Raw genomic sequence first — 57671 nt, 5'->3', positions numbered from 1 at the left:
CATACTGCTTTTCTAGCACCGAGGTATCAGGGTGGTAGTAAAGGTCGTACAACGCCATGCTATGCCCCGCTTCTTCTAACATCAATGAAAGCGTTGGGCCTGGACCACAACCAAAGTCGATTCCGTTCGATTGTGGTGAAATTCGCGCTGTGATTGGCTCAGCAATTCTCGACAAAAAGCGTCGATATCCCATATCGTTGGGATTGTTCTCATGCAGATCATAGTGAGCCTTTTCACTTTTCGCATCCAAACGCTGGTCTGGATTCACAAAGACTAAATGGCACTGTTCACATTGAAGGTATTCGCGTTGTCTATCTTCAAAATAGTGGTGAGTTCGCTGATTCTGACATAAAGGACAGGTGTGCATGCTGACTTCCTCAAACAGGGATGCGAAACATACCAGAAAGTGGACACAGATTGGAGTGTTGCTGGATACTTTTTCAGCAATTTTTGTTAAAAAACTTTGATTGGTAAAAATGAATATAAAAAAAGCGACAGTCAAACTGTCGCTTTCTGAATGCCACCATAGATGGCGAAACTGTGTTGCACACATTTAGTGCACCAAGAATCCTTTTGTTTTTAGCGCTTTCCCTGCCAAAAAGTGTTGTTCTTCATCTTCCTGATGAGTTTTGGCTATCCCTTCACTTCCTGTCTTCTGAGCTACTTCCTGAAGCCTGAATCCGTTTCGCTGTCTTTACCGTCAGACGAGATGATCATCCTTATCTGGCAGGCTCCTTGCCTACCTACATCCTTTTTCCGACTATCAAACGTCCTTCGTTTGCGTCCTTGGAGACCTCATATCCATGGTCTAAATTCCGGTGATTCACGTCCTGTGAACAGCGTCTACTTTACGGTTTCTCCAAAAACCGACAAGTCATGGAACGTAATTATTCACAATATTTTTTGAGCAAAAACAAATAACCCAATCTATCAACAGCTTAAAAATAAAGACGAGAAATTGTATCGAGCAGGTATGGCAAATGTCTCACAAACCCCCGAGCTATCTATCACTTTTGCATCAAAATTCAAATGTGACCATGATCACTAAAAATAGCCAACAAAAATGCCCCAGCAGTTTTACCGGGGCATTTTTGTATATCCTTGCTCGAACGATGTAGGGGGTTAGTGCAGACCGCCAACGTATTTCGACAGAACTTCAATGTCTTCGTCTGTCATTTTCTTCGCGATGTCACGCATCATGGCATTCATATCGTTACCACGGTGGCCATCACGGAATTTTTCTAGCTGAGCTTTGATGTAGTCCGCATGCTGACCCGAAATTTTAGGGAAACCTGAAAGCTCAGTGCCGTTACCACGAGGACCGTGACATGCAATACATGCGGTTAGACCGCGTTCTGCATCACCAGCGGTGTACAGTACTTTGCCTTGCTCCACCACATTTTCAGGGGTTGAGCTCTCTGCGATGGGTAAAGAGGCATAGTAAGCAGAGAGATCCGCAATGTCTTCATCACTCAGTGGCATTGCCATGCCACTCATGACAGGATCGTAACGACCTTGTTTACCACCACTAGTCATACCGAGTTTTAGATCTTTTAACTGCTTCTCAAGATACTTAGCGTGTTGGCCTGCAAGGCTAGGGTACATTGCGAGTGCACTGTTACCATCTGCTCCATGACAGGCAACACAGGTTTGTGATTTTGCTTTACCAGCTTCAATATTACCTTGGGCCCATACTGAGCAACTGGCTAAAAGACTCAAAATTAGCGCTAATTTCTTCATGACATTCCATTATAATTATCAAGCTTCCAGTACCATGATTGAACATCTCGCGTACACTCATGATACAATAGGCGACCTTATGCCGAGCACGGTTATTTTACACAATTTCACAAAAAAGTAATCAATCGACTACACAAAGTCGAGATGGAGTTAACAGTGAGCGTAAAAATTCATTACCAAAACACGCATTTCATCACCAGCGCACCTGATATTCGTCATTTACCTGAAGACGAAGGTGTCGAAATCGCGTTTGCAGGACGCTCAAACGCTGGTAAATCGAGTGCACTTAACCGTCTAACTAACCAAAAAAGCTTAGCCAAGACATCAAAGACCCCTGGTCGTACTCAATTGATCAACCTGTTTAAAGTGGAAGAAGGTTGTCATATCGTCGATTTGCCAGGATACGGCTTCGCTCAAGTTCCCGTTGAGATGAAGAACAAATGGCAGAAGTCATTAGGTGAATACCTACAGAAGCGCGAGTGCCTAAAAGGCTTGGTGGTTCTAATGGACATTCGTCATCCAATGAAAGACCTCGACCAGCAAATGATTTTCTGGGCAATCGACAGCCGCATCCCTGTGCAGGTACTACTAACAAAAGCAGACAAACTTAAAAGTGGGGCTCGTAAGCAAACACTACTTCAAGTACGTAAGCAAGTAGAAACCTTTGGTGGTGACGTATCGGTTGATGTGTTCTCTTCGCTGAAAGGTCTGGGTGTCGACCAACTGCGTGCCAAACTGGATACTTGGTTTGCACCAGCGTTCGCACACCTGCTTGAAGAAGATGCGCCTGAGAACGGTGAAGAATAATTAACATATTTTGTTAAATTTTTTCGCATAGCCCTGCCTTTTGGTGGGGCTTTTGTTTATCTGCAGCGCAGCCACATGAATTTCAGACAATAAAAATCCCCGCCTTCCTGGCAGGGATAACGGGAGAGAAAAACTGGTAATTATTGTTATGTGGCGAAGCATTACTGAACTAAGATTCGATTACAATAGGTTAAAAAACAATCTGCACTTCATTCTTTATCACACCACACCGCCACTTTCATCAAATCACCTTAAAATTCAAACAACTTAAGAAATAGCAAACATCAGATAGGCGTAACTTAGTTTCTTTAAAGAAAAAATTATAGTGTGACTGGTGTAAATTTACAGGATGAATAAAATGAAGAAAGAGATAGGAAATAGTTAAGTTTTGCAATGACTTAGCGAAACCAGCAGGGAGACTTTACACATTCGAGGATTAACTTATTGTTCAGGAAGAAAATTTTTCTTTCGCCCAATAAAAAACGCCCCAGTCAAAAACTGACTGGGGCGGCTGAATCAGCCTAATCCAATAACGTGAAACAAAAGGTCTGAAAGATAGAACATCTTACCTCTGTACCCTACGCGAACTAATGTACAACAATTGGTCAGATATGCAAAGTATTTTTGTAGTTTTTTTTCATGAAAGTTTTGTTAAACAACATAGCGGTGAAAAATCAGAATACTTTTTTACTGGCAAAAAAAAGCCAGTATTTGTGCGCCAGCTCATATTAAATCAGTTGAATTGAACAAAAACCGTCTAGTGCGCCTGATCCCAGTTATCACCATGACCAGCATCTGCCACTAGAGGGACGTTTAACTCTGCTGCAGACTCCATCAATTCTTGTACTTTACTTTCAATTTCGACTAAAGACGACTCTTCAACTTCAAACACCAATTCATCGTGTACTTGCATCAGAAGTTTGACACGACCATCACCTTCAGCTTGAATCCACTGATCCACTAACAGCATCGCTTTCTTGATGATGTCCGCAGCCGTACCTTGCATCGGTGCGTTGATCGCCGCACGTTCCGCCGCTTTACGACGCATACCGTTGCGCGATTGAATTTCTGGAAGGTGCAGACGACGACCAAAGATGGTTTCTACATAACCTTGAGCAGAAGCAGTGCTACGCGTATCTTCCATGTACTGCATCACGCCAGGGTAACGCTCAAAATATTTATCCATGTACGCTTGCGCTTCACCGCGAGGAATACCCAGTTGCTTGGCAAGGCCAAATGCGCTCATGCCGTAAATCAGACCAAAATTAACCGCTTTGGCACGACGGCGCTGTTCACTTGATACATCTTCAATCGCTAACCCCATAATTTCCGCAGCCGTCGCCGCATGGATATCTTTTCCATGGCGAAACGCATCAAGTAATGCTTGGTCACCAGAGAGATGCGCCATAATACGCAGTTCAATTTGCGAATAGTCGACGGCCAGAATCTTGTAGCCTGTCGGAGCGATAAACGCCTGACGGATACGACGCCCTTCTTCATTGCGAATAGGGATGTTCTGCAAGTTTGGATCGGTTGACGATAGACGACCCGTTGCCGTTACCGCTTGGTGGTAAGAGGTATGCACACGACCCGTTGAAGGGTTGATCATCTTCGGTAGCTTATCAGTGTAGGTCGATTTTAGCTTCGCCAGACCACGGTATTCCAAAATCAGTTTCGGTAGAGGATAATCCAGCGCAAGTTCTTGTAATACTTCTTCATTCGTCGAAGGGGTGCCTGATGGCGTCTTCTTAACGACTGGCAGCCCCATTTTCTCAAACAGGATCGCTTGCAACTGCTTCGGTGAGTTCATGTTGAACTCTTGCTCTGCGACTTCGTAAGCTTTTTTCTCAAGCTCTTCTAGACGGGCCGCAATTTCCACCGATTGCGCACCAAGCTTCATATCATCAATCAATACGCCAGTGCGTTCAATGCGAGATAGCACTGGCACAAGTGGCATTTCGATCTCTTCGTATATCGATTTCAACTTATCATCTTGTTCGATATTCGCAGACAAACGATTGTGCAAACGCAGGGTCACGTCCGCATCTTCGGCAGCGTATGGCGAGGCTTGATCAAGTTCGATTTGGTTGAACGTAAGCTGGTTCTTACCTTTGCCTGCAATCTGTTCAAACGAGATACAACTGTGTTGTAGGAAACGCAGCGCAAGGCTATCCATATCGTGCTTGCCACCAACGCTGTTATAAACGTAGGACGCCAGCATGGTATCGTGCTTGATGCCTTTCATCTCGATGCCGTAGCGAGCCAATACTGAAGCGTCGTATTTCAGGTTCTGACCGACTTTCGCTTGAGCGTCGTCTTCAAGAATCGGTTTAAGCTGTGCTAAAACCCAGTCACGATCTAGCTGTGCAGGTGCATCTAGGTAGTCGTGTGCAACCGGAACGTAAGCCGCCACACCTTCATCGATCGCAAATGATAAACCAACGAGGTTCGCCACCATGTAATCTAGACTGTCGGTTTCCGTATCAAACGCGAACAGCTCCGCCGCTTTCAGCTTATCTAGCCACACATTAAAAGACGCTTCATCAAGGATGGTTTCGTACTGACTGCGATCGATTTTCACCGCAGAGGTATCCATATCGGTTTTCGACGCAGAAGATGAACGTACTGCACCAGCAGATTCATCCGCTTCAACCACACCATTGCCGCCTTCTAATAGTTCATTTAACCACGATTTGAAGGTTAACTGGCCGTAGAGCTTGATCAACTCATCTTTGCTTGGTTCTGCTTTTAGTAGCGACTCTGGCGTTTCTTCTAACTCGACATCCAGCTTGATGGTCGCAAGTTCATAAGACAGCATGGCGTTGTCTTTGTTATCCACAAGCTTCTTCGCCATGGTCTTCGACCCACGGAAACCAAGTGCCGCGATGTCGTCTAGGTTTTCATATAGCTTGTTTAGACCGCCAATGCCTTGTAGCAGCGCGGTTGCAGTTTTGTCACCGACACCAGGAACGCCCGGGATGTTGTCGACTTTATCGCCCATCAGCGCTAAGTAGTCGATGATCAGCTCTGGCGGGATTCCAAACTTCTCCACCACGCCTTCGCGATCCATAACAACGTTCGTCATGGTGTTGATCAAGGTGATATTGTCATCCACCAACTGCGCCATATCTTTATCGCCAGTACTGATCAATACAGGCATGCCTTGTTGAGACGCTTGGTAAGCGAGCGTGCCGATAACGTCATCAGCTTCCACACCAGGGACACAAATGAGTGGCAAACCCATGGCGCGGATCACATTGTGGAGAGGTTCAATTTGGCAACGAAGATCATCCGGCATCGGCGGACGATGTGCTTTATATTCCGGGTACATATCGTCACGGAAGGTTTTTCCCTTCGCATCAAAAACCACAGCAATACGATCAGAAGCAAATTGGCGCATCATACTGCGTAGCATGTTTACCACACCGTAAACGGCATTCGTTGGGATGTCACCATTACTCATCGTGCCTGGGTAAGCATGAAAAGCGCGATATAGATAAGAAGAGCCATCGATCAGAATCAACGGGTTTTCAGGAATACTTGCCATAATTGTCTGTATCCAAATCAATACTTAAGAGATCTGCTTAGAATGCCATGACTACCGATCTGAATCTATCTTGTTCGCTCGATCCAGTTCGCGTAAATTTTTTGATTTTATTCATAAATGCACCCACCACCTGTGGATAACTCTGTTTATAGAAATTATCCACCACTTATCCAAACGAAACAAAAAAACAAAAAAACCAAAATAAAGCCATGTTTAGAAAGGAATTATCAGATCAGGATCAGCAAGATCAATGATCGAGAAATGATCATGCTATGTGGAAAAGTTTTATCAGGTGACGTCAATGAGAAATCGTATAAAAGAAAAAGCGACCCAGATTAGGGTCGCCTAGCAAAAATGGTAAAGCCAACTTAATAAAGACGATCGCTAAACCCAAAAGCTATAAATTACACTGGAAGCAATGTGAGCAATGTCGTGTCAAAAAGAATTCGTGCAAGTTCTGGAAAAATGTTTCATTACCTTCTCAACACTCGGTTTATCAACTTTTGTTAATCAGTAATTCAACGTCCTTGTGACTTTTCCTCATTCCCTAAAACACCATTGATAATAATGATTATCATTTAACTGTCAACGTGCAAATGAGAAAAAATCTCATTTATTTTTTTACAGCGCTTTAATGAAATAAATTCGAGATTCGCGAAGATTTGGTTTTTCTTCAAACTTTTCAATAATGTAGTCATTTCTTAGCAGTAAACGTAGCATCGCTGAGAATTGATTACGTGATTTCACTTTTAGCATCTTATAACCCTGTTCTGCGACCCACTCTTCTTGAGCCTCTAACAGCATTTGCGCTACGCCTTCATTGCGCGCTTCTGGTGCTACTCCACCAAACCAGCTATAAAACGTGTAATCATCAAATTCATAGCCGATTTTAAAACCAAGGATCGCACCCGCTTTCTCAGCGACTAAGATTAAACTCTTTTTATCACCAAGGCGTGCTGCCATGGATTCAACCGTTTCACCACGTGCAAACTCAGTTACACGTGCTACGACTTGGAGCGCCTCTTCCAGCGTGCCTTCACGAATCAGCATTGTCATTGTTCTACTCTCCAGAAATAAAAGTGCCCAAGTAACATCAGGTCATGTACTTATGACTGAGGTTACTTGGGTGCATGCAGGCCGACAACTGTTGCTACTCAGGCTTTTCTCATTGAGCGATAATTACTCTTCTGACGCTTCTTGAGTCATATTTAGGTGCTGAGCCGCCTGCCCATTTTCTTGTGCCAACCACTCTGCGACATCTTTAGCAAAGTAAGTTAGGATGCCATCTGCACCAGCACGTTTGAAGCAAAGCAGAGATTCCATTACGGTTTCGCGCTCTTTTAACCAACCGTTCATAATTGCAGCTTTGTGCATCGCGTATTCACCAGAGACTTGGTAAGCAAACGTTGGTACTTGTAGTTCTGTCTTCACACGGCGAACCACATCAAGGTAAGGCATACCAGGCTTCACCATCACCATATCCGCACCTTCATTGATGTCGAGTGCCACTTCGTGTAGCGCCTCATCGCTGTTCGCCGGATCCATTTGGTAATTTTTCTTGTTGCCACCTTTTAGGTTCGACGCCGAACCGACGGCATCACGGAATGGACCGTAGTAGTTTGAGGCATACTTCGCAGAGTAAGCCATGATTTGGGTGTGAATATGACCCGCTTGCTCTAAAGCTTCACGAATTTTACCGATTCGGCCATCCATCATATCTGATGGCGCCACGACGTCTGCGCCCGCTTCTGCATGAGAAAGCGCTTGTTTGACCAGTACTTCTGTCGTTTCATCATTCATCACGTAGCCATTTTCATCAATGATGCCGTCTTGGCCATGAGTCGTAAATGGGTCCAGTGCCACATCGGTGATCACCCCCATTTGAGGTACGTGCTCTTTCAATTCGCGTACTGCACGCTGAACCAAACCTTCAGGGTTGTATGCTTCCGCAGCGCATAAACTTTTCGCGTCTTGGTTTACAACAGGGAAAAGCGCAATGGCTGGCACACCTAGTTTGGCTAAGTAGTGGGCTTCTTCTAGCATTAAATCTATCGATAAACGCTCTACACCCGGCATCGATGCCACACTTTCACGACGATCTTTACCCATCAGAATGAACATTGGGTAAATCAGATCGTTTACTGAAATTTGGTTCTCAGCCATCAGACGACGACTAAAATCGTGCTTACGCATACGACGCATACGGCGCGCAGGGAATGGACCTTGAATTGATACAGACACCATTTTCTCCTTGTCTGGACGGTTAGGATGATCACATCATCTAGTGGGCAAAATCATATCACTGTTGTTCCACCTTGCGAGTAGCAATGTACAAAAAGGCGGTGAAAAAAACTGAAAATGACCCAGCACTCACACTCAAGTATAATTCTCATCAATCCCACTCAACGATGAACCATAGAGACTGACGATGATCGATACCCATGCTCACATTTACGCTAGTGAATTTGATAACGACCGCGATGACGTAGTGAAACGCGCCTTAGAACAAGGCATTAATAAAATCCTGCTGCCGAACATCGATCTAGAATCTATCGAACCCATGCTGAAAACTGAAGCGGTTTATCCTGAGGTTTGTCACTCGATGATGGGGCTGCACCCGTGTTACGTTGACGGCAATGTCGAACATACACTTGAAATAATCCGTGGTTGGTTCGACAAACATTCGTTCATTGCAGTGGGTGAAATTGGCATCGACCTGTACTGGGATAAAACCTTCCGCGCTGAGCAAGAGATGGCGTTTGTCACTCAGTTGAACTGGGCAAAAGAAATGGATTTACCCGTGGTCATTCATACCCGCGATTCCATCGAAGAAACGCTCACTCTGCTGCGCCAAGAACAAGATGGTCGCTTGCGCGGCGTATTCCACTGTTTTGGTGGCAGTATAGAAGAGGCGCAAGCGATTAATGAACTTGGTTTCCATTTAGGTTTGGGTGGCGTATCAACCTTTAAAAACGGCGGTATGGACAAAATCATTCCACATCTAGATATGAACTGGGTCATTCTAGAAACGGATTGCCCTTACTTAGCACCCGTGCCGCATCGTGGTAAACGCAACGAGCCAGCATACACATCATTGGTTGCCGCTCGTGTCGCTGAGTTGACCAACTCAACGGTAGAAGAGATTGATCGCATCACGACTCAAAATGCGACCGCGCTCTTTCGCTTATAACGGTATAAGAGCACCAAGCGATCAAAAAAGCGGCTTCAATAAGCCGCTTTTTTACATTCTGGAATGGATTACTCTTCCACTTCTGCCTCTTCATCTTTGCGAGTGTAAAAGCGAGCAAAGAACAAACCGACTTCAAATAGCAAACACATCGGAATGGCTAGCAAGGTTTGAGAGATAATATCCGGTGGGGTAAGCAACATACCGAACACAAACGCACCCACAATGATGTATGGACGCTTTTCTCTTAAGTCTTGCGGTGTCGTTGCGCCGGTCCAACATAGCAAGATAATTGCCACAGGGACTTCAAACGCGATACCAAATGCCATGAACAGCGCGAGTACAAAGTCGAGGTAACTCGATATATCGGTTGCGAACTCTACGCCACCTAGCGAGATAGCAGTAAAGAAGCCAAACACCAGTGGGAATACCACAAAGTAAGCAAACGCCACACCACAGTAGAACAACAATGAACTAGAAAATAACAGTGGCATGATCAATCGACGTTCATGCTTGTACAAACCTGGCGCAACAAAGGCCCATACTTGGTACAAGATAAACGGCACCGCAATAAACACCGAAGCAATTAACGTCAGCTTCAATGGTGTAAAAAACGGCGAAGCCACATCCGTTGCAATCATAGTTGCACCCTCTGGCAGTCGTTCAACCAATGGGGCTGAGACAAACTCATAGATGTGGTTAGAAAAATAAATTAGCCCGACGAACACCACCAACACTGCCAAGATGGCACGCAATAGTCGGTTACGGAGTTCTAGCAAATGACTAATTAAAGGTTGTGTCTGCTCGACGGTAGACATGGCAAACCTCTTTTATAAAGCTGATCAAAAAGGAGCTACCATCTTGTGTAGCTCCTCCTACTGAGACTATTCGGCTTTTTTATCTGCCGCTGTAACCTTGATCTCTTCCGCTTTCTCAACGGTTTCAGTCGCACTTGCCTCGTGTTTCGTTGGCTCTGCGTCTGATTTGGTTGGCTCTGCGTAAGGGCGGTTTACAGATTGCGCCGCTTTCTTCAGTTCATCGACCGAAGATTTAAGCTCCGGAGACAGATCTTCCATCCCCATTTGCTCTGCTTTGCGCAAATTTTCTTGCAGCTCTTGGACCTTCAGCTCATGTGACAGTTCGTCTTTCACGCTGTTTGCCATGCTCTTAGCAGCACCGACAAAACGAGAAACACTACGAATAGCATGAGGCAAACGCTCCGGACCAAGAACAACCAGACCAACGACAGATATTAATACCAGTTCCCAAAAACCGATATCAAACACTTATTACGCCTGCTCTTTGTCTTTTTTCGTTTCAGGTGCAGCTTCTTTTTGCTGCTGTTTTTCTAAACTTTTTGGCTCGAAGTCTGCGTCTTTTTCTTCTTTCTTCGCAGAGTCATCTTCGCTCATTGCTTTCTTGAAGCCCTTAACGGCACCACCTAGATCGCCACCGATACCACGCAGTTTCTTAGTTCCGAATAGCAATACAACAATTACAGCAATGATTAGAAGTTGCCAAACACTGATACCACCCATTCTTTTTACCTCGGGTCTTTAAACAAATTTATTTTAAGAGTTTAACGTCTAACGACGATAAGCTCGCCAACTAAGCAGCCAAAATGTGACACCAGCGATGCCGCTAGCGACCGATAACTGTTCATAAGCGTGATCCACTAATATTGCCGAGCATACGACTAAAGTGGCTCCAACACCAAATAAAAACTTTCCTGTCGCCTGCTGACGCTTACTCTGACGGTAACCTTGGTAAAGCTGATCCATGCGTTGATTCATGGCTTTACCTTGTTTGAGGCTATCGTAAAGCAGCTCTGGCAGTTCCGGTAGTTTCTCTGCCCAAAATGGCGCACGATCTTTGATGGCATTCACCAAAGCTTGTGGCCCCACCTGGTTCATCATCCACTCTTCAAGGAAAGGTTTCGCGGTCTCCCACAAATCAAGTTGCGGGTACAACTGACGACCAAGGCCTTCCACATACAACAGCGTTTTTTGTAGCAATACAAGTTGCGGCTGCACTTCCATATTGAATCGACGCGCGGTGTTGAACAGGTTCAACAGTACGTGACCGAAAGAGATTTCACACAGTGGTTTAGCGAAAATTGGCTCACACACAATGCGAATCGCAAATTCAAATTCGTCGACGTTGGTATCCGCCGGAACCCACCCCGAGTCAACGTGCAATTCTGCCACGCGACGGTAGTCACGATTAAAGAAGGCGAGGAAGTTTTCCGCCAAATAGCGTTTGTCTTCACTATTAAGTGTACCAACAATCCCGCAATCTAGCCCAATCCACATTGGATTCTCTGGATGCTCGGGTTTAACAAACACGTTGCCCGGGTGCATGTCGGCATGAAAAAAGCTATCTCGGAACACCTGAGTAAAAAACACACTCACGCCGCGTTCCGCGAGCAACTTCATATTCGTACCATTCGCCTTCAAGCCTTCAATATCAGAGACCTGAATACCATATATTCGCTCAGAAACCATGACCGTTTCATTACTGAAGTCAGGAAAAACTTCTGGTACGTACAGTTCTTCACTGCCCTCAAAATTGCGACGCAGTTGGATCGCATTGGCGGCTTCACGACGTAAATCAAGCTCATCCAGCAGCGTTTTTTCGTATTCACGCACCACTTCAACGGGCTTTAAGCGACGAGTTTCGGGCATTGCTCTGGCGACTATACGCGCCATACGATGCATCAGCTTTAGATCGGAATCAATCACCGGACGAATATCTGGACGGATGACCTTTAATACCACTTCTTGGTGAGTATCTTTTAGGCGTGCAGTATGCACCTGAGCAATCGACGCCGACGCCAGTGGCTTAATATCAAAATCAGTAAACCACGTATCTAACGGCCCCCCAAGTGCCAACTCCATTTGCTCCTTCGCTAACTGCCCATCAAATGGCGCGACTTGGTCTTGCAAAAGCGCAAGTGGATCAGCGATATGTGGAGGGAAAAGGTCACGGCGGGTCGACATCATCTGACCAAACTTAATCCAAACCGGACCAAGCTCTTGTAAGGCAAGACGAAGACGCTCGCCCAACGGTTTTTCTGGGTGTTGGTTCTTAATCCAGAATAGGCTTTTGCGCATCAATAGCGGCGCTTTGGTCAGTTGATGCTCAGGCAACAACTCATCCAAGCCGTATTCCAGCTGGACTTTAATGATCTGGTATAAGCGCTTTATTTCTGCTGGCGTCATGAGTTCTCCAGAGCAGGCTTATCCGAATCGAATTTGTTTAGTAGTGCGTTTAGGCGCGCTTCAACACGAGAAGCTTGACTGCGAACGTCATCCACTTGGTCACAGAAGTGGGCGATTTCCAGCGGTGCTGGCGCCAATTTCCACTCTTCCGTCACCACTTGAGCTAGGTGGCGTTGGTGTTTTTCTGCTTGAGAAGCAAAGAAACCGCCGACGTTTTTGGTGCCTTGCACAAAGGTGTGAGCTACGACATCACCCGTCACGCGAGACAACCATTCTTCGATATCTGGTTTGCAATCCACCATCAATTGAGAGAATTTCTGTGCCAATTGGATATCGCCTTCTAACTCAAGTTTATCTTGTTTGATCAGGCGAGTGATGTTGGCTTGATCGCGCAGTTCAGGCAGTACGCTGAGATTCAGCGACAAATAACAATCTGGTTGCCCCTCGTAATTGCCAAGCACATCGATTTGCTGGCTGAAGATAAACGTCAGCGTCTTATTGATTTCTTTCAGATGGATTTGAATCACCTGACCTTTCAGACGTGACAAACGACGACCCAGTTCTGGATCGTCTTTAATCAAGGTGTTCAGCGTTGTTTCAATAACCGCCGTGATAAGAGGTTCAAATGGCATGCCGCTTATCCTTAGAATTTGTAGCCGCGGTGTAACGCCACAATACCACCCGTTAGGTTGTAGTATTTGGTGTTTTCAAAGCCCGCCTCGATCATCATGCCTTCCAGCGTATCTTGATCTGGGTGCATGCGGATCGATTCTGCTAAGTAACGGTAGCTGTCTGCATCGTTCGCCACCAACTCACCCATTTTTGGCAACAGGTGGAAAGAGTACGCGTCATACACTTTTGACAATGGGTCTAGGATTGGTTTTGAGAACTCAAGCACTAACAGACGACCGCCTGGCTTCAATACACGGAACATAGAGCGCAGTGCTTTGTCTTTGTCAGTTACGTTACGTAGACAGAAACTGATCGTGATCACATCAAAGTAATCGTCTGGGAATGGCAGTTCTTCTGCGTTCGCTTGTACGTAATGCACGTTACCCACAATGCCGTTGTCGCGTAGCTTGTCACGACCGACGTTCAGCATCGAGTTGTTAATGTCCGCTAGGATCACATGGCCTTGGTCACCTACAATACGCGAGAATTTCGCGGTTAGGTCACCCGTACCACCACCTAAGTCTAGAATACGCTGGCCTGGACGAGCGCCACTGCAATCAATAGTGAAACGCTTCCAAAGACGGTGGATACCACCTGACATCAGATCGTTCATGATGTCGTATTTCGCTGCCACTGAGTGGAAAACTTCGGCAACTTTGGTCACTTTTTCTTCTTTTGCCACTGTGGTAAAACCAAAGTGGGTAGTGTCATTATCTAACGCTGTATTTGATTGCACGCTTGTGTCCGTCATTCTGATTCCTCTTCGGCAGCACTTTCTCACTTCGGGGCGTTTGCTAATTAATATGGTCGCCCACTGCACTGCGGTCGATTAGTTTACTTTATCCTCAGCCGGATGTCTTTCTACTAAAGAAGCATTTTCCGAAAATGACTCACTCTGCGCCAACTGGGCAAGATCAGGAGAAATAGGACGTTTTACCTCAACACCAAGTTGCTTAAAGCTTTCCGCTTGGCGGATCACGTTGCCACGCCCCGTAGCGAGCTTATTCATCGCCCCTTGGTAAGTTTGATTGGCTTTATCAAGCGCGCCGCCTAACCCCTCCATATCATCAATAAACAGGCGCAATTTGTCGTACAGTTTAGCCGCACGCTCCGCAATCAATTGGGCATTTTCGTTTTGGCGCTCGTTACGCCACAAGTTATCAATCGTGCGCAGTGCCACCAGCAAAGTTGTCGGGCTAACCAAAATGATGTTTTGTTCCATCGCGTCTTTTACCAAACTCGGATCAGCTTGAATCGCGACTTGGAATGCAGGCTCAACCGGAATAAACATCAGTACGTAATCTAGGCTCTGGATGCCTTTTAATTGATGATAATCCTTAAGGCTTAAGCCTTTGATGTGTGAACGCAGCGCGGCAAGGTGTTCGCTCAACGCCTGCCCACGTTGAATATCGCTCTCTGCATTAAAATAGCGCTCGTACGCCACCAGCGCCATTTTCGAATCGACCACCACTTGCTTGTTCTGCGGTAAATGAACAATCACATCCGGTTGATAGCGTTTGCCCGCTTCGTTTTGCAAGCTCACCTGAGTTTGGTATTCGTGCCCTTCGCGCAAGCCAGATTCCGCTAACACGCGAGCCAGAACGACCTCACCCCAGTTGCCTTGCTGCTTGTTGTCACCTTTCAAGGCTTGGGTTAGGTTGACCGCTTCTCGGGTCATGTGTTCGTTCAAGCGTTGCAGGTTCTTCAACTCATGCACCAACGTATGACGCTCTTTGGCTTCTTGGCTAAAGCTGTCGTTAACTTGTTTTTTGAACCCTTCCAACTGCTCTTTCAGTGGAGAAAGCAAACCTTCCAGACTCTGACGGTTTTGCATATCGACTTTGGCGGTTTTCTCTTCGAACAACTGATTCGCTAAGTGTTCAAATTGTTGCTTTAAACGCGACTCTGCGTGTTCCAAAATTTGCAGTTTTTCCGCATTGGCTTGATTGATTTGTTCGTGCCGCGCTTGCTGCTCACCAAGCTGAGTTTCAAGACGCGACTTGTGCTCACGCATCAGCCCTAGCTCATCAAAATACTGCTGACGCTCTTGTTTTACCGCTTCGAAATAGCGCAGTTTTTCCATCGCCGCCATCAATTTTCCGTGCGTTTGACGCACCTCGAAGGCCGCTTTATCGCGTTCATCATCAAGCTCATCTAATTCTTGCTGCGCATCGGACAAACTTTGCTTCACTTGCTCAAGTTGTTGGTGATGAAACTGTTTTTCCGAATGTAATTGCTGTTCAAGCAGCTGAGTTTGCGTGGCAAAATGTTGTTTGACCCACCAACCCACCGTCACACCGCTAACCGTCGCGGCAAAAAGAGAAGAGAAAATGAGAGATTGGTACTCAAGAATCCATTGCATAATAGTGAGTTAGCCTGTGTTTTTTATCTTTAACAATGGTATTTTCATACTGGATAAATGTCCAGTTTGTTGAATAAAAACTCCTCGCATACACTAGATGAGGTTAACCTCAAACGGTTATATTTCACCCGAGAGGTCATCATGCCCTCGAGTTTCTGTACAACATACTCACTCCTGTTCATATTTTCGACAACGAGCAGTACATCATCATTACATAGAGGCATCATGAACGAGCGTCGCGCCCTAGGATTTGGGCTTTCCGCGGTATTACTTTGGTCAACAGTAGCAACCGCATTTAAATTGACTTTGGCGGAATTCACACCGATTCAGATGCTCACCATGGCGAGCATCGTATCCGCCATTGCCCTAACGATGGTGTGTGGTGTGCAAGGCAAGCTCAACCAACTCAGTACCACTTTTCTTTCTAACCCTTGGTATTACTTACTGCTTGGTTTGATTAACCCACTTGCATACTACCTAATCTTATTTAAAGCTTACGCTCTTCTGCCCGCCTCTCAAGCTCAAGCAGTCAACTACAGCTGGGCGATCACACTGACGCTCATGGCGGCCGTTTTCTTGGGGCAAAAAATCCGTGGCAAAGATTGGATTGCCTGCGGTTTTAGTTACTTAGGCGTGATTGTGATTGCCACCAAAGGCAATGTATTGGGAATGGAATTCGAAAGCCCGCTTGGGGTGGGGTTAGCTCTGCTTTCAACCCTGCTTTGGGCAAGTTACTGGATTCTCAACACCAAAAACAAAGCAGACCCTGTGGTGGGCGTACTACTGGGCTTCTTAGTTGCGATTCCTCTTGCGATTGGCTTGAGCCTCTATGAGGGGGCAAGTTGGAGCCAGATTTCTGCCAAAGGTTGGGCTGCGGTGACTTATGTCGGCCTGTTTGAAATGGGGGTGACGTTTGTGCTGTGGCTTACTGCGCTCAAATTGACCGAGAATACGGCGCGTATCAGTAACCTGATTTTTGCATCGCCGTTTATCTCTCTCGCCTTACTTGCGACAATCATCGGCGAAGAGATCCATCCATCCACTTTGATTGGTCTTGTGCTGATCATCAGCGGTTTGGTGATTCAGCAAGTTCGCTGGAGTAAAGCTTCGCAAATATCTGAGCCAAGTTGATAGCAAAAGCTCGGCTTTATCATTTTTCAATGCAACTGAGTCCACCTAAATGGCACTATTGACGTGGACTCTGCCTCTGGCTCTCTCTCAAAAATAAGCAATCTCCTGTGCAAACACCGCGTATTTCATTAGAGGGCACTCCCAAGCGAACATTTAATTTTTTAAGTTCCAAATTGGGCAGAATCGAGATAAAGCTCTACCCAACTTGGTGACGCTCATTCGGTATTACGCCCACTGACCTGCCACAAAACCACTCGACCAGCACCATTGGAAATTGTAGCCACCAAGCCAACCGGTCACGTCCATCACTTCGCCGATAAAGTACAAGCCTTTGATGTTTATACATTCCATGGTTTTTGATGACAGATGATCAGTATCGACACCACCTAAAGTAACTTCAGCCGTACGGTAGCCTTCGGTACCATTTGGTGCCACGGTCCAGTTTTCTAGACGCTCAACAATGGCAGCCATCTCTTTTGGATTAAATTGCTTAAGTGGCTTGTCTGCCAGCTCTTTACGTTCAACCAGTACTTCCACCAAGCGCTTTGGCAGCACTTTGGCGAGGGTATTCTTAAGAGACTGGTTTGGGTGATTTTCGCGGCTATATTCTAATAATTCAGCCACGTCGTCATTTGGCACGAGGTTAATTATCACCTTCTGGCCTGCTTTCCAGAACGATGAAATCTGTAGAACGGATGGACCAGACAAACCACGATGCGTAAACAGCAAGGCTTCTTTGAACATGGTGCCATCTTGCGCGGTGATTTCGGCCGGGATCGCAATGCCCGATAACTCAGCGAAATCTTCTTTGTCTTCTTTATGCAAAGTGAAAGGCACCAGACCTGCTGTTGTCGTGATCACCGGGATCTCAAACTGCTCGGCAATCTTGTAACCAAATGGTGTTGCGCCCAACTTTGGCATTGATAACCCGCCCGTAGCTACCACCAGAGACTCACACTCAATGATGTCTGTTCCTGCGTATAAACGGAAACCCGCATCGGTTTTTTCGATTGAGTGCACGTCACAGTGGTAACGCTGCTGGACGTTTGGCATGTCGCACTCTGCCAACAGCATCTTTACGATGTCTTTTGCCGTAAACGCATCAACACAGAATAGCTGTCCGTGATCGCGCTCTTCAAACTCAATTCCATACTTGCTGACCATTGAGATGAAATCCCAGTTGGTGTATTGGGACAGGGCCGATTTCACAAAATGTGGGTTTTGGCACAAGTAGTTGCTCGCTGAGACATCATAGTTGGTAAAGTTACAGCGCCCACCACCAGAGATGAGGATTTTACGTCCCGGCTTTTTGGCATGATCCAGCACGAGTACACTGCGGCCTCGTTTGCCCGCTTCTGCGGCACACATCAAACCCGCAGCACCTGCACCAATTACAACAACATCAAATTTCTTACTCATCGGGTAGCTCTTATGCCCTGCTATACAAAATAAAAAAGGATGTGCTAAATGCACATCCTTGCTTTCGATAAACGCTATTCTAATGGGAAAAGCGCTTAAATTCCAAGTGCCGCTTTTAGACCTAAAGAATAAAGGCCGCTAACAGGGTGACACCAAGTAAAACCGTCGAGAGTACGAACAGTTCACGTACTCTCTCACATTTACCGGTAAACAGTTCATCATGATGATGATGATACTCTTTACTCTTAATGTAGTGAAACAAACGCACCTGCTTAGTCACATTTCCGTGAGTGGTGAAGAACCCATTACCATCCACTTGCTGATAAAGCAAAGGATGCGCTTCACGCATAATGTGAATTAGAGAACGAAGAGCGGTGAGATACCGGACCATGTTGACGCCCGTTACTACCATTAGCGCAAATAAGATTGTGTCTCCACTGATCATCTTTCCTCCCTACACCTTCAATGATGCTCAAAAGAAAAAGACGACTGCTTCGTCCTTTACCCGCTGTCTCCTGCGCTCAGAACGCTTTATCCAGCAGGAGCATCCATGATTGAAGATGAACCTTCTTTTGCCATTTGTGCTAGATCTTTGTCGATAAAGAACAGAGCCTTACCATCTTCACCAACCAGTTCTATCTTGTCTAAAATCCCTTTAAACAACTTCTCTTCTTCGTGCTGTTCAGCCACGTACCACTGTAGGAAGTTAAACGTCGAGTAATCTTGGCTTGTAAAAGCACCATGCGCCAACTTATTGATTTTTCCGGTGATCATTTTCTCATGCTCGTAAGTTTCACGGAAAACATCACCTAGGCTGGCAAAATCATGCTTTGGTGCTTCAATCGCACCCAGAATTGGCATTGAGCCAGTTTCACTGACATAGGTGAACAGACGTTGCATGTGCTCCATCTCTTCTACTGCGTGAGCGCGCAAAAGTTCAGCCGCACCTTCAAATCCTTTGTCTTCACACCAAGCACTCATTTGTAAGTATAGATTGGATGAGAAAAATTCTAGATTAATTTGCTCATTCAATTGTGCAACCATAGTTTGAGACAGCATGTTAACTCCTATTTATATGCATGCGTATAACGCCACTATAACATGATTACTATGGCAAAGGTTTGTGCCAAAAATAATGATATGAGATCACTTCAGCAAAATTTTCTGGGACTTAGTGCTAATCTGAAACTATGCCCAAGTGACATCAAGATGTAGGATTCAAAGCCTTGATACTGGTTTCCGTTCGAAGTTACTTGGATATTTTATCCCATCAAGGAGAGTGCAATATGAGTTACAAACACATACTTGTAGCCGTCGACCTATCTGACGACAGTAAAGTGTTGATCAATAAAGCCGTGTCGCTGGCTAAACCTCTGGATGCGAAAGTCTCTTTCATTCATATCGATGTGAATTACGCCGAACTCTACACTGGGCTTATCGACATCAACATGGCAGAAGCCCAACATCAAGCGATGGAAGCGTCACGAACTCAACTCGCCAATTTTGAAGAATACGCGGAATACCCTATCACACATACGCTTGTGGGTAGCGGCGACCTTAACAATGAGTTGTGCGATACTATTAATGAATACAACATCGACTTAGTGGTATGTGGCCACCATCAAGACTTCTGGAGCAAGATTCTATCTTCAACGCGCCAACTGATTAACTGCTCCCCTATCGATATGCTGGTCGTACCGCTGAAAGATTAATTGGCGCAGCAATAAAACTTGGTTAGACTGCGGGCAACTTTTGTTGTTGATAAAGATTCTCATCCATGGCTTATCTCTCTGCAGTCACCCTACTTTGGGCATTCTCATTTAGCCTGATCGGCGTTTACCTTGCCGGTCAGGTTGACTCCTGGTTCTCCGTGCTGATGCGCGTTGCACTGGCAAGCGTCGTTTTCATTCCTTTCTTAAAATTCCGTGGCGTAAGCAAATCCCTGATCGTGAAATTGATGATTGTCGGTGGCTTCCAGCTCGGCTTGATGTACTGCTTCTACTACCAGTCTTTTCTGCTCCTCTCTGTACCAGAAGTATTGCTGTTTACAGTGTTCACCCCTATTTACGTCACTTTGATTTATGACTTCCTAAAAGGACGCTTTTCACCCTGGTATTTGGTCACAGCAATGATTGCCGTCGCAGGTGCTGCGTGGATTAAATTTGCAAGTATCAATGAGCACTTTTTGATGGGCTTTTTGGTCGTACAAGGGGCAAATCTGTGTTTTGCCATCGGTCAGGTCGGCTACAAATACATCATGGAAACCGAATCGGTTGAGCTACCTCAGCACACGGTGTTTGGTTATTTCTACCTCGGCGCATTATGCGTGGCGACCATTGCGTTTGCTTTAATGGGCAACTTAGACAAGATGCCAACCACGGCAACGCAATGGGGCATTCTGACTTACCTCGGCTTAATCGCATCAGGCTTTGGTTACTTTGCGTGGAACAAAGGCGCAACCATGGTCAACGCAGGTGCGCTAGCAGTGATGAACAATGCATTGGTTCCTGCAGGCCTGATTGTGAACATCGTGATCTGGAACCGCGATGTTGATGTAATGCGACTAGCGATTGGCGGGGCGATCATCATGCTGTCGCTGTGGATTAACGAGACTTGGGTGAAAAAGCATGTCGAGATGAGTTACGCCAACAAATAACCCTATAATAAAAAACACGCCCTCTCATCAGGGGCGCGTTTTTTTAAAACCTGTCGCTAAGAAGGTGAACGCGAGTTTTAATGCATGGGTGTTTGCCGTTTATCGCTCATCAAAGTGTTTGGTGATGTTGGTAACAGCACCTCTAGTTTGGCGTTGCGCGCTTCCAATTTTCGCTGACGTTTAAGTAACTTTCGCTGTTTTTTAGCTAATTTAAGCAACTTTTCCTGCTGCTTGTAGTGTTTCTTAACCGCTTTCTTCGCCTTCTTCAGCGCTTTCTTATCTGACAAATCAAACATAGCTGGCGCATCGAGCTTGATTGCTGATGTAACGGCAGCGACTTTCGCTGCCAGCTTTTTCTCTTTCACTCGTTCCACCACACGCTTCACAATCGCCGCTTTCTCTGCGCTTTGATCAGAAGTCATGATGATTGATGTGTCTTGAGTGAGTGATGGGGTTGGCAGTGCTTCCGCCAACAAACCACAAGCCTGTTGCTCGGACAGCAACTTGTCTTGGCACTTTTGAGGAGGAATCGCAGCAGGCTTGCATAACGTGTCTTTCGATGCAGAAGAACGCGCACAAGAGCGACAAACAAACTTAGGCGCGACGACGAGACGGTGAATATCACCCAAACTCTCAGCAATCTGCTTGCGGTTCATCTTACATAAACGTTTAGCCATACTACTTCTCCAACGTCCCAATTATCGATCGCATCACACAAAGTGTAATAATAATGATTATTAATTAGATATACAGTCAGTATGTATAATTAGCAAGTGAAAACGGTGAGAAAAGTGATGAAACGAAGAGAGTCTCACAGCGCCCAAATTGAACGCTGTGATGAGATGTATTTAAGCGTCAGACAGTTAGATAACTTAGGCCATCGATGCCTTAACATACACATCGAAACGGTTCTTTTTGGTTTCGATCGCCATACTTGGTTTTTGCTCATTAAGCCAGCCAGCATAGTCCGGTCGCTTGACCACAACACGCTTACTTGCCAGTGCCATTGCTGGCGCTAACAAGCCATCAGCATCAAGATCGGCACCCACTAAAGATTGGAATACGCGCATCTCTTTCTTCACTAGGGCTGATTTCTTTTTGTTTTCTGGGTGTGGGTACATCGGATCAAGGTAGACCACATCTGGCTGCACAAATGCTTTATCTTGTGCGAGCTGCCCTAGCGCATCATGGCTAGAAGCGTGGATCAGCGACATGCGTTCTGATACCCAAGTACCGATTTCTGGATCTTGCTTCGCGCGCGCCAAACCATCATCAAGCAATGCGGCTACGACAGGATGACGTTCAACCATCTGCACCTTACAGCCCAAAGAGGCCAATACAAAGGCATCACGACCCAAACCCGCTGTACCATCCAACACGGTTGGGGTTGCGCCCTTATTCAAACCCGCCGCCTTTGCGATGGCTTGCCCTTTACCACCACCGAACTTACGGCGATGCCCCACTGCGCCACCAATCAAATCAACAAAAATCGCACCTAGTTTTGGCTCGTCCACTTTACGCAACTCTAAACGCTCAGTCGTTAGGACTAAGGCAAAATCACTATCATCAGTGTGAGAAAGCTGCCAACGCGCAGCGAGTTCATCAAGGTGAGACTGTTGAGATGGGTCTTCACAAATCAATTGCAGTTGCAAAAGGAGGCTCCAGTAAAATCGGTTTAACTGCCGCTGAGTGTATACCCAAATAACCTATAGATGCTAGGTTCCGCCAAATTGATTTCACCCGGTCATGCTCTTAACAAACAAGCGTGACTGTACGAAGTTCCGTCGATGCGTATAGAATGACCTTTGTCTCTCATCCTTATGGAACAATTTGTATGAATGTCAGCTTGCCTAAACTGGACGATCTCGACCGCGCAATTCTTAAGACTTTAATGGCCGACGCTCGAACGCCGTATGCGGAAATGGCAAAACAATTTGATGTTAGCCCGGCAACCATCCACGTTCGCATCGAGAAGATGAAAGCAGCCGACATCATCGAAGGGACAGAGGTAATCGTCAACACCAAAAAGCTCGGCTATGACGTATGCTGCTTTATCGGCATCAACCTCAATGCCGCGCGCGACTATCATTCGGCGCTAGAAAAACTCAATGCGCTCGATGAAGTGGTCGAAGCTTACTACACTACCGGCGCATACAATATTTTCGTCAAGCTGATGTGCCGGTCGATTGAAGAGCTGCAATTTGTCTTAATTGATAAACTGCAAGCGATCGACGAAGTGCAATCCACCGAGACCCTGATTTCGTTGCAAAACCCGATCAATCGCAACGTAAATCCATAAAACACTGAATCCAAGAACAAAAAATGGGCAGCCACGTGGCTGCCCATTTTCATTCTCAATCGAGATTACGCTGCGATACCAGAATGGCGCAGTAGCGCATCGATTTCTGGCTCACGACCACGGAAGCGCTTAAATAGCTCCATTGGTTCTTCACTGCCACCCATTTCTAGGATGTTGTTCAAGAAACTTAGACCGGTTTCTTTGTTGAAGATGCCTTCTTCTTCAAAGCGAGAGAACGCATCTGAAGACAACACCTCTGCCCATAGGTAGCTGTAGTAACCTGCACTGTAACCACCAGCAAAGATATGACCAAAGCTGTGAGAGAAACGCGCCCACTCAACGGCTGGTACAACCGCCACTTTCTCTTTCACTTCTGCCAAGGTTTCAAGCACACGAGCCCCCACTTCTGGATCGTATTCAGTGTGCAGAGTGAAGTCGAACAAACCGAACTCGAGCTGACGTAGGATGCCCATCGCCGACTGGAAGTTCTTCGCTGCTAGCATTTTATCTAGCATCGCTTTTGGTAATGGTTCACCGGTTTGGTAGTGACCAGAGATGAACGCAAGTGCATCTTCTTCCCAACACCAGTTTTCTAGGAACTGACTTGGCAGCTCAACGGCATCCCAAGGCACGCCGTTGATGCCAGATACTGCGCCTGTTTCTACTTGCGTCAGCATGTGGTGGATACCGTGACCAAACTCGTGGAACAACGTGACCACTTCATCATGCGTGAACAGTGCTGGCTTGTCGCCCACTGGACGGTTGAAGTTACACGTTAGGTACGCCACTGGCGTTTGTAGCTCACCTGATAGCGTCACGCGACGACCACGACAGTCATCCATCCACGCGCCGCCACGTTTGTGTTCACGTGCGTAAAGATCGAGGTAGAAGCTGCCGCGCAGTGCGCCTTCTGCATCAAAGATATCGAAGAAGCGTACTGATTCGTGCCATGTATCCACGTCTGAGCGTTCTTCTACTTTCATACCAAACACGCGGTTTAGCACTTCAAATAGCCCACTAACGGCTTTTGATTCAGGGAAATACGGACGTAGCTCTTCATCCGAAATTTGGAACAAGTGCTGCTTTTGCTTCTCACTGTAGTACGCGATGTCCCATACGTTTAGCTCGCTAACACCAAACTCAGCGTTAGCAAACTGGCGTAGCTCTTCGATTTCACGCTCACCTTGTGGCTTCGCTTTAGTAGCAAGATCGTTCAAGAAACCAAGCACTTGCGCTGGACTCTCTGCCATTTTGGTCGCCAATGACTTTTCGCTGAAGGTGTTAAAGCCTAGCATGCGCGCGATTTCATGACGCAGTTTTAGCTGCTCAGTGATGATTTCTGAGTTGTCCCATTTGCCTGCGTTTGGACCACGATCAGACGCACGAGTCACATACGCTTCGTACACTTCTTTACGTAGGTCTTGGTTGTCACAGTAGGTCATGACTGGCAGGTAAGATGGGATATCCAGCGTGATTAGGTAGCCATCGAGCTCTTTTGCTTCTGCCGCCGCTTTTGCTGCTGCTAGAGCCGATTCAGGCATACCCGCCAACTCTTTTTCATCAGTAATGTGCTTCGTCCACCCCATGGTCGCATCCAGCACATTATTGGAGAATTTTGAGCTCAGCTCAGACATGCGCTTGCTGATTTCACCGTAGCGATGCTGCTCATCAGCTGGCAAACCAATACCCGACAATTCAAAGTCACGTAACGCATCAGTAATGGTTTTTTGCTCTGCGCGAGTAAGAGAGGCAAAGTCGTCGCTCGCTTTGATCGCTTTATACGCTTCGTACAAGCCTTTGTGCTGACCAACCCAAGTACCATACTCAGACAGAATTGGTAGGCAGCTTTCGTACGCTTCACGTAGCGCTTCACTGTTCACGACTGAGTTCATGTGACCCACTGGTGACCAAATGCGGTTCAAGCGATCATCTGCTTCTTCAATCGGCGCAATCACGCTTGCCCAAGTTGGATTTGCGTTGCCTTTGAGTACCTCATCAACTTTGGTACGGCAATCTGCAATCGCCTGCTCCACTGCAGGTTTAATGTGTTCTGGTTTGATTTGCGAAAACGGAGGAAGATCCGTAAACGTAAGAAGTGGATTAGACATGAATAATTCCTTTTGTGTTTTGGCTCTGTAATTGCCTATCTATATTTATAGAGATAGGCCAACTCAATGCACAGGCAAGTCAACAACATGGATGGGGGATCTCCGTTCCCTTTTTCTATGCCGCGATGACCAAATGGGTCAAAGAGCGCTTACTCTGTCCTTGAGTCTTATAGATTTCGTCATGTCATAAGAGAATATGTCACTCAAACACAACGCGTTTTAGTATCGTTACAAGTAACTAAATATGGGTAGCATAATGAAATTTCAATGCTACTCCCGCACCAACGGTGTTTCATTTACGTTGAATTGAACGGAAGTTCTACATATTCGAGTTACTTGAGTATAATACCTCCATAAATCGAAAATCACAGACCACACTCACTCAAAGAGTGTTTCGAGAGTTTAATTTGTTAAGTTACCGCCATAGCTTCCACGCTGGCAACCATGCTGACGTGGTAAAACACATCGTTCAAAGCCTCATTCTTGATGCGCTGAAACAAAAAGAGACACCATTTGTTTATCACGATACCCACTCGGGTGTGGGACGCTACGATCTGACTCACGAATGGTCTGAAAAAACAGGTGAATACAAACAAGGCATCGCGCGTATTTGGGATAATCCAAACATTCCAGAAGACATCGCCAGCTACATCGATTCAATCAAAGCGTTGAACAACGGTGAGAAACTGCGTTACTACCCAGGCTCACCACGCGTAGCACGTGCACAGATCCGCCCTCAAGACCGCATGGTGCTGACAGAACTGCACCCAGCCGATCACCCGTTGCTAGAGCAAGAGTTCCACCGCGATCGCCAAGTAAGCATCTACAAAGAAGATGGTTTTAAGCGTCTGAAAGGCAGTCTGCCACCGCAAGAGCGTCGTGGTTTGGTGTTGATTGACCCACCCTACGAGCTGGCCAAAGAGTACCGCGATGTGGTGCAGGCGATTTACCAAAGCCACAAACGTTGGGCGACGGGCATTTACGCCATTTGGTACCCAGTGGTAAACCGTTGCGACATCGAAGACATGATTGAAGGTTTAGAAGGTCTTGGCATCCGTAAGATCTTGCAAATCGAACTTGGCGTATCACCAGACACCAATGAGCGTGGCATGACCGCATCCGGCATGATCGTGATTAACCCACCGTGGAAACTGGAAAGCCAGATGAAAGAAATTCTGCCATTCCTGCAAGAAGCGATCGCACCAGCAACGGGACACTGGAAAGTCGACTGGATAGTTCCAGAGTAAATACCTCTGCTCTTTAGGCTTTTAAACGCAACGATTTCATCGTTGCGTTTTTTTTGATTTTTCGTTCATTTTGCATTCCCAAATACTCGCTTTATTCCGCTTTAGTACCCTTTCATCGCTATTTGTCATAAGCAATGTCACTTTTTCCCATTTAGGAAATTACTAGACTCGATTTATGATAGGGACAACGGATCCTGCCCAAGTGACTTCAACAAACTTGGGCAGGTAACAATTCATGTCGGGATGTTGAGTTCATCACCCACCACCCCAATGTAGTTGTTGTCAGACAAAATTAATAAGCTTTTGGAGAAAGTAATGGCGACTCATTTTGATTATATCTGTATCGGCGGCGGCAGCGGCGGCATCGCATCAGCAAATCGTGCGGCAATGTACGGTGCTAAAGTAGCGCTTATCGAAGCTCAAGACCTTGGCGGTACCTGCGTAAACGTTGGTTGTGTGCCAAAGAAAGTGATGTGGCACGGCGCGCAGGTTGCAGAAGCAATGAACCTGTACGCAGAAGACTACGGTTTTGATGTAGATGTAAAAGGTTTCGACTGGAGCAAACTGGTTGAGAGTCGTCAGGCTTACATTGGTCGTATCCACCAATCTTACGATCGCGTTCTTGGCAACAACAAGGTAAACGTTATCAAAGGCTTTGCTAAGTTTGTTGACGAGAAAACGGTAGAAGTAAACGGTGAACACTACACCGCAGATCACATCCTGATCGCAGTGGGTGGTCGTCCAACGATTCCAAACATCCCAGGCGCAGAATACGGCATCGATTCAAACGGCTTCTTCGAGCTAGCTGAGCAACCAAAACGCGTTGCAGTTATTGGCGCAGGTTACATCGCGGTTGAAATCGCTGGCGTTCTGCATGCACTTGGTACAGAAACGCACCTATTCTGCCGTAAAGAATCACCACTACGTAGCTTCGATCCAATGATCATCGAAACGCTAGTAGAAGTGATGGAAGCGGAAGGCCCAACGCTACACACCCACTCTGTTCCAAAAGAAGTGGTAAAAGAAGCAGACGGCAGCCTAACTCTGCACCTAGAAAATGGTGAAAGCCAAAACGTTGATACCCTAATTTGGGCAATCGGTCGTCACCCAGCGACTGACGCCATCAACCTAGCATCAACTGGCGTTGCAACGAACGACCGCGGCTACATCAAGGTAGACGAATACCAAGAAACGAACGTGAAAGGCATCTATTGTGTCGGTGACATCATGGAAGGCGGTATCGAGCTAACACCTGTGGCTGTTAAAGCGGGTCGTCAACTTTCTGAGCGTCTGTTCAACAACAAACCAAACGCGAAGATGGATTACGATTTGGTTCCAACCGTGGTATTCAGCCACCCACCAATCGGCACTATCGGTCTAACGACTCAAGAAGCAGAAGAGAAGTACGGCAAAGACAACGTCAAAGTCTACACGTCTGGCTTCACTGCGATGTACACCGCGGTCACTAAGCACCGTCAACCATGTAAGATGAAGCTAGTATGTGCTGGCGAAGAAGAGACGGTAGTTGGTCTACATGGCATCGGCTTTACCGTTGATGAAATGATTCAAGGCTTCGGCGTAGCAATGAAGATGGGCGCAACCAAAGCAGATTTCGACTCTGTTGTGGCTATCCACCCAACGGGCTCAGAAGAATTCGTAACCATGCGTTAATCACGCGCGAATCGCTTTGCGGATTTAATCAGATAAACAAAAGGGTCATCAATGACTTGATGACCCTTTTTCTATTCACGTTTTCCAACGTTTGGGGGTGTTTCGGAGCTGTTTGCGCGTTTTACTTAACTGCGCGAACCAATTCAGCAATACCTTCCCAATCGCCATTGTCCATCATTGCCGTTGGCACCATCCAAGTACCGCCACAAGCGACAACGGATTTCAGCGCTAGGTAATCTTCCACATTAGATGGGCTGACGCCACCCGTTGGCATGAACTCCACTGGATAAACCGCAGTCAGTGCTTTAAGCATGTTTACGCCACCTGATGGTTCTGCAGGGAAGAATTTTAGGGTACGTAGACCCATTTCCATCGCTTGCTCAACCAAGCTTGGGTTATTCACACCCGGAACGATAGTGACATTGCGTTGCTGACAGTATTTCACTGTGGTTGGGTTGAAACCCGGGCTCACGATGAAGTCCACACCCGCTTCAATCGCGATGTCCACTTGCTCTGTTGTCAGTACGGTACCAGCACCGATCAGCAGCTCTGGGTACGCTTCACGCATGATGCGGATCGACTCAGCCGCCGCTTCAGTGCGGAATGTTACTTCCGCACATGGTAAACCGTTTTCTACCAACACTTTTGCCAGTGGCAGAGCGTGTGCTACATCGTTGATTGCGATAACTGGGACGATTTTGATTTCTCTTAATCGTTGTTCAAGTGTTGTCATGGGTAACCTCTAAAGAGTAAAGCATAATGTTGCTACGATAATAAATGCGATACCACCAAGTAAAGTTTCCATTATCGTCCAAGTTTTTAGCGTGATCTTCTCATCCATATTTAGTAAACGAGATACTAGCCAGAAACCAGAGTCGTTAAAGTGAGAAAGTACCGTCGCACCGCCTGCGAACGCAATAACGATAAAACTAGGTCTCACTCAAACCCGTTGTTACTGCTACCACTGGCGCGATAAGTGCTGCGGTAGTGGTTAGCGCTACGGTTGCAGAGCCTTGAGCCACACATAGACAGGTAGAGATAACAAACGCAGCTACGATCACCTCAGCGATCTTTATTCGAGTCTTTTTGGCTACCGATTCTGGATTACGCATATAGCAAGAAACCGTCATCTTCGTTACGCCAACCTTATCGACTATATCCTGTAGTGTTTTTTTGTTTTGTTGAACCACTATTTAATTTGTCATCCTTAATGTTACGAGTAACATCATGAATACTTGCCTGCCCTCCGACAAGCCATCACTCATCGCAATCGGCATCAAAATGCAACAGATCATCCATTAAAAAGTGACACAACTATCAATAATAGAAAAGAACTGATATTTGATAAATATTTGAAATACAATACCAAATTCAAATAGTTTGGAAATGAAACAAAGTGCAGTCCGCATCTAGCGAAACCCAGATTTACTATCACCTGCTTGAGCTGGACGACTCTCAGAAGCAGCAATATCTCGATAATCTGCGTCTAACTCAGCCGGATCTCTATCGCCAAATAACACCTCTTTTGGTCAGTGATACGGCGGATGAACAACTGACCCAACTGCTAGGCTTCGGCGCGCATCAGGCCACTAACCAAGAGGTCGATCTTCGTGGTGAGATTGTCAGTAAATACCGTCTGACCCATGAGTTGGGACGCGGAGGCATGGGTGTGGTTTATGCGGCACAACGTGCTGACGAGACGTTTGAACAAGACCTAGCGATCAAGTTCATCCAAGCCAATCTCAGTAATGTTTTGGACAAACGCGCACTGTTTGATGAAGCTCAACTACTGGCGCGCTTAAACCATCCTTATATTGCAAAGGTATTTGATGGCGGCCTGCATGACGATTCCGTTTATATTGTGATGGAACGGGTATTTGGCCAAACCTTGGACGCTTACCTGAACGCCCCCCCCATGGAAGAGGATGACAAATTGCTGCTGTTTAAGCAGATTTGTCAGGCAATGGAACACGCCCACCAGCATCAAGTTCTACATGCGGACCTCAAACCAGAAAACATCCTGATTGATCGCAATAAACGGCCAAAGTTGATCGATTTCAATCTGACACAAAAGGTGCAATCTGGCCATCACGAGTTACATTCGACATTGATCGCCTTTAGTGAGAAGTATGCCAGTCCAGAACAACAAGAGGGGCAATTTCTGACCGAACAAAGCGACGTGTATTCGCTAGGTAAGATTTTAGCATTAATGTTCCCGAACCCTGCGGTTTGGTCAGACATTTACTGGATAACAAGACGGGCAACACAAAGTAACCCTAAGCAACGCTACATTAATGTGCGCGCCCTGAGAAAAGATATCGAAAGTGTTCTAGAACGCCACCCGATTGAACAAAAAAGGCACTGGCCTCTCTACAGCATGTTTCGCCTAGTACAGCGCCGGCCATTACCTTCCGTGCTGTCGACAATTATCGTGGTCTCAGGACTATTGTTTGCCACCACCTTGATCCAAAAAAATATACAACTGCAGCAAGAGAAAAAGATTGCAGAGAACATGATGTACGAAGTGACCCGACTCATTTTCCATGCCAAGGGGAGCAATGTCGAACACATGTCGGTCAGTGCCATGATGGAACTGACACGTCGGCGGATTCTGTCTAACCCAGATATTCCCAAACATATAAAACAAAAAATGTTGTTGGCGATGATGACACCGGTGCCAGAGAAGCACGTAACAAAAACGATCAGTTGTCAGCCAAACTGTTCCTCTACGGGGCACACCAACGAATAAGGCTTAAAACTACGATGCACACACGTTCAGTGGCTTTTTGGCTATCTGCGTTAGCGATGGCCCCTGCTTGGGCGACGTCTACTTCTGCTGGTTCTGCAACAGAAGCGGTCGAACCTACGCTCAAACAAGGCTTTTTCATCGATTCTCCGGTGACTGGCCTGTATTACAAAACCAGCTCAAATCTCTCAGGTTACACCCAGAAAGGCGCATTTCAATATCGCCCAGGTGATGTAGTGAGCTTTTTTCTTGGTAGTGATGACAAAGGCTACTTACTGACAACACTTTCTGGCCAAGAAGTCGTCACTCCAACGATGGCGACAACAAAACCCAGTCGCAGTATCAACATGACGCGCTTACTGCTGTCTCTTGATAGCACACCAGAAAATCGACAAGAGATCGTGCTCGCCAACAAGGTTCTCTCGGATCCCAACTTCCAAGCGCAACTCAAGCGCCTCGACCTCAACTTTCTAGATGACGCTAAACAACAACTCAATTTGAATTGGGTTTCGGTACAAGAAGCGGTCGAACACCTCAATGAAAGCCAACGCTACATCGAGAGGAACTTTGCCTCAGATGAAATCATTTTTGAGCCTCGTGATGTGCGCTTTAAGAACATCATCAAGAAGAAGGATTGGCAAGGTCGCGCCTGTGCGTTCGATATCCGTTATCAGCACCATCCCCGCTATCGCCCACCAATCGGTGAGGTCAACTTCACCATCACTGAAGAAAACCTGATCCAGCACCCAAGCGTGGGGGACTATTTCCAAGGCTGTTTCTTAGCACTCAATCAAAGCGTCACCGAAGACATTATCGAACCAATTGAAAAGTTCTCAGAGTGGGAGAGCTTTGTCGGCTGCGCGGATACAGGTTGCACCCGCAATGACCTAAATGGCTTCTCGCTGGAAGATTATGATGATGAAGGCGACTGGAAATATCGCTCGGTCGCACTCAACTTCGATCCAAATACCCAACTGTTGATGGAAAAAGTGCAAGGTTTGGGACCAAATGAACACGTTAAACACCACAACCGCACTGAAATGCTGTGGTTTACCTATCCTGACTCCGTCGATAACCAAATTGCCTACCAAGGTGTGTGGCAGCAAACTCAATACCTACAAGACTCGATGAAGCAATCGTGTCTTCTAATGCGCCATAACCAAGTGTTGCGTTTACCTGTCGATGCCGTTAAATGCCCCACAGATACCAGCCTATACACCCAAGACGTCACTAACGAATACTTAGACATGTGGTGGGTCAACAACGATCAGAAAAACGCCGAATTAGCACAGATGAACGTGATGGTTCGCTGGTCACCCGCCCCTTCAGAAATCAACTACACCACGTGGGAATACCTACCAGCAGGCAAAGCGTGGGAGCAAGGCATTTTGTATCGTTACCAGCAAGACATCAGTCGTAATCGCGATGGCTCTGATCGTATCGAAACCCATTCTATCTCTGAGTTTGTAAAGGTAAGTGAGGACGTATAGCCATGGCTTCTAAATCTACCCTGACGCAAATCATCCAGCAGTGGCAAGCCGGCGATAAACAGGCGGAAAGTGAGTTGTACCAATTCGCTTACCTACAGCTGCGTAAAATCGCCCAACAGGAACGTGAACGCAACGAAGAGAAATACGGCACCGACAACAAGGTGCTGTCAGACAGCGTAAACAGCACCACGGTGCTCATTCATGATGCTTATTTGAAAATGTCTAACTGCGACATGAGTGAGATTGAAACCAAGCGCGATTTCTTCTTAATGGCAGCCAAAGTGATGCGCCAAATTTTGATCGACAACGCACGCGCACATCAAGCACAGAAGCGCAAACACATCACCTTGATGAGAGAGGAAGAAGATCGCTTCGAGCAACTGATAATCATGGATAAAGCCCTCGATAGCTTTAGTGTGCGCTACCCGCGTCAGTCTAACGCTTTGAAGCTCAAATACTTGATGGGCATGAAAAACCAAGAGATCTGTGAACTGCTGGAATGTAGCGCCAGTTTGATTGAAAAAGACTTAAAGTTCTCACGCAGTTGGCTGCACTCAAGAATGGCGTACGCATAACATCATGACGAAAAAATACTGGATTGCAGGCATACTAGGTATCTGCTTGATAGCAAGCTACTGGCTTTCAGATGAACAAACGACAGCTGTCGCTGCCAATATCAAACCTGCACAAAATAGTACTGATAAGAAAGACGCCGCTCATGGTGAGCGCACTTCTTTGATTGAAGTAAAACAAGCTTTAACCTCGTCAGCACTAGAGCGGAGCAACGATCTCGCCTTTGAAAAAGCCCTCGAATCAACCTTGTCAGAGCATACTGAACAGGTTCCAGATGCTTTGGGATCATCGATGGTCAATGACTCCGGAAGCCTGACTCAAACCTACGTCAGCAACAACCCAAACCATGATTCGACAGACAACGGCAAACCGATCATTAACCTTGCGGTAGAACAGCAGCTTCAAACCATCATCTTTGGTTGGAAAACGCCAACGGGTTAAGTGTCCTTAATCAAGGACAAATCATGCTGCAAGGCGCACCAAAAGCCTTCAACCAAACCACCTTTCTGGCCGTATCAGCTCGTGATGACCACCACGGGACAGAAGACCATGCTTGGGTGACAACACGTTTTGAGCTACCAGCAGTAATCGAAGAGCAAAATGATACCGAGCACCCTCTCATCGATGGCCTTGTGTATCGCTTGGAAACCACAACCTTACTTGGTGGGAAAAGATACGCCTATGAAGTGGTGTACTGTGAGGCATTCAAATTTGCCGAAGAAGAAGTCTTCTATGCAGCGGCCAACAACAAAACCCATTGCCCTGAAGAGCATGAATTAAAGAAAGTCGGTCAGTATCAGATCAGCGATAAATCATTGGTAGTGAGAGCAAACGACTCACAACAAATCTGGACAACCAAAAAGGTCTACACCTCACGCGTACACAAAGAAACCGAAAACTACTTCATCACCGTTTTCGACAATAACCGCTTCGAAAGCTACACCATGCAGAAGAACAAACGATCAATGGAAGAACGTTTGAACGTCAATACTGGCAAAGAGCTGTATCAATCCGCCCGATTTGATCTGCTCATTCCGACTGCCGGTGGCTATCGCCATGCGCTTGCTGGTAACTATATTTTTGACCGACGCTTCGCTCAAGGTAATGAGTATTACGACGGTTTCGACTCAGATCTTAACATAGTCACGTCTAATAGCGACTTATTTGCTCATGAATTCTGTCAGTTTTGGGACACCTCAATCATCGCAGGTGAAGGGATGTTTAGCGATGTGATTTCTTACTCCAACAATACCTATTGCGCGACTGCACCTAAACCGTCGGCATACGCTTATGTCTATTTCAACAACGATTACCATGCCAATGACGTTTTTCTTCAAGGAGAAGCTTACAGCTACATCTTGCGCCCACTTCCTCAATACGCCAATAGCGTAGAGGAGTTGAAAATGAATGTGATTTATCACGACCCTATTGGTACAAAAACCACGCAAAACTGAGCAAAGAATCAGAATAAGTAGTTGTATTACATAATGACCTCCTCAAATCGCCATTTAAACCACTAATCAACGCCACAAAAAATATTCAAAGTTTTTTTTACGGCTTTTTTGCGGCTTTTCGTGTCTTGAAACCGCTTCCAAAACCGATTTAAAATGCGCTGCCTTTTCAATCTCACTAGTGAGATTGAGAGATAAAACGATAACAAGCAACTTTCTCATTTGGAAACGAAACAAGGATAAAGAATAATGAATAAGGTGAGTTTACTCGCAGCGTCAGTGGCTATTGCTCTTACAGGCTGTGGTGGTTCAGATGATGGTTCAAAACCGGTTGAAGCTCGTGGTATTGTAATTACAGCAATTGATGGCTACCTACACAACGCAGAAATTTGGGTTGATAAAGATGGTAACCTTGCAAACGGCTGTGAGCTCAATACAGAGATCGTGACTAACGAAGACGGTAAAGCGACAATCAGTAAAGCCGACTTTGCTGGTATGAATGTATGTATCAAAGCGGTTGCTGGTAAAACCATCGATAACGATCGCGGCCTGGTTGCAAAAGGTTTCGATCTAGCTTCTCCAGCAAGTGAAGGCAACAACATTATTGTGAACCCAATGACCAATATGGTTATTGAGCAAATGAGCGCAAACAGTGAACTGACACAAGAACAGGCAGAGGAAAAAGTCGTAGCTTCAATCTCCACGTCAATTACTGGTGCAGACTCTGCGATGATTTTCGGTGATTACCTTGCTAACTCATCTAATGAAGCAAAAGCACTAAAAGTTATCGGTGAAACACTGGTTGACAATAATGAGCTAGATATAGAAACGCAACTAGCAATTTCAACTGAAGTTGCAACTGAAACAAGCAACATTATTGAAAACTCACCTGAAGATCTAGACAACTACGCACCCGTTGTTGACGTAACAGATGGTGTCGTTACAGTTAAACCAAACAGTCGCCCAGTTGCAAGCACGATAGCTCCAGTTGAGATGATCTTCGGTGACGCATGGCAGACTATCGACGTGACGGACAAGTTCAGCGACGTAGATGGCGATAAGCTAACCTACAGCATGATCGAGCTAAAAGGTAACAGCAACGGTCTTCGCATTGATGCGAACACAGGCGTGATCTCTGGCACTCCTAGCAAAGCGGGCCAATTCCTATACCAAGTGTTCGCAGAAGATGAACACGGCTCACTGTCATACCCTACTAACTTACAAGTAACCATCACCACACCAAACTCAGCGCCAACGGTTGAGCAAAGTGTTGAATCAATCCTGAAAGACACCTTTGCTGAAGAGCGCTTCACCCAAGGTCAAGAGATCGTCGGCGCTGTGTACGATGTGACTGGCCTATTTAAAGACGCAGATGGTGACAAATTAACCTATGGCGTTGCTGGTGCGCCAGCGGGCGTTAACGTTACGCTAACGGCAGATGAGCTGATGATCACGGGTACCCCTTCCACATCCGGCAGCTTCACCATCACGCTTTCAGCAACCGACGGAGTTCACGAGCAAGCGGCTGAAACCACGATCACTCTGACCGTTGAAGAAGCAAAAGTACCAAGCTTCGGCTTTAATGAAGCCAAACGGATCACGCTAGAAAGTGAAATCAAAACCAAACTGGGTGAGTTGACGCAAAACCAACCAATCACACCAGTAACGCTTGAGACCACACTGCAAGACATCTTCCCTGCGCAAAACATCAACATCCCAGTTGAATACTTTGCGGGTATGAACACATCCAACAGCGATCATCAAACTTCAATTGATGGTATCCGTGTGGATGTCACTGACGAAGGTGTTTTATCGCTAAGTGGTACACCAACACAAGCAAGCGAGAACGGCGTGTTCTACATCGCAGCTGGTATCTACGTAGACCAAGCGGATGAAGTGGTTTCATCAATGGAGCAAGTTAAGCTTCCAGTGGTGAAAGCCGATGAAACGCAGCCATCAAATACCCTAACAAGCTTCCTTGTTAACGGTAAACTGCCTGAATATGTCGCGAGTATGAACGAAGCTCTGTTCAATTCGGACGGTGGTGTTGAAATGTTCGCTGGTGATTACTCATACGACGACAAAGACACTAAGATTGAAGATAACAAAATCGTTCATCCCGAAGGCTACGATGAGTTTTTATACATCGGTAACAACAACAACTTAGCGGTTGCTTATGCTGCAACAGGAGCTCAGGATCTGATTGTTTGGTCTCATGATGACATCGACCACGCTGCACCTGCACAGGCCGTTCCTGACAGGCTAAAATCTGGAGAGTGGATTTACCTCATGGACGACGCTGGATCTAATAACTATAGCCCTGACATGTTAGCTCAAACGTTGAACATTGATAACAAAACATGGAACGATGGCTCGGCAAGTGGTGATATAACCATCACCTACAATCAAGGCAACACAATCACCTACAAATTCCATTTAACGGATATGACGTTCGAAGAGACTTGTAAAGTGTTATCAAGTGATGAGAAATTAATTGCGATGAGTTGCCAATGGATGCACGATGGTGGAGACGGTCTGAAGACGAATTACCGCCTCTTCACACAGGATCAAGCTTTGGCTTCAGAATTACTCAACCCTTAGTGATATTAAGGCGATACGCCTTTTTAACTGAGTGAAACTATCTTTCTTAAAGAGCTCGCCATGCGAGCTCTTTTTATATCAACTTAACTAAAGACGATCACTTCACACACATCACATTCAACAGTGATGTGCCCGTTAGTTGATTCGGCTCTCGATCCGCAAACAACCCTTTTCTATCTTTGCCCCAGTAAGGCAGTTGCATCGGCCAGCGGTTTTTCTCCATGAAGCCTGATTGACGCAGTGCTTTAAATTCACCAACCGTCGCAAGCGTCATCCCCATCACTTGGCACACTTTCTCCGACGTCGAGTAATCTAAACGATTCCACGGTTTACCATGCTCCATGTAAAACTGGTTTTGGTTGTCTGAGAAATAAGGCACGGCATACGTCACCCCTTGCCATTGTGTTTCTAAGCGCAGTTCAACATTGTTGCTGTTTATGGCTGACTTGGTCGCACTTTGGGCAATTGCCGCCGATTTCGCTTTAAATGCATCGGTATCAGGACGAGTTACCGATGCTCTCGGTTTAGGGGCGACTTCAGGCTTTTTTGCAACTGGCTTGGGGGCGGGTTTGGTCTGTTTCTGGGCTTTCGCACCCGACTTGTTGACGACTCGAATAAAAGCGTCTTTATAATCCGGCAAGGTTTTCACGCGATGTAAATCTTCCTTTGCCTCAGAAAAATCTAAATACGGTCCAATCAAACAGCGATAGTCATTATTTTCTCGCTTCATCCACACATCAGTCGTGATCTTGCTGTAAATCGGTTTGGCATTAGCAAGCGGCATCGGCTTAGGCAGCAAACCACACTGGATCCAGAAAAAATCATTGCCTCCCTGCGGCACTTTTTTTCCCCATAACCCTTTACCAATTGGACAAGATTGCTCAAGCACTGGCAATTCTTTATGACTGGCTTGTGATGCATCACAGAGCACGTCATTGGCCAATGCTGGCGCAGAAAACTGGCCGCACACAAGTAGCAGCCCTAAGCTCAGACTGAATTGAACAATACGAGGTGAGTGGTGTGCCTTCTTCATTTTCATACGCTTCACTCTAAACAGATAAGATGCAAAATTACTAGGGTATACAAAGTAGTAAGCAAAAAAAGAGCCGGATTTTTATCCGGCTCTCAGTTTAGGAAATAATCAACGCGATAAGCAATGACTTGGTTGGCTTTTCTTAACCTTTATACAGTTTTGGGTTAAACACATCACGTAGCCAGTCACCTAATAAGTTGATAACCAACACTAAAGTAACCAGAACAATACCCGGGAATGCAGTGATCCACCATGCACCGGAGAAGATGTAGTTAAAGCCGATGCTGATCAACGCACCTAATGACGGCTGATCGACAGGAAGACCCAAGCCGAGGAACGACAGCGCCGCTTCCGACATGATCGCGTTGGCAACCTGTACGGTCGAGATAACCAAGATTGGCGATAGACAGTTCGGCAAAATATGGCGGAACATGATACGCGGTGCTTTAAAGCCCATCACACGTGCTGCTTCTACGTATTCTTTTTTCTTCTCTGCCAATACCGAGGCACGAATCGTACGCGCATATTGCGGCCATTCTGCCACACCAATGATCACCACCAGCATAACGACAGCATATTGGCTGTAGAAATCACTGCCAAAGCTGGCTTTGAAGATGGCCGATACAATGATCGCCACCATCATGGTCGAGAACGACAGCTGCACATCCGCAAAACGCATCAAGAAACTATCAATACGACCACCGAAATAACCCGCAGACAGGCCAATGATGATACCCAAAATCAGCTGCAGACCTACCGCTAAAAAGCCGATAGTCAGTGATAAACGCGAGCCATATAGAATGGTCGATAAAATATCACGACCTTGCTCATCGGTGCCGAGCAAGAAACGCTCTTCTCCTCCCTCCATCCATGATGGTGGGAGCTCAGAATCCATGATGTCGATAGACGTTAGGTCATATGGGTCTGTCGGTGCCAAAATTGGGGCGGCCAACGCCAATACCAGGAACATCATAAACACCGTAAAACTGGCCATCGCCACTTTGTCGCGCTTGAAGTAATACAAGAAGTCCGAGTTTTTAAAACGCTCCCATGCGGACGGTGCGGATTCAGGAGCGGCCGTTACATTTGATTGGCTCATGATTAAGCTCCTTTTCCAGTTAGATTCACAGTTGGGTTGATGATGCCGTACAGCAAGTCAACGATGGTATTGGTTACCACGAAGATCAGACCAACAAAGATAACGTAGGCAGTGATCAACGGTGTATCGACACGGTTGATTGCCTCAAGGAAAAGGAAACCCGTACCCGGCCATTGGAACACGGTTTCAGTAAGAATGGTGTAAGCCACCATAGTACCAATCTGCACGCCACCGACCGTCAGTACTGGTAGCATGGTGTTTTTAAGTGCATGTTGGTAATAAATTTTATTTAAGTTCAAACCTTTTGCTTTAGCGAACTTGATGTATTCCGAGCTGAGTACTTCCAGCATTTCAGATCGAACCAAGCGGATAAACAGCGGTAGCATGATAGACGCTAGTGCCACACACGGCAGAATTAAGTGTTTGAGACCATCAATGGTGAAGAAGCCGGATTCCCAGCCGAAGACATTCGCGGTTTCTCCTCGCCCGTAGGACGGTAGCCAGCCCAGCTCAATAGAGAAGACGTACATCAGCATGATCGCGGTTAAGAAAACCGGAATCGAGATACCAACACTACTCATCGCCATGACAAATTTGGTAAAAATGCTCTTCGGATGAATCGCGGAATACACCCCAAGAGGAATCGAGAGAAGAATAATAATGAGCGTCGCACCAAACACGAGCTCAAGCGTTGCGACCAGCTTATCGAGGATCACCTCAACCGCAGGTCGTTTGAAAAAGTAAGATGTACCTAAGTCACCTTGTAGCGCATTGCCCACAAAGCGAGTGTACTTTGTGATAAAGGGATCGTTCAGGCCCAGTTCGTCACGCAGCGCTTGACGCTCCGCTTCTGAAACCGATTGACCTACAAGCTCACGCAGCGGGTCACCCAGGTTATCCTGAATGGCAAACGCCACCAAACTGATCACAAACATCACTATCAGTGCCTGAAACAGGCGCTTGACCAGAAACGAAAACATTCCTTGCCCCTTAACTATCCATAGATCTCTATTCAGAGAGAAAATTCAGTCTAAAAAAAACTCAGTCCGACTGAAACAAAACTGAGCCGAGTGCTTTAAGTTGAGGAGGGACATCATCCCTCCCTCCTCAAAAGCGACCAACCGTGATTACTCAACCACTAGGTCACCGAAGTAAGGCATTACCATTGGGTTCACGATGTCTGCGGCTTTCACGTTAGACTTTGCGCCCCACGCTTCACTTTGCCAGTGTAGCGGTACGAATGCGGCGTCGTTGTATAATGTCGCTTCAACACCTTTCAGCATCTCTGCACGCTTCGCTGGGTCCGTTTCTACGTTCGCGGCTTCAACGATTTTGTCCATTTCTGGGTTTGAGTAGTAACCACAGTTGTACTGACCACGGCCTGTTTCTTCGTTGCGAGTCATGGTTAGGAACTCGTTGAAGTTCGCTGAATCTTCCGTATCGGAGTGCCAACCGATCATCAACATGTCAGCCGCACACTTATCAAACTCTGGCCAGTATTGCGCTTTAGGCATGGTCTTCAAATCAACCTTGATGCCGATCTTAGACAGCATTGCTGCTGCCGCTTGTGCCACTTTTGCATCATTCACGTAACGGTTGTTTGGTGCCATCATGGTCAGCGTAAAGCCGTCCTCGTAACCCGCTTCTTTCATCAGCTGTTTTGCTTTTTTCAGATCGTAGCGAGGAACCAATTTGTCATCGTGACCTACGTAACCTACTGGACTTTGTTGACCAGCCGCCGTTGCGAAGCCTTTCATGATTTTCTTCACGATACCTTCGTTATTAATGGCGTGAACAATCGCCTGACGAACGCGCACATCTTTCAGTGCTTCGTTACTGTTTTGGTTCATTTGGAACGTGATAATACGCGTACCTGGTAGCGTGACTAGGTCGATGCCTTCTGCGTCTTTCACACGCTTGTGATCGTTTGGCGCTACTGGGTGAATCATATCAACACCGCCAGAAAGTAGTGCGGCTACGCGCGTTGCGTCTTCTTTGATCGGTACTAACGTTAGCTTATCAACGTTACCTTTCGATTCTTTGTCCCAGTAATCTTTGAAACGTTCGAATTCCACTTTTACGCCCTGCTCACGAGACGTCACAATGAATGGTCCCGTACCAGAAACATTGGTCGATGCAAATGAGTTACCGTGCTTCACGAGCTCAGACTTGTCTTTGCCGTCAGCTGTCTGACCTGAGTAGAACTTGCTGTCCATTGGGAAGATGTACGTTGCCGTTTGTAGCACTAGCGGGTATGGCCCCTTGGTCACTAGATCGAACGTGTAATCATCTACCTTGATGATTTTCTCGTATGGGTCAAAGATAGCTTTAAAGTCTGGAGAGCTTTGTAGACGCTCGAAAGTCCACACCACATCGTCAGCCGTTAAGTCATTACCAGAATGAAACTTTACGCCTTCACGTAGCTTAAAGCGAACCGTTGTGTCGTTAACGCGCTCCCAGCTCTCTGCTAGTCGAGGCTCAAAGTCCATTTCTTGAGTGAAACGAACGAGAGGGTCAAATACCATGTGTGACATTTGCAGTGTGCCACCAGAAAGCTGCTCATGCGGGTCTAGCGATACTGGGTCAGCGGCGTAGCCCACTTTGATATCTGCTGCCATCGCATTAAAGCTTAGGCCTGCTGCCATTAGCGCCACTGCTAATTTGCTTTTCATGGTTTTCATTTGCATAACTCCTTCATGCGGGGATCCGGATCCCTTGTTGTTGTGTTTGCGTCTTTGCTATGACTGAGGTTTGTTGACCTTGATGGTCCGCCAAGCGAAAAACTTGGTTTATGCCATTTTGATTTCTTCTCTCAAACCTGTGAATTCAGGCATCAGAGAAATCAATTTCTTACTGTATTCATGCTGAGGAGCAGTAAACAATTGCTCAGTGGGTGCGACTTCCAATAGCGTGCCCATCTGCATAACACCTACTCGATCACACATCTGACGAATAACCGGCAAATCGTGACTAATAAACAGCATGGTGAGGTTCAGTTCACTTTGCAGATCTTTCAGTAAATTCAGGATTTGTGCCTGTACCGATACATCCAACGCTGATGTCGGTTCGTCACAAATCAGCAGTCGAGGACGGGTCGCCAGTGCGCGCGCAATCGAGATACGCTGGCGCTGACCACCGGAAAATTCATGTGGGTACTTCACGCCAGCCATTTTGCCCAAACCGACATGATCGAGCAGGTCATTCACAATTCGGCGCGTTTCCGCTTCATTCTTAGTAAGCTTATGGAAACGAATTGGCTCCGCGATGATGTCAAAAATCTTCATACGCGGGTTCATTGATGTGTATGGGTTCTGGAACACCATCTGCATCTGACGACGCAGTGGGCGGCGTGCTTTTTCCGATTTCAGCGCCGTAAGGTCGATGCCTTCGAAACTCACTTGACCAGAGTTTGGCTCATACAAGCCCGCGATCACACGTGCAATGGTCGATTTACCAGAACCAGACTCCCCCACTAGACCAAATGTCTCACCCTCGTGCACTTCAAAGCTGACATTGTTTGATGCTTGCACGTACTCGCGGCGGCTTTCAAACAACGAATCTTTGGTCACGAATCGCAAATTCACGTTCTTCACGTCCAATAGAGGACCTGTGTACTCACGTTGGTCTTGGCTTTGGCCGAGCCAATGATTTTTAATGTCTAGTGGCTCCATCTCTGTCGCATCTTCGATGTAACTTACCAATGGGAAGCGATCGAGTTTTGCGTCAGAGCGAGGAACGGCAGAGATCAAACTACGTGTGTATGGGTGGTCCGGATCGCCTAGCACTTTTGCCGTTGGGCCAAACTCGACCAAATCGCCACGGTACATTACTGCAACACGGTCAGTGACGTTAGACACCACACCCATGTCGTGTGTGACCAACATACAGCCTACATTATTCTTGAGACACAACTCACGAATAAGGTTTAGGATCTGGTCTTGGATAGACACGTCGAGTGCTGTCGTTGGCTCATCGGCGATGATCAGATCAGGTTCACCGGCCAGCGCGATAGCAATAACGACACGCTGGCGCATACCACCTGAGAACTGGTGAGGGTACTGTTTTAGGCGGTTTTCGGGTTGGGGAATCCCAACTTGCTGCATCAGAGACAACGCACGTTGGTATGCCTCTTCATCCGACACTTTCATGTTGGCGTGGATGGTCTCTTTTAGCTGCTGCTCAACCGTAAATAGAGGATTAAGAGAGGTCATTGGGTCTTGGAAAATGAAACCAATCTTCGAGCCACGAACCTTGCGCATCGCCTCTGGGGACAGCCCAGAAATAATTTCGCCATCAAGGTACACATCACCACTCGCAATGCGACCTGGAGGGCTTAGCAAATCAATAACGGCGTTACCAACGGTGGATTTACCCGCACCTGACTCGCCAACCACTCCCACTATCTCACCCCTTTCAATATTAAAAGAGAGTGACTTCACCGCAGCATGGACACCGTGGCGTGATGGGTACTCAATACGAAGGTTTTTCACCTCTAATAGTGACATTTCAGACCTCTACTGCCTTGTCTGTGGTATCAAATCGCGCGACCTAGCGCCATTTATAACCTGAATGAATCCGTTCAAATTCAGAATAATACTCTGAAATTTTAATGCGGTGACAATTTGTCAAAGATCACACAAAAAAGCAACAATTAAAGTATATTCCGCCGAAAAAACATTAATTACACGCATAATGAACGAATAGAAATGCATTAACAAGTATTTAACCATTTTAATTGCGCACTATTTTTGTGCGCCAAGCACCATAATAAACAGAAATATGCTCCAAATTTAAACACAACCTCTCATCCAACAGTATCCATACTATTCACAGGGATAAATTAACATTTGAAAAACAAGATCCTGTTTACTAGCAATTTATTCGACACAAAATGTTACTAGCAAAATAGTCCGTACCAAAAAAAGCTAAAGGTCATGCGTGCGGCATGAACCTAAAACGTGAGCACATCGGCAAAATAAATGAAATCGCTCACCTCCCCCAAGTTATGCGTGTTTTATGCGGTTTAGTGGTTGCCCACAAAAGCGCTCACTTTAAACCTCACCATAAATCGCACAGTCTTGCGGAAACAGGCGAATAGAGAGACTGATTTCGCGCTTTACGCTGTTATTTTGATTGGGATAAGGGATAATCAAGATCCCATCTCGAGTTGTGAATGAAGGAGCCCCTGTGCTTAAAGCGATTTTTTTTGATATGGACGAGACCTTATGTGGCACTTCTCAAGCCGACAAAGTCGCTGGACAAGAGTTTTCCGCTTGGATCCAGAAAACTTACCCACAGGTCATAGATTCCGAGGCCTTTGTACAACGCTACTTACAAGGCGTATATAAAAAGCTAAATAACGAATTTCCTCACCTTGTTTCGTTACTGCCAGATGAAAATGCGTTCCGCTGTGGTCTAATCCAAACCATTCTGGCAGAGCATGGTATTCATATCAACACAGCACAAGCTCAACAGGCTCAACACTATTTTGATTCCGCTCGTATGAGGGCATTTACCTTCTTGCCGGGTGTGAAGGAAATGCTGAACAATCTTCGCCAGCATTACAAACTCGTGGTGATCACTAATGGCCCTATCTTCTCCCAGCATCCCAAACTCAAAGCAACTCAAATGAGTGAATGGGTAGACCACATTATCGTCGGCGGAGAAGAGCCAGAAGAAAAGCCTGCTGCAAGCATCTTCCATAAAGCACTCAACCTTGTTGACGTGAAGCCAGAAGAAGCGCTCCATATCGGTGATTCTCTACTAGCAGACATCGCTGGCGCCAACAATATGGGTATTCTAAGCGTATGGGTTAACGCAACAGGCTCGACAAACCCAACCGATATCAAGCCGAACTATGAAGTGAAAGAAACGGTTGAGTTAAACGAGATCCTAAAAACCCTTGCTCAATAACAAACTAAATTAACCCTAGCCACCGCGCTGGGGTTTCTTTTGTCAGATCGAAAAGCATTTAGATCATGGGTGGTCAAAAGCGCCTAGAGCTGTACATTTCTGGAGAGCTTGAAATTAAGTGCCAATTTTTGAAGATGACAAATGCCAAAAAGCCCCAATCTTTCGACTGAGGCTTCAAATTGTAATCGGTAAAAAAGGATTCGACACGTCCGAGTTTCGGCGACAGGGCACCCTGCGGACTGGCGCTCCACCGGGCTGGCGCTCCAGCCAACGCCCCTATGATCCCAAACATTCTAAATTTCAAATGTAAAAAAGCCCCAGTCATTCGACTGAGGCTTTAAATCGTAGTCGGTGAAGAGCCATATTCTAACTTCAGGCGAACCCCACTTGGGTTCAAATCCATGGATACATTGCCGACTAATGCAGTCCAAGCGATGTAATAAGCTCTAAAACGACGAAAGCCTGCTAAAAAGCAGGCTTTCTAATGATGGTCGGTGAAGAGGGATTCGAACCCCCGACCCTCTGGTCCCAAACCAGATGCGCTACCAAGCTGCGCTATTCACCGACTTATGTTTCGTTTGATTTTCTCAAATCCAACAGGACACTTCAACTAAAGAAGTCACCTTAAATAATGGGGTGGCTAACGGGATTTGAACCCGCGACAACCGGAATCACAATCCGGGACTCTACCAACTGAGCTATAGCCACCATCAAATTTGTTTCGTTTACCGCTCTAGTATAGCCATAAACTAAATAGTGGTCGGTGAAGAGGGATTCGAACCCCCGACCCTCTGGTCCCAAACCAGATGCGCTACCAAGCTGCGCTATTCACCGACTTATGTTTTATCTTGATTTAACATCAAGAAGGGAAGCAATGCTACCGCATTCTAGCCTAAAAGGAAAGAATGGGGTGGCTAACGGGATTTGAACCCGCGACAACCGGAATCACAATCCGGGACTCTACCAACTGAGCTATAGCCACCACTAAAATTTTTACCGATAACCTTTTGGCGAATGGTACGCCCGAAAGGATTCGAACCTTCGACCTTTGGCTCCGGAGGCCAACGCTCTATCCAACTGAGCTACGGGCGCATGCCCTATCGGCGGAGAGGAATAATACGGATATCATCCTATGGCGTCTAGTACTTTTTTTACTTTTTTTATTGTTTGGTCTCTTTTTCGACAGTTAGCCACCTTAAAACTGGCTTTTTGGTGTGATTCACGCCCTGTCGTGGATAACTTGTGGTTTATTGCAACAACTTATCGGGATATAATCACCCATCATTTACATCGATTTAACAGTCGCAACGTTGTTGTTTAATCAATTTACGCCACTCGATAAAATTTTTTTCAAATATTTTTTCGAACTGGTTTCAATACTCTAACTATATAAATAGGTAAGTCACTTACCTCGGGAATGTGAAGTGGGTTTAATGGATATGTCTCGACGAATGATTAGCGTTTTGTTCGCTGCCTTAACTTTTTCTACGGCAGCTTTAGCTTCTGACATCAGCCAAACTGAATACGATGCGATCGCAGAGCGCATCAAACCTGTCGGTGATGTGTATCTAGCTGGTGCAGAGCCTGTAAAAGCAGAGCCAACAGGACCACGCGATGGCGCTTCTGTTTACGGCACGTTCTGTATTGCTTGTCACGCTTCTGGTGTGAGTGGCGCACCAAAAACTGGCGATGCTGCTGATTGGGCTCCACGTATTGCTCAAGGCAAAGATGTAATGACCGATCACGCGATTCAAGGCTTCAACGCAATGCCAGCAAAAGGCTCCTGTATGGACTGTTCTGATGATGAAATCATTGCAGCCATCGACCACATGATCAAAGACCTATAAACCATCATTTAGAAATGAGAAAGGCTTGCCAAATGGCAAGCCTTTTTGTTTTGTGCCGTCATCGACGATAACGCTATTTCTTAAACATTGAACGTAAATTGGCGATATGTGCTTGTCCTTTCGCCATGCGCTCTTCTTGGGAGACTGGCTTTTTGTTGATTTCCCATTCCACATCATCAAATGGTAACTCATCCAAAAAACGGCTTTGGGTCGGTTTAATCAATTCACCAAACTGTCGACGCTCTTTACACATCGTAAAAGTCAGCTCGCGCTGCGCACGTGTAATACCGACGTACATCAAGCGACGCTCTTCTTCGACGTTGTCTTCATCAATACTGGTTTGGTGCGGCAATATCCCTTCTTCCGAACCGATCAAGTATACAAACGGGAACTCTAGACCTTTTGATGCATGAAGCGTCATTAGCTGCACCGCGTCGCTGTCTTCATCTTCCTCACCACGCTCCATCATGTCGCGTAGAGTTAACCGCTGAACCACTTCTTTTAGCGTTTTTTCTTCCTGATCGTAGTTATCCCCCTCGAGGTCCGACACGATCCAAGAGTAAAGCTCCGATACGTTCTTCATTCGCATCTCCGCCGCTTTTGGGCTGGCAGAAGTTTCATACAACCAGTCTTCGTAGTGAATATCTCGAACCAGCGAACGCACGGCTTCAACGGTGTCACCTCGCTCAGCTTGATCAGCGATCGCTACTAACCAGTGAGTAAAGCGGCGCAGGTTTTCCAATCCACGACCAGTAAGGTGCTGCTCAAGCCCCATTTCAAAACTGACTTCAAACAGACTCTTACCGCGCATGTTGGCGTAACTGCCTAGTTTTTCTAAAGTAACAGGGCCAATTTCACGTCTAGGTGTGTTCACAATACGTAGAAAGGCATTGTCATCATCAGGGTTCACCAGTACTCGCAGATAAGCCATGATATCTTTGATTTCTGAACGGGCAAAGAAAGACGTACCACCAGACAGCTTGTATGGCACTCGGTTCTGCATCAGTGACTTTTCAATCAAACGTGACTGATGATTCCCTCGGTATAACACCGCGTAATTTTTATACTCAGTACGATTCAGGAATCGGTGTGCAATCAACTCTCCGGTGACACGCTCGGCTTCATGCTCTTCATTTTTCGCCAATAGTACCTTGAGTTTTTCACCGTCTGGAATTTCTGAGAACAGAGATTTTTCATATACGTGTGGGTTATTGGCGATCAAGATATTTGCCGCACGCAAAATACGGCTCGTCGAGCGATAGTTCTGCTCTAGCTTAATCAAACGCAGATTTGGGTAATCTTCACCAAGCAGCACCAAATTTTGCGGCTTCGCCCCACGCCACGAGTAGATAGACTGGTCATCATCACCAACGACAGTCAAACGCCCTCGCTCACCCACAATCAATCTTACCAATTCATACTGACTGGTATTAGTATCTTGGTATTCATCCACCAACAGGTAGCGAATACGACTCTGCCAACGCTGGCGCACTTCTTCATGATTTCGCAGCAATAATACTGGCATCAGTATCAAGTCATCAAAGTCGAGCGCGTTATAAGCCTTCATCTGCTTTTGGTACATCTCAAAGCAGAAAGCAAATAACTGTTGCTGCTCACCTTTTGCCTGCGCTTTAGCTTGCTCTGGCGACAACATGTCGTTCTTCCAATTAGAAATACAGCTTAGCAATTGACGTAACAAGTCTTTGTCTCCATCCAACTGCTTTTCTGTCAGTTCTTTTAGCAATGCTAACTGGTCTTGGTCATCAAATAACGAGAAACCCGACTTTAGCCCAAGCGCTTTGTATTCACGCTTGATGATATTAAGACCTAAAGTGTGAAAGGTCGAAACCATTAACCCTTTCGCTTCCGCTTTACCTAATGTTTGACCAACACGCTCTTTCATCTCACGCGCGGCTTTGTTGGTAAAGGTGACTGCTGCGATATTACGAGCCTTGTAACCACACTGCTGAACCAAATAAGCGATTTTATTGGTAATTACACGAGTTTTACCCGAACCAGCCCCTGCAAGTACCAAGCATGGGCCTGATACGTACTTAACGGCTTCGTCTTGTCTAGGGTTCAGCTTCATAACAATTCTCTGTGGGTGGAAATAGTGGTGCCTATGATAAAGGGGCGATCGTATGAAATCTACGGTCATTTTCACGTAAAGTTTACGCTGACATTTGCAACACTCTGTTGTATTTCCAACTAGGAATCAAGCTATAATGAATGAACGTTCATTCATTTGGTGATGGGGTTATGACCAATAACACTACTGGCGATAAATACGAGCAAATCATTGCTGCCGCAGAACGTTTGATTGCGGAATCAGGCTTTCACGGCCTTTCTATGCACAAGCTTGCGGCTGAGGCTGGTGTTGCGGCAGGTACAATTTATCGTTATTTCTCAGATAAAGAACATCTTTTAGAGGAAGTTCGCCTTAACGTAACCAAACGTATTGCGAACGCTGTTCAGGCAGATGTTCATGACAACATGGCCTTGAAAGAACGTTACTGTACTATGTGGCTCAATATTTGGCGCTTAGCTGGTTCAAATTCAGACATAATAAGCAGTCGTGTCCAATATGAATCATTACCCTGTGCAAATCGTAAAAATACACGGAAACTTGAACGACAAATGTTTGCCCAAGTAAATCGCCTTTTTGATCAAGGCAAAGCCGAGGGTGTTTTCAAACCCCTCGATAACGAAATTCTTTCAGGGTTAAGTTTTGAAGCTTGTGTTGCACTTGCTAGAAAACATGCTTTGGGGTTTTATCAATTGGATGACGATGCGTTGGAAGCAACCATCGAGGCCAGTTGGGATGCAATTATTAAACACTAACTTGGAGTTCTTATAAGAATGAAAAAGTGGACTTTCTTTATGTTACTTATCGCAATTCTCCTATTTGGGAGCGTGATAGGTTTCAACTTATTCAAGCAACAGAAAATTGCTGAATACATGGCGAATCGTCCGGAGCCAGAGTTTCCTGTAACGGTCACGGAAGTAAAAGCGGTAGACTGGATACCGGTGATTGAAGCAATTGGCTTTATCGAACCAAACCAAGGGGTTACGATTGCTAACGAAACCAGTGGTGTGATTGATAAAATCACTTTCCATTCAGGCACACAAGTTGAAGAAGGCCAACCTTTGGTTCATCTAGACTCTGATGTGGAAAAGGCAAACCTAAAAAGCATTCAAGCAAAACTACCTGCTGCTCAAGCGAAATACAAACGCTACCAAGGCCTCTTCAAAAAAGGCTCTATCTCTAAAGAAGCGTACGATGAAGCGGAAGCAAATTACTTCTCACTTAAAGCGGATATCGAAAGTCTAAAAGCGACCATCGACCGTCGTGAAATCAAAGCTCCTTTTGCTGGTGTCGTTGGTATTCGTAATGTTTACCTTGGTCAGTATCTACAAACAGGCACTGATATTGTACGACTAGAAGATACAAGCGTAATGCGTCTGCGTTTTACCGTACCTCAAACCGATATCTCTCGTATCACACTAGGCCAAGAGGTAGATATCTTTGTTGATGCTTATCCGGATAAGTCTTTCAAAGGGTCAATTTCAGCAATCGAACCGGCGGTTAACGTACAGAGTGGTCTAATCCAAGTTCAAGCAGACATTCCAAACAGTGATGGTAAGCTTCGTAGTGGCATGTTTGCGCGTGCAAATATCATTTTGCCGAAGTTAGAGAACCAAGTAACACTGCAACAAACTGCGATCACCTTTACCTTGTACGGTGATAACGTATACATCGTGACGGACGAAAAAGGCGAAAAACGCGTTAAACAACATGTTGTCAAAGTAGGTGAACGTACCAAAGACATCGCGCATATCTTAAACGGTGTAAAACCAGGAGATGTGGTAGTGACATCAGGTCAAATCCGTTTGAGCAATCACGCTAAAGTAAGCATCGTTGAAGATGATGCCCTTACCCTACCTACAGTAACACCAATGCTTTAATTGGAGGCATCATGCGCTTTACTGATGTTTTTATTAAACGTCCAGTTCTGGCGGTATCGATCAGTTTTTTGATTGCGTTGCTTGGTTTACAAGCTGTGTTCAAAATGCAGGTTCGCGAATACCCTGAAATGACAAATACGGTGGTTACCGTCACCACCAGTTATTACGGTGCAAGTGCTAACTTGATCCAAGGATTTATTACTCAGCCCTTGGAGCAAGCTGTTGCTCAAGCCGATAATATCGATTACATGACTTCATCTTCGGTTTTAGGTACTTCAACCATTACCGTTAACATGAAGCTGAACACGGACCCAAATGCAGCGTTGGCTGACATTTTGGCGAAAACAAACTCCGTACGATCTCAGCTTCCTAAAGAAGCGGAAGACCCTACCGTTACCATGTCGACTGGTTCAACAACTGCGGTACTGTATATTGGTTTCACCAGTGATGAGTTGTCTTCAAGCCAGATCACCGACTACCTTGAACGTGTAATCAACCCGCAACTGTTCACGGTAAACGGTGTATCAAAAGTCGACCTTTACGGTGGCATGAAATACGCACTTCGCGTATGGCTAGATCCGGCGAAAATGGGGGCTCTTAAGCTGGCTGCGACGGATGTAATGGACGTTCTGAACGCAAACAACTACCAGTCGGCAACTGGCCAAGCAACGGGTGAATTCGTTCTTTATAACGGTAGCGCGGATACTCAGGTATCTAACGTTGCTGAACTTGAAGCGCTAGTTGTGAAGACAGGCGACGGTGACGTGATACGCCTTGGTGATATTGCCAAAGTCTCGTTAGCAAAGAGTCACGATGTTTACCGCGCTAGTGCAAACGGCAAGGAAGCTGTGGTTGCAGCAATCAATGCGGCACCAAGTGCAAACCCTATCAACATCGCAACTGATGTACTGAAGCTGTTGCCTCAACTTGAACGCAACTTGCCAAGTAACATCAAAATGAACGTGATGTACGACTCAACCATAGCGATCAATGAATCGATTCACGAGGTTGTGAAAACGATTGTCGAAGCCGCTGTGATCGTACTAATTGTGATCACCCTGTTCCTAGGTTCATTCCGTGCAGTAATCATCCCTATCGTTACTATCCCACTATCATTGATTGGTGTTGCGATGATCATGCAGGCGATGGGCTTCTCTTGGAACTTGATGACGCTGCTGGCAATGGTACTCGCCATCGGTCTGGTGGTGGATGACGCAATCGTTGTACTAGAAAACGTTGACCGTCATATTAAAGAAGGTGAATCACCATTCCGTGCGGCAATCATTGGTACTCGTGAAATTGCGATTCCGGTTATTGCGATGACACTAACCTTGGGTGCCGTTTATGCGCCAATCGCACTGATGGGGGGCATTACGGGTTCACTATTTAAAGAATTCGCGCTAACACTAGCTGGAGCGGTGTTTGTTTCAGGTATCATCGCACTAACATTGTCTCCGATGATGTGTTCAAAAATGCTCAAAGCTAACGAACAACCGAGCAAGTTCGAACAAAAAGTTCACCGCATATTGGATGGCATGACCAATCGCTACGAGAAGATGTTGAGAGCTGTAATGGCACATCGTCCCGTGATTATGGCATTTGCGGTCATCGTCTTTGCTAGCTTACCGGTTCTGTTTAAGTTCATTCCAAGTGAGCTCGCACCTTCTGAAGATAAAGGCGTTGTGGTTCTGTTGGGTACCGCTCCATCAAACGCGAACTTGGATTACATCCAAAACACCATGAATGACGTAAACAAAATTCTGTCTGATCAGCCAGAAGTAGAGTACGCACAGGTGTTTAACGGTGTTCCAAACTCAAACCAAGCGTTCGGTCTCGCGACACTAAAACCTTGGAGTCAGCGTGAAGCAAGTCAGGCAGAAATCACTAAGCGCGTTGGTGAACTGGTGTCTCACGTGCCTGGAATGTCTGTCACGGCTTTCCAGATGCCAGAGCTACCTGGAGCTGGCTCAGGCCTACCGATTCAGTTCGTGATCACTACGCCAAACAGCTTCGAAAGCTTGTTTACTATTGCCAGTGATATTCTCGCTAACGTATCGACTAGCCCGATGTTCGTGTACTCAGATCTTGATCTTAACTACGATTCAGCCACGATGAAGATCAGCATCGATAAGGATAAAGCTGGCGCTTACGGCGTGACCATGCAAGACATCGGCGTAACGCTAAGTACCATGATGGCGGACGGTTACGTAAACCGTATCGACCTAAATGGCCGTTCATATGAGGTGATTCCTCAAGTAGAGCGAAAATGGCGTCTAAACCCTGAGTCGATGAAGAACTATTACGTTCGATCGGTTGACGGGGAAGCGGTGCCTCTAGGCAGCTTAATTACCATTGATGTAGTTGCTGAGCCTCGCTCACTGCCCCACTTTAACCAGCTAAACTCAGCAACGGTCGGTGCAGTACCGTCACCAGGCATCGCGATGGGTGATGCAATCAATTGGTTTGAAGATATTGCTCAAAACAAATTGCCTGCAGGCTACAACCATGACTACATGGGTGAAGCGCGTCAATTTGTAACCGAAGGTAGTGCACTCTACGCAACATTCGGTTTGGCATTAGCAATCATCTTCCTAGTACTGGCGATTCAGTTTGAATCCATCCGCGATCCAATTGTGATCATGGTATCGGTTCCGCTAGCGATTTGTGGTGCATTGATTGCGCTCGCCTGGGGAACAGCAACAATGAACATCTACTCACAGGTCGGCCTGATCACGCTCGTTGGTCTAATTACCAAGCATGGTATCTTGATCTGTGAGGTTGCGAAAGAAGAGCAGCTACATAACAAGCTATCGCGTATCGATGCAGTAATGGAAGCGGCGAAAGTTCGTCTTCGTCCGATCCTAATGACAACGGCTGCCATGATCGCGGGCCTTATTCCACTAATGTACGCGACAGGCGCTGGTGCCGCTCAACGCTTCAGTATCGGTATCGTCATCGTTGCTGGCCTAGCAATCGGTACACTGTTTACGCTATTCGTACTGCCTGTGATTTACAGCTACCTTGCTGAGAAACACAAGCCACTACCAGTGTTTGTTGAAGACAAAGACCTGGAAAAGTTAGCGCGAGTAGATGAAGCAAAAGCGGCTCATCGCGAGTTAGCAGGAAACAAATAAGCGTCACAAGCTAAGAACAAGGTCACTTCGGTGACCTTTTTTATGACCACTCTCTTTTTTGTCATCTAAAATGGCGACATTCACGTATCATTTACATAAAATGTGGGCAAATCAAAAGGAGTTTTAGCCACTATGTTTGACCCAAAGAAATTAGAGCAAATCGCTAAACAAATTCACGACTCAATGCCGCAACCTGTCAAAGAGCTAGGCGCTGACGTCGATCAGAAAGTTCGACAAGTTATCCAAGGCCAACTTAACAAGCTCGACGTTGTAAGCCGTGAAGAGTTTGATGTTCAGACTCAAGTATTACTCCGGACACGTCAAAAACTGACCGAAATGGAAAGAAAATTAGCCGCGCTTGAAGAAAAGCTAGCTGATAAATAGTTCTAAAATGCTCCTCTAGTTGAAGCGTTTTTCCAATGTCAGGCTTGATAATCGAAAAAAACAAAAAGGCTTGGTCAACGGAGACCAAGCCTTTTATTTAGATGTTGTGTTATATGTTGTATTTATTGACCCCAGTCTGTCTGGAGTTCTTTGCTCACTTCAGTTAGCGAATTACGCAGAATTAAGGTTTCATTTCTAGGAGAAGGCTCGGTGTTTACGATACTAAATGAGCACCTTCGACACCGAAATGGAACCTTAAAGCAAATAATTAGCCGCCTACCGCGATGTTCTTCATATCCGTCATGTACCCACGTAGCTCTTCACCGATATACTCAACCGGATGGTTACGAATAGTGTCATTTACAGCGATTAGCGTTGCGTTATCAACCTGGTTAGATATTAAGCCTAAACCTTTACCAATCACGTCAGTTGATACTGAAGGCATGAATTTCTCACGCAGTAGCGGCGTTGCTACGTTTGCAAAAAGGTAGTTTCCATACTCTGCTGTATCTGAAATTACTACGTTCATTTCGTATAAACGCTTACGTGCTACTGTGTTGGCGATAAGCGGTAGTTCGTGCAGTGACTCGTAGTACGCGGATTCATCGATGATGCCAGAAGCCGTCATTGCTTCAAACGCAAGCTCTACACCGGCACGAACCATTGCAACCATTAGGATACCGTTGTCAAAGTACTCTTGCTCTGAAATTTCAACGTCACCTGCTGGGTAGTTCTCAAACGCCGTTTCACCTGTTTCTTCACGCCAGCCTAGAAGGTTTGCGTCATCATTTGCCCAGTCAGCCATCATAGTGCTTGAGAACTCACCTGTGATGATGTCATCCATGTGCTTATTGTAAAGCGGACGCATTAGCTCTTTCAGCTCTTCAGAAAGCTCGAATGCTTTGATTTTCGCAGGGTTTGATAGACGGTCCATCATGTGTGTGATGCCACCGAATTTCAGTGCTTCTGTGATGGTTTCCCAACCGTACTGAAGTAGTTTACCTGCGTAGCTTGGATCAATGCCGTCAGCGATCATCTTCTCGTAACATACGATAGAGCCGGCTTGTAGCATGCCACATAGGATAGTTTGCTCACCCATTAGGTCAGATTTAACTTCTGCAACGAATGAAGATTCTAAACAACCTGCACGGTGACCACCAGTGCCTGCAGCCCATGCTTTAGCGATATCCCAGCCCTCGCCTTTAGGGTCATTCTCTGGGTGAACTGCAATCAGTGTTGGAACACCAAAACCACGCTTGTACTCTTCACGTACTTCTGTACCTGGACATTTAGGTGCAACCATAACAACCGTTAGATCTTTACGGATTTGCATGCCTTCTTCAACCACATTGAAACCGTGTGAGTAACCTAGTGCAGCGCCTTGCTTCATTAGCGGCATTACCGTTTCTACAACGTTTGTATGCTGCTTGTCTGGCGTAAGGTTGATTACTAGGTCTGCTTCTGGGATTAACGTTTCATAGCTTGCTACTTCAAAACCGTTCTCTTTTGCGTTCTTGTAAGACTGGCGCTGCTCGTCAATCGCTGCCTGACGAAGAGCGTACGCTACGTTTAGACCAGAGTCACGCATGTTTAGACCTTGGTTTAGGCCTTGAGCACCACAACCAACGATAACGACTTTCTTACCTTTCAGGTAATCCGCTTCTGTTGCAAATTCGCTGCGGTCCATGAAACGACAACGACCTAATTGGTCTAGCTGCTCGCGTAGGTTTAAAGTATTGAAATAGTTAGCCATCTTGGTGCTCCTTAACATTCTTCCATAGAGGTCGGCATTTCTCTTACCGAATGGTGTCATACTAAAACAGACATTCTGTTGCTGAAAGTGATATATTCACAATTAATCATTGCAATTTATGCAACATGGAAGTGACGATTTAATGAATATCAAAAGCCTGCAACTGTTCATTCATCTGTGTGACAGTAAAAGCTTTGCTAAGACCGCATCAGCAATGCACATTAGCCCATCAGCTTTGAGTCGACAGATCCAAAAACTCGAAGATGAAACTCATCAACTACTGTTTCTGCGTGATAACAGAAGCGTGGAATTAACCGTCCAAGGTAAAAAGCTATTACCCGTTGCTTTAAAAATTATCAGTGAATGGCAGCAGTATCAAAGCCATATAAAAGGAACTGAGGATGAATTAAAAGGCGAGATACGACTCTTTTGCTCCGTCACTGCAAGCTATAGCCATTTGCCAGAACTGATCTCTGAATTTCGTCTGCAGCACCCCTTCATTGAGTTCAAACTATCGACAGGCGATCCAGCGCAAGCCATCGATAAAATCTTGTCCGACGAGGCAGATATTGCAATATCTGCAAAACCAGACCAACTACCCGCTAAAGTCTCCTTCGAACCCATTAGTGAAATACCGCTGTCTGTAATAGCTCCGCTTGGAGTAAGCACCTTCGCTGAAGAGTTACAAAAAGATAGACCAGACTGGGCTGCAATTCCGTTTATTCTCCCTGAAGCCGGGACAGCAAGAGAAAGAGCGAATGTTTGGTTTAAACAGATGAAGATTAAACCAAATATCTATGCACAAGTTGCTGGTCACGAAGCGATTGTTAGCATGGTAGCTCTAGGGTGTGGTGTCGGTATTGCTCCAGATGTAGTAATCAACAATAGTCCAGTAAGAGAAAAGATCAACAGACTCAAAGTCCTACCAATCAAGCCATTTGAGCTCGGTGTCTGCTGTGCAAAAAGCCAACTTGAAAATCCGTTAGTAAAAGCACTATGGGAAGTTGCTGAGAGCAAATATATTTCTTTATAGAAAGGACGATATCTCTATGCTCAAGTGACCTCAAGATACAGGATTCAGAACTCTGTTATTAATTCGAGTTCTAGGAAAATAGCTTTGGAAATAATTAGGTAACAAGCTCTCAAAGCCATAACTTTAGAGCCTAATGTTATATAGTTTACTAATGATTCTAGTCAGTAAAGAGCATAAAAGACTTATTTAGGCCGATATTAAAAGCCAGTTATTAATACAAAACGCTTTGGGAATGCTAGTCAAATATTACACATACGAAAAAGCCCTAGCATTGCTGCTAGGGCTTTGTCTGAATAAATGGCGGAGCGGACGGGACTCGAACCCGCGACCCCCGGCGTGACAGGCCGGTATTCTAACCAACTGAACTACCGCTCCACACGGAGATAAAACTTTTGTTTTATCCGATACTTGTCGTTCAGAACAAGTACCTTAAATTAAAAGCCTGGCGATGTCCTACTCTCACATGGGGAAGCCCCACACTACCATCGGCGCTATTTCGTTTCACTTCTGAGTTCGGCATGGAAATCAGGTGGGTCCAAAATGCTATGGTCGCCAAGCAAATTCTGTTTCGGTTTCACTTT

45 protein-coding genes, 6 tRNA genes, 1 rRNA gene and 3 pseudogenes (1 of these 55 running past the window's edge) are annotated in these 57671 nt (G+C 46.0%); 20 read left to right on the top strand and 35 right to left on the bottom strand.

Going from position 1 to position 57671, the window contains the following annotated elements; genetic code table 11:
• Together AK965_RS08165 and AK965_RS08155 are read right to left on the bottom strand one after the other, a co-directional pair.
• Positions 1-367, bottom strand: partial view of a class I SAM-dependent methyltransferase gene (locus tag AK965_RS08165; RefSeq protein WP_172438105.1) — the 5' portion only. 272 nt of this gene lie to the left of the window's left edge; the window shows 367 of its 639 coding nt (coding positions 1-367); its start codon is at positions 365-367; the stop codon falls past the left edge of the window.
• Positions 368-1122: 755 nt separating this feature from the next.
• A complete protein-coding gene (locus AK965_RS08155; protein ID WP_099079141.1) occupies positions 1123-1740 on the bottom strand; it encodes a cytochrome c in 618 nt (205 codons plus the stop codon).
• A gap of 156 nt (positions 1741-1896) precedes the next feature.
• Here AK965_RS08155 and yihA point away from each other — a divergent pair, with 156 nt between their 5' ends.
• Positions 1897-2547: a ribosome biogenesis GTP-binding protein YihA/YsxC gene (gene yihA / locus AK965_RS08150; protein WP_099079140.1), complete on the top strand. Its 651-nt coding sequence runs from the start codon at positions 1897-1899 to the stop codon at positions 2545-2547.
• A gap of 757 nt (positions 2548-3304) precedes the next feature.
• Here yihA and polA read toward each other — a convergent pair.
• From polA to hemB, 3 genes are all read right to left on the bottom strand, one after another.
• Positions 3305-6094: a DNA polymerase I gene (gene polA, locus AK965_RS08140; RefSeq protein WP_099079139.1), complete on the bottom strand. Its 2790-nt coding sequence runs from the start codon at positions 6092-6094 to the stop codon at positions 3305-3307.
• 621 nt (positions 6095-6715) lie between these two features.
• Entirely contained in the window at positions 6716-7150 is a 435-nt protein-coding gene (locus AK965_RS08135) for a GNAT family N-acetyltransferase (protein WP_172438104.1), read from the bottom strand.
• A gap of 123 nt (positions 7151-7273) precedes the next feature.
• On the bottom strand, positions 7274-8335 hold the full coding sequence (hemB, locus tag AK965_RS08130) for a porphobilinogen synthase (RefSeq protein ID WP_099079232.1): 1062 nt from the start codon (positions 8333-8335) through the stop codon (positions 7274-7276).
• Positions 8336-8522: 187 nt separating this feature from the next.
• On the opposite strand from hemB, the gene AK965_RS08120 reads away from it, so the two are divergent.
• Positions 8523-9284, top strand: coding sequence for a TatD family hydrolase (locus AK965_RS08120; protein WP_099079138.1), 762 nt, complete (start codon positions 8523-8525; stop codon positions 9282-9284).
• 68 nt (positions 9285-9352) lie between these two features.
• Here AK965_RS08120 and tatC read toward each other — a convergent pair whose 3' ends face one another.
• From tatC to rmuC, 7 genes are all read right to left on the bottom strand, one after another.
• A complete protein-coding gene (tatC, locus tag AK965_RS08115; RefSeq protein ID WP_099079137.1) occupies positions 9353-10099 on the bottom strand; it encodes a twin-arginine translocase subunit TatC in 747 nt (248 codons plus the stop codon).
• Positions 10100-10165: 66 nt separating this feature from the next.
• A complete protein-coding gene (tatB, locus tag AK965_RS08110) occupies positions 10166-10567 on the bottom strand; it encodes a Sec-independent protein translocase protein TatB (protein WP_099079136.1) in 402 nt (133 codons plus the stop codon).
• Positions 10568-10570: 3 nt separating this feature from the next.
• Complete coding sequence (gene tatA / locus AK965_RS08105; protein ID WP_099079135.1) at positions 10571-10819, bottom strand: Sec-independent protein translocase subunit TatA; 249 nt, start codon at positions 10817-10819, stop codon at positions 10571-10573.
• Positions 10820-10867: 48 nt separating this feature from the next.
• On the bottom strand, positions 10868-12502 hold the full coding sequence (gene ubiB / locus AK965_RS08100) for a ubiquinone biosynthesis regulatory protein kinase UbiB (RefSeq protein WP_099079134.1): 1635 nt from the start codon (positions 12500-12502) through the stop codon (positions 10868-10870).
• Positions 12499-13134: an SCP2 domain-containing protein gene (locus AK965_RS08095; protein WP_005448553.1), complete on the bottom strand. Its 636-nt coding sequence runs from the start codon at positions 13132-13134 to the stop codon at positions 12499-12501. The genes ubiB and AK965_RS08095 overlap by 4 nt, the downstream gene beginning before the upstream one ends.
• 11 nt (positions 13135-13145) lie before the next feature.
• A complete protein-coding gene (gene ubiE, locus AK965_RS08090) occupies positions 13146-13925 on the bottom strand; it encodes a bifunctional demethylmenaquinone methyltransferase/2-methoxy-6-polyprenyl-1,4-benzoquinol methylase UbiE (protein ID WP_099079133.1) in 780 nt (259 codons plus the stop codon).
• A gap of 78 nt (positions 13926-14003) precedes the next feature.
• On the bottom strand, positions 14004-15536 hold the full coding sequence (gene rmuC / locus AK965_RS08085) for a DNA recombination protein RmuC (RefSeq protein WP_099079132.1): 1533 nt from the start codon (positions 15534-15536) through the stop codon (positions 14004-14006).
• A gap of 225 nt (positions 15537-15761) precedes the next feature.
• Between rmuC and AK965_RS08080 the strand changes: the two genes are divergently transcribed.
• Positions 15762-16667, top strand: coding sequence for a DMT family transporter (locus AK965_RS08080; protein WP_099079131.1), 906 nt, complete (start codon positions 15762-15764; stop codon positions 16665-16667).
• Between the two features lie 225 nt (positions 16668-16892).
• Here the strand turns inward: AK965_RS08080 and AK965_RS08075 are convergent, their stop codons facing one another.
• From AK965_RS08075 to ftnA, 3 genes are all read right to left on the bottom strand, one after another.
• Positions 16893-18086: an NAD(P)/FAD-dependent oxidoreductase gene (locus AK965_RS08075; RefSeq protein ID WP_099079130.1), complete on the bottom strand. Its 1194-nt coding sequence runs from the start codon at positions 18084-18086 to the stop codon at positions 16893-16895.
• A gap of 121 nt (positions 18087-18207) precedes the next feature.
• Positions 18208-18531, bottom strand: coding sequence for a universal stress protein UspB (gene uspB / locus AK965_RS08070; RefSeq protein ID WP_099079129.1), 324 nt, complete (start codon positions 18529-18531; stop codon positions 18208-18210).
• 86 nt (positions 18532-18617) lie between these two features.
• Complete coding sequence (ftnA, locus tag AK965_RS08065) at positions 18618-19145, bottom strand: non-heme ferritin (RefSeq protein ID WP_099079128.1); 528 nt, start codon at positions 19143-19145, stop codon at positions 18618-18620.
• A 227-nt stretch (positions 19146-19372) separates the two neighbouring features.
• On the opposite strand from ftnA, the gene uspA reads away from it, so the two are divergent.
• Both uspA and AK965_RS08055 read left to right on the top strand, forming a co-directional pair.
• Positions 19373-19798, top strand: coding sequence for a universal stress protein UspA (gene uspA, locus AK965_RS08060; protein WP_099079127.1), 426 nt, complete (start codon positions 19373-19375; stop codon positions 19796-19798).
• A 65-nt stretch (positions 19799-19863) separates the two neighbouring features.
• On the top strand, positions 19864-20742 hold the full coding sequence (locus AK965_RS08055; protein WP_099079126.1) for a carboxylate/amino acid/amine transporter: 879 nt from the start codon (positions 19864-19866) through the stop codon (positions 20740-20742).
• Positions 20743-20819: 77 nt separating this feature from the next.
• Here the strand turns inward: AK965_RS08055 and AK965_RS08050 are convergent, their stop codons facing one another.
• Positions 20820-21419 (bottom strand): hypothetical protein, encoded by a 600-nt coding sequence (locus tag AK965_RS08050; protein ID WP_099079125.1) that lies wholly within the window; start codon positions 21417-21419, stop codon positions 20820-20822.
• A 195-nt stretch (positions 21420-21614) separates the two neighbouring features.
• Complete coding sequence (locus AK965_RS08045) at positions 21615-22394, bottom strand: class I SAM-dependent methyltransferase (RefSeq protein ID WP_099079124.1); 780 nt, start codon at positions 22392-22394, stop codon at positions 21615-21617.
• Positions 22395-22576: 182 nt separating this feature from the next.
• Between AK965_RS08045 and asnC the strand changes: the two genes are divergently transcribed.
• The gene (gene asnC / locus AK965_RS08040) at positions 22577-23041 is read left to right on the top strand and encodes a transcriptional regulator AsnC (RefSeq protein ID WP_099079123.1); all 465 of its coding nucleotides are present in this window, start codon (positions 22577-22579) and stop codon (positions 23039-23041) included.
• A gap of 65 nt (positions 23042-23106) precedes the next feature.
• On the opposite strand, the gene prlC is transcribed toward asnC, so the two are convergent.
• Positions 23107-25149, bottom strand: coding sequence for an oligopeptidase A (gene prlC, locus AK965_RS08035; protein ID WP_099079122.1), 2043 nt, complete (start codon positions 25147-25149; stop codon positions 23107-23109).
• 407 nt (positions 25150-25556) lie between these two features.
• Here prlC and AK965_RS08030 point away from each other — a divergent pair, with 407 nt between their 5' ends.
• Positions 25557-26396: a 23S rRNA (adenine(2030)-N(6))-methyltransferase RlmJ gene (locus tag AK965_RS08030; RefSeq protein ID WP_099079121.1), complete on the top strand. Its 840-nt coding sequence runs from the start codon at positions 25557-25559 to the stop codon at positions 26394-26396.
• 315 nt (positions 26397-26711) lie between these two features.
• Positions 26712-28067, top strand: coding sequence for a glutathione-disulfide reductase (gene gorA / locus AK965_RS08025; protein ID WP_099079120.1), 1356 nt, complete (start codon positions 26712-26714; stop codon positions 28065-28067).
• 121 nt (positions 28068-28188) lie between these two features.
• On the opposite strand, the gene AK965_RS08020 is transcribed toward gorA, so the two are convergent.
• The 3 genes and pseudogenes from AK965_RS08020 to AK965_RS20535 all read right to left on the bottom strand — a co-directional run.
• The gene (locus AK965_RS08020; RefSeq protein WP_005430025.1) at positions 28189-28800 is read right to left on the bottom strand and encodes a bifunctional 4-hydroxy-2-oxoglutarate aldolase/2-dehydro-3-deoxy-phosphogluconate aldolase; all 612 of its coding nucleotides are present in this window, start codon (positions 28798-28800) and stop codon (positions 28189-28191) included.
• A gap of 9 nt (positions 28801-28809) precedes the next feature.
• A pseudogene (locus AK965_RS08015) lies at positions 28810-29128 on the bottom strand (GntP family permease); the annotation flags it as partial.
• Positions 29129-29131: 3 nt separating this feature from the next.
• Positions 29132-29257: pseudogene (locus tag AK965_RS20535) on the bottom strand (LacI family DNA-binding transcriptional regulator); the annotation flags it as partial.
• Between the two features lie 206 nt (positions 29258-29463).
• Between AK965_RS20535 and AK965_RS08010 the strand changes: the two are divergent.
• The 5 genes and pseudogenes from AK965_RS08010 (at position 29464) to AK965_RS07990 (ending at position 36928) form a co-directional block, all read left to right on the top strand.
• Entirely contained in the window at positions 29464-30816 is a 1353-nt protein-coding gene (locus tag AK965_RS08010; protein ID WP_099079119.1) for a serine/threonine-protein kinase, read from the top strand.
• A 14-nt stretch (positions 30817-30830) separates the two neighbouring features.
• Entirely contained in the window at positions 30831-32303 is a 1473-nt protein-coding gene (locus tag AK965_RS08005) for a chromosome partitioning protein ParA (protein WP_099079118.1), read from the top strand.
• A 2-nt stretch (positions 32304-32305) separates the two neighbouring features.
• Entirely contained in the window at positions 32306-32878 is a 573-nt protein-coding gene (locus AK965_RS08000; RefSeq protein WP_099079117.1) for a sigma-70 family RNA polymerase sigma factor, read from the top strand.
• 4 nt (positions 32879-32882) lie between these two features.
• Positions 32883-34330 (top strand): annotated as a pseudogene (locus tag AK965_RS07995) (hypothetical protein).
• A gap of 246 nt (positions 34331-34576) precedes the next feature.
• On the top strand, positions 34577-36928 hold the full coding sequence (locus tag AK965_RS07990) for a putative Ig domain-containing protein (protein WP_099079116.1): 2352 nt from the start codon (positions 34577-34579) through the stop codon (positions 36926-36928).
• Between the two features lie 97 nt (positions 36929-37025).
• On the opposite strand, the gene AK965_RS07985 is transcribed toward AK965_RS07990, so the two are convergent.
• From AK965_RS07985 to AK965_RS07965, 5 genes are all read right to left on the bottom strand, one after another.
• Positions 37026-37967 (bottom strand): SPOR domain-containing protein, encoded by a 942-nt coding sequence (locus AK965_RS07985; RefSeq protein ID WP_099079115.1) that lies wholly within the window; start codon positions 37965-37967, stop codon positions 37026-37028.
• Positions 37968-38103: 136 nt separating this feature from the next.
• Positions 38104-39060 (bottom strand): ABC transporter permease, encoded by a 957-nt coding sequence (locus AK965_RS07980; protein ID WP_099079114.1) that lies wholly within the window; start codon positions 39058-39060, stop codon positions 38104-38106.
• A gap of 2 nt (positions 39061-39062) precedes the next feature.
• Positions 39063-40040 carry an ABC transporter permease gene (locus tag AK965_RS07975; protein ID WP_099079113.1) on the bottom strand — a complete coding sequence of 326 codons (978 nt, stop codon included), beginning with the start codon at positions 40038-40040 and terminating at the stop codon, positions 39063-39065.
• Positions 40041-40187: 147 nt separating this feature from the next.
• On the bottom strand, positions 40188-41741 hold the full coding sequence (locus tag AK965_RS07970; RefSeq protein ID WP_099079112.1) for an ABC transporter substrate-binding protein: 1554 nt from the start codon (positions 41739-41741) through the stop codon (positions 40188-40190).
• 108 nt (positions 41742-41849) lie between these two features.
• Positions 41850-43565, bottom strand: coding sequence for an ABC transporter ATP-binding protein (locus AK965_RS07965; RefSeq protein ID WP_099079111.1), 1716 nt, complete (start codon positions 43563-43565; stop codon positions 41850-41852).
• A gap of 682 nt (positions 43566-44247) precedes the next feature.
• Here AK965_RS07965 and AK965_RS07955 point away from each other — a divergent pair.
• Positions 44248-44973, top strand: coding sequence for an HAD family hydrolase (locus AK965_RS07955; protein WP_099079110.1), 726 nt, complete (start codon positions 44248-44250; stop codon positions 44971-44973).
• A 488-nt stretch (positions 44974-45461) separates the two neighbouring features.
• Here AK965_RS07955 and AK965_RS07950 read toward each other — a convergent pair.
• The 5 genes from AK965_RS07950 to AK965_RS07930 all read right to left on the bottom strand — a co-directional run bounded on the left by AK965_RS07950 (position 45462) and on the right by AK965_RS07930 (position 46065).
• Positions 45462-45538: transfer RNA gene (locus AK965_RS07950), tRNA-Pro, on the bottom strand.
• 67 nt (positions 45539-45605) lie between these two features.
• Positions 45606-45681 (bottom strand) — tRNA-His (locus AK965_RS07945).
• A 49-nt stretch (positions 45682-45730) separates the two neighbouring features.
• Positions 45731-45807 (bottom strand) — tRNA-Pro (locus tag AK965_RS07940).
• Positions 45808-45879: 72 nt separating this feature from the next.
• Positions 45880-45955 (bottom strand) — tRNA-His (locus AK965_RS07935).
• 33 nt (positions 45956-45988) lie between these two features.
• Positions 45989-46065: transfer RNA gene (locus AK965_RS07930), tRNA-Arg, on the bottom strand.
• 341 nt (positions 46066-46406) lie between these two features.
• Here AK965_RS07930 and AK965_RS07925 point away from each other — a divergent pair.
• Positions 46407-46820, top strand: a complete 414-nt coding sequence (locus AK965_RS07925; RefSeq protein WP_099079109.1) for a cytochrome c5 family protein — start codon at positions 46407-46409, stop codon at positions 46818-46820.
• 73 nt (positions 46821-46893) lie between these two features.
• Here the strand turns inward: AK965_RS07925 and rep are convergent, their stop codons facing one another.
• The gene (gene rep / locus AK965_RS07920; protein ID WP_099079108.1) at positions 46894-48909 is read right to left on the bottom strand and encodes a DNA helicase Rep; all 2016 of its coding nucleotides are present in this window, start codon (positions 48907-48909) and stop codon (positions 46894-46896) included.
• Positions 48910-49079: 170 nt separating this feature from the next.
• Here rep and AK965_RS07915 point away from each other — a divergent pair, with 170 nt between their 5' ends.
• From AK965_RS07915 to AK965_RS07900, 4 genes are all read left to right on the top strand, one after another.
• Complete coding sequence (locus AK965_RS07915) at positions 49080-49661, top strand: TetR/AcrR family transcriptional regulator (RefSeq protein ID WP_099079231.1); 582 nt, start codon at positions 49080-49082, stop codon at positions 49659-49661.
• Between the two features lie 18 nt (positions 49662-49679).
• On the top strand, positions 49680-50786 hold the full coding sequence (locus AK965_RS07910; protein WP_099079107.1) for an efflux RND transporter periplasmic adaptor subunit: 1107 nt from the start codon (positions 49680-49682) through the stop codon (positions 50784-50786).
• 11 nt (positions 50787-50797) lie between these two features.
• A complete protein-coding gene (gene vmeD, locus AK965_RS07905; RefSeq protein WP_099079106.1) occupies positions 50798-53920 on the top strand; it encodes a multidrug efflux RND transporter permease subunit VmeD in 3123 nt (1040 codons plus the stop codon).
• Positions 53921-54052: 132 nt separating this feature from the next.
• Entirely contained in the window at positions 54053-54304 is a 252-nt protein-coding gene (locus AK965_RS07900) for an accessory factor UbiK family protein (protein ID WP_099079105.1), read from the top strand.
• Between the two features lie 268 nt (positions 54305-54572).
• On the opposite strand, the gene ilvC is transcribed toward AK965_RS07900, so the two are convergent.
• The gene (gene ilvC, locus AK965_RS07895; RefSeq protein ID WP_099079104.1) at positions 54573-56057 is read right to left on the bottom strand and encodes a ketol-acid reductoisomerase; all 1485 of its coding nucleotides are present in this window, start codon (positions 56055-56057) and stop codon (positions 54573-54575) included.
• Between the two features lie 142 nt (positions 56058-56199).
• Between ilvC and ilvY the strand changes: the two genes are divergently transcribed.
• Complete coding sequence (ilvY, locus tag AK965_RS07890; RefSeq protein WP_099079103.1) at positions 56200-57090, top strand: HTH-type transcriptional activator IlvY; 891 nt, start codon at positions 56200-56202, stop codon at positions 57088-57090.
• Between the two features lie 298 nt (positions 57091-57388).
• On the opposite strand, the gene AK965_RS07885 is transcribed toward ilvY, so the two are convergent.
• Both AK965_RS07885 and rrf read right to left on the bottom strand, forming a co-directional pair.
• A tRNA-Asp gene (locus AK965_RS07885) sits at positions 57389-57465 on the bottom strand.
• 65 nt (positions 57466-57530) lie between these two features.
• Positions 57531-57647: ribosomal RNA gene (rrf, locus tag AK965_RS07880) — 5S ribosomal RNA — on the bottom strand.
• Positions 57648-57671 lie beyond the last annotated feature (24 nt).

The sequence above is a fragment of the Vibrio sp. PID17_43 genome, from assembly GCF_002608565.1.
In the GTDB taxonomy this organism is placed as follows: domain Bacteria; phylum Pseudomonadota; class Gammaproteobacteria; order Enterobacterales; family Vibrionaceae; genus Vibrio.
This window is presented reverse-complemented; position numbering and strand designations above follow the sequence as displayed.

What these genes read in the sequence shown, in the direction of transcription:
- AK965_RS07965 (WP_099079111.1), bottom strand. Translation starts at nt 43,565, where the DNA reads ATGTCACTATTAGAGGTGAAAAACCTTCGTATTGAGTACCCATCACGC.
- ilvC (WP_099079104.1), bottom strand. Translation starts at nt 56,057, where the DNA reads ATGGCTAACTATTTCAATACTTTAAACCTACGCGAGCAGCTAGACCAA.
- AK965_RS07900 (WP_099079105.1), top strand. Translation starts at nt 54,053, where the DNA reads ATGTTTGACCCAAAGAAATTAGAGCAAATCGCTAAACAAATTCACGAC.
- tatC (WP_099079137.1), bottom strand. Translation starts at nt 10,099, where the DNA reads ATGTCTACCGTCGAGCAGACACAACCTTTAATTAGTCATTTGCTAGAA.
- AK965_RS08080 (WP_099079131.1), top strand. Translation starts at nt 15,762, where the DNA reads ATGAACGAGCGTCGCGCCCTAGGATTTGGGCTTTCCGCGGTATTACTT.
- polA (WP_099079139.1), bottom strand. Translation starts at nt 6,094, where the DNA reads ATGGCAAGTATTCCTGAAAACCCGTTGATTCTGATCGATGGCTCTTCT.
- uspA (WP_099079127.1), top strand. Translation starts at nt 19,373, where the DNA reads ATGAGTTACAAACACATACTTGTAGCCGTCGACCTATCTGACGACAGT.
- AK965_RS08000 (WP_099079117.1), top strand. Translation starts at nt 32,306, where the DNA reads ATGGCTTCTAAATCTACCCTGACGCAAATCATCCAGCAGTGGCAAGCC.
- ftnA (WP_099079128.1), bottom strand. Translation starts at nt 19,145, where the DNA reads ATGCTGTCTCAAACTATGGTTGCACAATTGAATGAGCAAATTAATCTA.
- ubiE (WP_099079133.1), bottom strand. Translation starts at nt 13,925, where the DNA reads ATGACGGACACAAGCGTGCAATCAAATACAGCGTTAGATAATGACACT.
- rep (WP_099079108.1), bottom strand. Translation starts at nt 48,909, where the DNA reads ATGAAGCTGAACCCTAGACAAGACGAAGCCGTTAAGTACGTATCAGGC.
- AK965_RS07970 (WP_099079112.1), bottom strand. Translation starts at nt 41,741, where the DNA reads ATGAAAACCATGAAAAGCAAATTAGCAGTGGCGCTAATGGCAGCAGGC.
- gorA (WP_099079120.1), top strand. Translation starts at nt 26,712, where the DNA reads ATGGCGACTCATTTTGATTATATCTGTATCGGCGGCGGCAGCGGCGGC.
- AK965_RS07925 (WP_099079109.1), top strand. Translation starts at nt 46,407, where the DNA reads ATGGATATGTCTCGACGAATGATTAGCGTTTTGTTCGCTGCCTTAACT.
- ilvY (WP_099079103.1), top strand. Translation starts at nt 56,200, where the DNA reads ATGAATATCAAAAGCCTGCAACTGTTCATTCATCTGTGTGACAGTAAA.
- AK965_RS08075 (WP_099079130.1), bottom strand. Translation starts at nt 18,086, where the DNA reads ATGAGTAAGAAATTTGATGTTGTTGTAATTGGTGCAGGTGCTGCGGGT.
- asnC (WP_099079123.1), top strand. Translation starts at nt 22,577, where the DNA reads ATGAATGTCAGCTTGCCTAAACTGGACGATCTCGACCGCGCAATTCTT.
- AK965_RS07975 (WP_099079113.1), bottom strand. Translation starts at nt 40,040, where the DNA reads ATGTTTTCGTTTCTGGTCAAGCGCCTGTTTCAGGCACTGATAGTGATG.
- AK965_RS08135 (WP_172438104.1), bottom strand. Translation starts at nt 7,150, where the DNA reads ATGACAATGCTGATTCGTGAAGGCACGCTGGAAGAGGCGCTCCAAGTC.
- AK965_RS08005 (WP_099079118.1), top strand. Translation starts at nt 30,831, where the DNA reads ATGCACACACGTTCAGTGGCTTTTTGGCTATCTGCGTTAGCGATGGCC.
- vmeD (WP_099079106.1), top strand. Translation starts at nt 50,798, where the DNA reads ATGCGCTTTACTGATGTTTTTATTAAACGTCCAGTTCTGGCGGTATCG.
- AK965_RS07915 (WP_099079231.1), top strand. Translation starts at nt 49,080, where the DNA reads ATGACCAATAACACTACTGGCGATAAATACGAGCAAATCATTGCTGCC.
- AK965_RS08095 (WP_005448553.1), bottom strand. Translation starts at nt 13,134, where the DNA reads ATGCCATTTGAACCTCTTATCACGGCGGTTATTGAAACAACGCTGAAC.
- AK965_RS08020 (WP_005430025.1), bottom strand. Translation starts at nt 28,800, where the DNA reads ATGACAACACTTGAACAACGATTAAGAGAAATCAAAATCGTCCCAGTT.
- rmuC (WP_099079132.1), bottom strand. Translation starts at nt 15,536, where the DNA reads ATGCAATGGATTCTTGAGTACCAATCTCTCATTTTCTCTTCTCTTTTT.
- AK965_RS07980 (WP_099079114.1), bottom strand. Translation starts at nt 39,060, where the DNA reads ATGAGCCAATCAAATGTAACGGCCGCTCCTGAATCCGCACCGTCCGCA.
- AK965_RS07985 (WP_099079115.1), bottom strand. Translation starts at nt 37,967, where the DNA reads ATGAAAATGAAGAAGGCACACCACTCACCTCGTATTGTTCAATTCAGT.
- AK965_RS07990 (WP_099079116.1), top strand. Translation starts at nt 34,577, where the DNA reads ATGAATAAGGTGAGTTTACTCGCAGCGTCAGTGGCTATTGCTCTTACA.
- tatA (WP_099079135.1), bottom strand. Translation starts at nt 10,819, where the DNA reads ATGGGTGGTATCAGTGTTTGGCAACTTCTAATCATTGCTGTAATTGTT.
- ubiB (WP_099079134.1), bottom strand. Translation starts at nt 12,502, where the DNA reads ATGACGCCAGCAGAAATAAAGCGCTTATACCAGATCATTAAAGTCCAG.
- AK965_RS07910 (WP_099079107.1), top strand. Translation starts at nt 49,680, where the DNA reads ATGAAAAAGTGGACTTTCTTTATGTTACTTATCGCAATTCTCCTATTT.
- prlC (WP_099079122.1), bottom strand. Translation starts at nt 25,149, where the DNA reads ATGTCTAATCCACTTCTTACGTTTACGGATCTTCCTCCGTTTTCGCAA.
- uspB (WP_099079129.1), bottom strand. Translation starts at nt 18,531, where the DNA reads ATGATCAGTGGAGACACAATCTTATTTGCGCTAATGGTAGTAACGGGC.
- AK965_RS08050 (WP_099079125.1), bottom strand. Translation starts at nt 21,419, where the DNA reads ATGGCTAAACGTTTATGTAAGATGAACCGCAAGCAGATTGCTGAGAGT.
- AK965_RS08155 (WP_099079141.1), bottom strand. Translation starts at nt 1,740, where the DNA reads ATGAAGAAATTAGCGCTAATTTTGAGTCTTTTAGCCAGTTGCTCAGTA.
- AK965_RS08055 (WP_099079126.1), top strand. Translation starts at nt 19,864, where the DNA reads ATGGCTTATCTCTCTGCAGTCACCCTACTTTGGGCATTCTCATTTAGC.
- AK965_RS08120 (WP_099079138.1), top strand. Translation starts at nt 8,523, where the DNA reads ATGATCGATACCCATGCTCACATTTACGCTAGTGAATTTGATAACGAC.